Below are 57671 nucleotides of genomic sequence, written 5' to 3'. Positions count from 1 at the left end.
CGCTTGCCCCTGCGGTAGCGGTCGACGGAGCGGTCGATCGTGTACGGGTCGATGACCGGGGCGGGGTCGGCGCCGCCCAGGCGCTCGCGCAGGGACGGCAGTCCGTACCGGCGCAGCTCGGCGGAGAGCAGGGTCAGGTCGAAGGCGGCGTTGTAGGCGACGACCGGGACGCCCGCCCTCCAGTGGGCGGTGAGGACCCCGGCGATCGCGTCGGCCACCTGGTCGGCGGGGCTTCCCTCGGCGGCCGCCCGCTCGTTGCTGACGCCGTGCACCGCCACCGCGTCCGCGGGGATCGGCACGCCCGGGTCGGCCAGCCACTCCCGGCGTCCCCTCGGCTCCCCGTCCCGGACCTCGATCACGGAGCCCGTGACGATCCGCGCCTCGTGCGGGTCGGTCCCCGTCGTCTCCAGGTCGAAGCCGATCAGCAGCTCCCGGTGCCAGCCCATGGGCTGCCCCCCTTCTGTGTGGTGCGTTCCCCCAGTGGTTCCCACCTTCGCACGCCCCACCGACAATCAGAGGATCGCGTTCCGCTTACCGCCCGGACAGTCCCCCGCAAGGGGGATCGGAGCGGAGCGTTCACGACACCGGTCGCGAATCCGCCCACATCTGCTCGAACTCCTCGCGGTAGGTGGGGAACAGTCCCCCCTCCTCGACCTCGCCCGGTTTGACCACCTTGGTCCCGTTGCGCAGGACCAGCACCGGCGCCTCCATCCCCCGGGAGCGGCGCAGGTAGTTCTGCACGACGGCGATCCCGTCCGCCCCGTCCCCGTCGACGAGGTAGGCCGTGCAGCGGGGCGTCTCGTCGTAGACCTGGATCTCGAAGGCACCGGGGTCGCGCAGCCGGGCGCGGACGCGGCGCATGTGCAGGATGTTCATCTCGACGGCGCGGCCGAGCTCGCCGCGTTTCATGCCGAGCTCGCGCTCGCGGCGCTTGACCGCGCTCGAGGCCGGGTTCAGGAACAGCAGCCGCACCCGGCTGCCCGACTCGGCCAGCCGCACCAGGCGGCGGCCGGAGAAGTTCTGCACCAGCAGGTTGAGGCCGATGCCGACGGCGTCGAGGCGGCGGGCGCTGCCGAAGATGTCCTCCGCCGGGAACTGGCGCAGCAGCCGCACCCGGTCGGGGTGCACGGCGACCACGTCGGCGTACCGGTCGCCCACCAGGTCCTCGACCGCGTCCACGGGCAGCCGGCGCGCGGACGGGACGTCACCGCCGGCGCCGAGCATCTCCAGCAGCCGCGCGGAGGCCCGCTCGGCCTGGCTCAGGACCGCCTCGGACAGCGCGCGGTTGCGGGAGACGACGTTCCGCGTGACCTCCAGCTCGTCCAGGGCGAGCTCGACGTCCCGGCGGTCGTCGAAGTAGGGCGCGAAGCAGGGCCAGTGCTGCACCATCAGCTCGCGCAGCTGCGGCAGGGTCAGGAAGGACAGGACGTTGTCGTCGGCCGGGTCGAGCAGATAGCCCTTGCGGCGGCTGACCTCGCGCACCGCGACCGCGCGCTGCACCCACTCCTGCCCGGCGGGTCCGGCGGCGGCGACCACCCAGTCGTCGCCGTGCACGGGCTCGTACACGGGACGCAGCACGGCGGCCACGACCGCGCGCAGCCGCTGCTCCACGAGATTCAGCCAGATGTAGGCCCGGCCGGCCCGCTGGGCGCGGGTGCGCACCTCGCGCCAGGCGTCGGCGCCCCAGTCCAGCTCCGGCCCGATCGAGCCCGCGTCCATCGGCCGTGCCAGGGACACCGCACCGGGCGGGACGTCCGTGGAGCTCCCCTCGTGACCCTCGTCACCAGGGGGCAGCTCCAGCCCTCCCGAGCCCACCCGCGCACCGCCTTCCGCTCCCCCGAGCACTCCCGTCCCGACGATCAAGGAGAGTACTCCGCATGCGGTGCGCGGTGCAGCCCGATGGACAGGGTCGTTTCCCAACTTCCTTCTTCCGCACGACCGTTCCCCCGCCGAGCTCCCGGGGAGTGAGCGGATTCATAGCGGTGGCACCGGGCCGGCGGAGGGCAACACCCCACCGGGAGAGGGGAATCGGCCATCTCCGTCGCCTCCGGGCCCGCGTGGCCGCCCTCTTGGGCCCGCCCGGCCTCCCGGACCCCGGTCTCCCCGCCCCCGACGGCCCTCCCCGCCGACGACGCACCGCGCGCGTCTTCCGCATCCCCGCACCCCTGCTCCCCCGCACTCCCCCGTTCCCCTCCTCCACCCCTGCTCCCCCTCACTCCCCTGCTCCCGTTCTCCGCCTCTGCTCCCATCCCCCTCTCCTGTCCCGTCTCCCCCTTTCGCACCTCCGACCCCACCCCCCTCGGGGGCACGAGACGTCCCCGCTGTTCCGGTCGGCGCGAAACCGCTGGTCGTCGGATGCACGGAGCACCGGACGGAGGGGCAGAGGTACAGGGGGTTCCCCCGCCCTTTCGGGGAGACTCGGGGACACTCGGAGCCAAGGCGCCCCACCGGCGCCGCACACCTGAAAGAGTCGTATCCATGCAGGTCTGGCCTGGCGAGGCGTATCCACTCGGTGCCACGTACGACGGCGCCGGCACGAATTTCGCGGTCTTCACGGAGGCCGCGGACCGAGTAGAGCTGTGTCTGCTGCACGACGACGGCTCCGAGACGGCGATCGAGTTGCGCGAGAGCGACGCGTTCGTGCGGCACGCGTACGTGCCCGGCGTCATGCCCGGGCAGCGGTACGGCTTCCGTGTGCACGGTCCGTACGCCCCCGAGCGCGGGCTGCGCTGCAACTCGGCGAAGCTGCTGCTCGACCCGTACGCGCGTGCGATCAGCGGATCGATCCGCTGGGGCGAGGAGGTGTACGGCTACCACTTCGACGCGCCCGAGCGGCGCAACGACCTCGACTCGGCGCCGCACACGATGACGTCGGTCGTGGTCAACCCGTACTTCGACTGGGGCGACGACCGGCGCCCCCGTACGGAGTACCACCACACGGTGATCTACGAGGCCCACGTCAAGGGCCTCACCATGCGCCACCCGGGGCTGCCGGAGGAGCTGCGCGGCACCTACGCGGGCCTCGCGCACCCGGCGGTGATCGAGCACCTGACCGGGCTCGGGGTGACCGCGCTGGAGCTGATGCCGGTGCACCAGTTCGTGAACGACCACCGGCTGGTCGACATGGGCCTGAACAACTACTGGGGCTACAACACCATCGGCTTCTTCGCCCCGCACAACGCCTACGCGTCCTGGGGCGACCGCGGCCAGCAGGTGCTGGAGTTCAAGTCGGCGGTGAAGGCGCTGCACGAGGCCGGGATCGAGGTGATCCTCGACGTGGTCTACAACCACACCGCCGAGGGCAACCACCTGGGCCCGACGCTCTCCTTCAAGGGCATCGACAACCCCTCGTACTACCGGCTGACCGACGACCGCCGCTACTACATGGACACGACGGGCACCGGGAACTCCCTGCTCATGCGGTCCCCGCACGTGCTCCAGATGATCATGGACTCGCTGCGCTACTGGGTCACCGAGATGCACGTCGACGGCTTCCGCTTCGACCTCGCGGCGACCCTGGCCCGGCAGTTCCACGAGGTGGACCGGCTGTCGTCGTTCTTCGACCTGGTCCAGCAGGACCCGGTGGTCTCCCAGGTGAAGCTGATCGCCGAACCCTGGGACGTGGGCGAGGGCGGCTACCAGGTGGGCAATTTCCCGCCGCTGTGGACCGAGTGGAACGGGAAGTACCGGGACACCGTGCGGGACCTGTGGCGGGGCGAGCCGCGCGCGCTCGCGGAGTTCGCCTCCCGGCTGACCGGCTCCTCCGACCTGTACCAGAACGACGGGCGGCGCCCACTGGCCTCGATCAACTTCGTGACCTGCCACGACGGCTTCACGCTGCACGACCTCGTGTCGTACGACGACAAGCACAACGAGGCCAACGGCGAGGACAACCGCGACGGCGAGAGCCACAACCGGTCGTGGAACTGCGGCGTCGAGGGCGAGACCGACGACCCGGACGTGCTGCGGCTGCGGGCCCGGCAGATGCGCAACTTCATCGCGACGCTGATGCTCTCCCAGGGCGTGCCGATGATCAGTCACGGCGACGAGGTGGCCCGCACCCAGCGCGGCAACAACAACGCCTACTGCCAGGACAACGAGCTGGCCTGGCTCGACTGGCCCGAGGAGGACGGGGAGGGGGAGGACGTCCGCCGGCAGCTGCTGGAGTTCACCCGCGCGATGGTGTGGCTGCGCAGGGACCACCCGGTCTTCCGCCGGCGCCGCTTCTTCCACGGCCGGCCGGTGGAGGGCACCCACGACGACCTGTCCGACATCGCCTGGTTCACCCCGCAGGGCAGGGAGATGACCCAGCGGGACTGGGACTCGGCGCAGGCGTCGGCGCTGACGGTGTTCCTCAACGGCAACGCGATCTCCGAGCCGGGGCCGCGCGGGGAGCGCATCACCGACGACTCGTTCCTGCTGATGTTCAACGCCTCTCCCGAGCCGCTGGAGTTCGTGGTGCCGATCGATCACGGCCGCCAGTGGCAGGTGGTCGTGGACACGGCCCGCACGGACGGCGTCCCCCCGGGCACCGGCCCCAAGGTGCAGGCCGGCACCCGGCTGACGCTGGCCGACCGGAGCCTGACGGTGCTGCAGCGGCCGGTGTAGCCGCACCCGGGAGCCACCCGTCCGGGCGACGGGCGGCTCGGTGGGGCGGGCGATGACACGAAAGGCGGCGGGGCGGGTACGTAGGTTCCCATGACCTTCGAGCAACCTGACCCGGCGGTGCCCACGGCCACGTACCGGCTGCAGCTGCAGCCCGGCTTCCCGTTCGCCGCCGCCGCGGCGGCGGTGCCGTACGTGGCCTCGCTCGGCGTGTCCCACCTGCACCTGTCCCCCGTCCTGGAGGCCGTGCCCGGCTCCACCCACGGCTACGACGTGGTGGACCACGGGCGCGTGCGGGAGGAGCTGGGCGGCGAGGAGGGCCTGCGGGCCCTGGCGCGCACCGCGCGGGAGCACGGGCTCGGCCTGATCGCGGACATCGTCCCGAACCACATGGCGATGTCCCCGCGCCACAACCGCGCCCTGTGGGAGGTGCTGCGCGAGGGGCCCTCCTCGCGCCACGCGCGGTGGTTCGACATCGACTGGGAGGCGCAGGGCGGCCAGCTGCTGGTGCCGGTGCTCGGCGGGCCGCTCGGCACGCAGCTCGACCGGCTGGAGGCCGACGGGGACGTGCTGCGCTACCACGACCACGTGTTCCCCCTGCGGGAGGGCACGGCCCGGCTGCCGCTGCCGCAGCTGCTGGACGCGCAGTGGTACCGCCCCGTGTGGTGGCGCCTGGCCCGGACCGAGCTCAACTACCGGCGGTTCTTCAGCATCTCCGAGCTGATCGGGGTGCGGGTGGAGGACCCGGAGGTCTTCGAGGCCACGCACGCCAAGATCCTGGAGCTGCTGCACGCGGGCGTGATCGACGGACTGCGCGTCGACCACCCGGACGGGCTCGCCGACCCGGACGGCTACCTGCGGCGGCTGCACGAGGCGACCGGCGGACGGTGGACGGTGGTGGAGAAGATCCTCTCCGACGGCGAGCCGCTGCCCGCCTCCTGGCCGGTGGCGGGCACCACCGGCTACGACGCCCTGCGGCACGTGGACGGCCTGTTCACGGACCCGGCGGGGCTCGGGGAGCTGCTCGGCCGGTACCGGCGCTTCGCCGCCCCGCAGACGGACCGGGGCGGCGACTGGGACGCCACCGCGCGGCGGGCCGCGTACAAGGTGATCACGCACGAGCTGGCCACCGAGGTCGACCGGCTGACCCGGGTGGCGAGCCGGCTGTGCGCGACCTCCCCGGAGCCCGCGCTGCGCGACCGCGCCCCCTGGGCGCTGCGGACGGCGCTCCAGGAGCTGCTGGTCCGGCTGGAGGTGTACCGCCCCTACGCCTCGGTGGACGCCTCCGCCGTGGTCACCGAGGAGGCCGCGGCCGAGGCCCGGCTCGCCTTCGCCGTCCCGGAGGAGGCCGGGGCGGTGGACGTCGTACGGGACCTGGTGCTCGGGCGGTACGGCGACGGGCCGGGGCAGGTGGAGTTCCGTACGCGTTTCGCGCAGACCGCGTCGGCGCTGCGGGCCAAGTCCGTCGAGGACACGGCGTTCTACCGCTACGTCCCGCTGCTGTCGGCGAACGAGGTGGGCCAGGACCCCGGCAGCCCGGCGGTGTCCCCGGAGCGGTTCCACGCGCACTGCGCGCGCGTGCAGCGCGACTGGCCGGCGACCGGGACGGTCGTCTCGACGCACGACACCAAGCGCAGCGCCGACGTGCGGGCGGCGCTGCACGTGCTCACGGAGTGCCCGCAGCGGTGGGCGGACGTCCTGGCGGAGGTGACGCGCACCGGCGAGGGCGTGCCGGACGCCCAGCTGGCGTGGGCGGCCTGGCAGACGGTGTTCGGGCTGGGGCCCGCCGACGGGGACCGGGTGGGAGGGGCGCTGCTGAAGCACGTGCGCGAGGCGGGGCTGTACACGAGCTGGACCGAGCAGGAGCCGCCGTACGAGGAGGCCGTGGCGCGGTTCGTGGCGGCGGGGCCGTGCGGGGCGCCGGGCGAGAGGGTGGCGGCGCTGCGCGCCTCGCTGGAGCCGCACATCCGGGCGAACGTCCTGGGCACGGCCCTGGTCCATCTGACGATGCCGGGCGTGCCCGACGTCTACCAGGGCACGGAGGGCGAGTACCGGGCCCTGGTGGATCCGGACAACCGGCGGACGGTGGATTTCCCGCCCGGGCCGTCCGAGCCGTCCGGTGACGGGGGCGGCAAGGAGGCGGTGACGCGGGCCGCGCTGCGGCTGCGGGCGCGGCGGCCGGACGTCTTCGGCGAGACCGCGTCGTACGAGCCGCTGGCCCCCGGGGGGCCCGCGGCGGCGCACTGCGTGGCGTTCGTCCGCTCCGGGCGGGTGCTCACCGCCGTCACCCGGCTGTCGCTGCGGCTGGCGGAGGCGGGCGGCTGGCGGGACACGCGGCTGGCGCTGCCGCCCGGGCGGTGGGCCGACGTGCTGACCCGCGGGCGCGCGTTCACGGGGCACGTGCGCGTGGCGGAGCTGTTCGCGCGGCTGCCGGTGGCGCTGCTGGAGCGGGTCGACGACGCCGGCGGTCAGGACGGCTGACCGCCCGCGCACGCGGGCCGCGGCCGGTCTCAGCCGCACGCCGGTGCGGGCGCCCGGCGGACCTCGTGCGAACCGGCGGGCGCGGCGGGTGCCCCCGGGAGCGGCCAGGCCTCCTCGAGCAGCTCGACGAAGGCCGCGGCGGCTCCGGCGGGCGGCACGCGGGTGAAGACGGTCAGGGTGCGGACCCAGGGCGGGTCGGGCGAGAGGACCACGCAGTCCTCCCCGACCGCGCCGGCCACGATGTGGGAGGGCGCCGTGCAGACGCCGACGCCGGCCGCGGCCATCCGCACGGCGGTGGAGGTGTGCTCGGTGAACACGGCGGTGCGCGGGCGGAAGCCGGCGTGTCCGCAGGCCCGGTCGAGGAACCGCTCGCCGTCGACGACGGGCTCCATGGCGCAGCGGACCCAGGGGCGGTCCGCGAGTTCGGGCAGCGTCACCGTCCTGCGCCCGGCGAAGCGGTCGCCGGAGGGGACCACCAGCACGATCTCCTCCCGGCCGACCTCGACGACGGTGCCGGGCCAGTCCGCGGGCGCCGGGCCCACGGCGAGGTCGGCGGTGCCGCGCTGGACCTCGTCCTCCAGTGCCTCGGTCGTGGCGTACTCGCGCAGGTGCAGCAGGACACCGGGGTGGGCGGCCCGCCACCGGGCGAAGACGTCCGGCAGGACGCCGACCGCGACGGAGTGCACGGCGGCGACGTGCAGTTCGCCGCCCTCGGCCCCGGCGGCGGCGCGGGCCGCGCGGCGGGCCTGGGCGGCGCTGCGGACGGCGAGAGCGGCGTGCGGCAGGAACGCGCGGCCCATCGGGGTGAGCCGCGCCCCGCGCGGCATGCGCTCCAGGAGCGCGCCGCCGACCGACCGCTCCAGGGCCTTGATCTGGTGGGAGAGCGCGGACTGCGTGACGTGCAGGAGCTCGGCCGCGCGGGTGAAGGACGCCTCCTCCACGACGGTCAGGAAGTACTCCATCTGCCGCAGGCTCATCCCCGCTCCCCCCCCCGGCCCGCCGGCGGGCCGTCACCGGCTCCCGCCGTGAACGCTCGGCACATGAACGCTCTGCATCGGACCCACAAGAACATTGCCTTGGACTCATGGCAAGGGCCGGGCCGAGGGTGGGGGCATGAACACACACGACGTGGTCGTCATCGGCGGGGGCACCGGTGGCTACAGCACCGCCCTGCGCGCCGCCGCCCTGGGTCTCGACGTCGTCCTGGTCGAACGCGACAAGGTCGGCGGAACCTGTCTGCACCGCGGCTGCATCCCGAGCAAGGCGATGCTGCACGCCGCCGAGCTGGTCGACGGCATCGCCGAGGCGCGCGAGCGCTGGGGCGTGAAGGCGACCCTGGACGCCGTGGACTGGCCGGCGCTGGTCGCCGCCCGCGAGGACGTCGTGGCCCGGAACCACCGGGGCGTGGAGGCGCACCTCGCGCGCGCCGGTGTGCGGGTGGTGCGGGGCAGCGCGCGGTTGACCGGACCGCGCACCGTGAAGGTGGACGGCGTGCGGGACCTCGCCGCGCGCCGGGGGATCGTGCTGGCCACCGGCTCACGTCCGCGCACGCTCCCCGGGATCGCGCCGGACGGGCGGCGCGTGGTGACGAGCGACGACGCGCTCTTCGCGCCCGGGCTGCCGGCGTCCGTCCTGGTCCTGGGCGGCGGCGCGATCGGCGTGGAGTACGCCTCGTTCCACCGCTCGATGGGTGCGGAGGTCACCCTCGTGGAGGCCGCCGACCGGCTCGTGCCGCTGGAGGACGCGGACGTGAGCCGCCATCTGACGCGCGGGCTGAGGAAGCGCGGCGTCGACGTGCAGACGGGCGCCCGGCTGCTGGACGCCGAGGTGCTCGACGACGGCGTACGCGCACGCGTGCGCACCGCCCGGGGCGGAACCCGTGCGGTCGGGGCCGAGCGGCTCCTGGTGGCCGTCGGCCGGGTGCCGGTCACCGACGGGCTGGACCTGGCCGCCGCGGGCCTGGGCACCGACGGACGCGGTTTCGTCGTACCGGCGCACTGGGACCGGCTGGAGACGTCGGTGCCGGGCGTCCACGTCGTGGGCGACCTGCTGCCGCCGCCGTCGCCCGGACTGGCCCACGCCTCCTTCGCGGAGGGGCTGCTGGTGGCCGAGACGCTGGCGGGGCTGCCGTCGGCGCCCGTCGACTACGCGGCCGTGCCCCGGGTGACGTACTCGGCGCCGCAGACCGCCTCCGTCGGCCTGAGCGAGGCGCGGGCACGCGCGCTCGGGCACGAACCGGCCGTCCGCACCATGCCGCTGACGGCCGTCGCCAAGGGGATGGTGCACGGGCGGGGCGGGATGGTGAAGGTCGTCGCCGAGGCCGGGGGCGGCCGGGTGCTCGGAGTGCACCTGGTGGGTCCGCACGTGTCGGAGATGGTCGCCGAGAGCCAGCTGATCGTCGGCTGGGAGGCCGAACCGTCGGACGTGGCCCGGCACGTCCATCCGCATCCGACGCTCTCGGAGGCGGTCGGCGAGGTGTTCCTGGCGCTGGCGGGCCGCGGACTGCACCAGCCGTGACCCCCGCGCGGCGGCCGCCGGCGGGGTGACCCCGGGCGCTCCCCGAAGCCTGCCCGGCCGCGCCCTTGACACCGCCTCGCGGCCGTGGGGTACTGCGCAGTGCGGAGTCACACGGTGGTGACGGGGGGTGGGTCCGCTGCCGCAGCTGTGCTATCCGACGGTGGCCGAACTGGTCTCCTCCGCCCGTGCGCTGACCGCGCGACGGCCCGATCTGTGCGTGCTGCGGCAGGTGGGGGTCTCCCGCGCGGGCCGGCCGCTGCACCTGCTGTCCGTGGGCCGCGCCCGGCGCGCCGTGCTGGTGGTCGCCGGCGCCCACGCCAACGAGTCGGCCGGCGGGGGCACGCTGCTGGCGCTGTCCCGGCGGGTCCTCCAGGAGCGGGAGCTGCGGGACGGCACGTCGTGGCACTTCCTGCTGTGCGCGGACCCCGACGGGGCGAGCCTCCATGTGACGTCGGCGCCGCGCAGCCTGTACGACTACCATCTCGGGTTCTTCCGTCCGGCGGGGCCGGAACAGCCGGAGTGGGCTCCGTCGGTGCTGCCGCCGGACCGGCTGCCGCCCGAGACCCGCGCCCTGATCGGGGTCATCGACGAGGTGCGGCCCTATCTCCAGGTGTCCCTGCACGGCACCGATCTGGGCGGCAGCTGGGTGCAGCTGACCGGGGACGTGCCGGGACTCGCCGAGCCGTTCGCCAAGTCGGCGGCGGAGCTGCACATCCCGGTGGAGGCGGGCGCCTCGGACGCGGCGGGCTGGCCGGCGTCCGGTCCCGGGGTGCGGGTGATGCCCGCGCCGGGGATCGGACCGGCCTATCCGAGCCTTCCGGACGACGCGCGGCACAGCACCTGGTACCACGCCCACCGGTACGGCGGTCTGACCGCGGTGGTCGAGGTGCCGATGTGGGCCGGCGACCTGGTGGACGACCCGGCGCCGCATCCGGCGCCGGCCGCCGCGCTGCGGGTGCTCGCGGACCGGCTGCTGCGCGACGCGGACGAGGTGCGGCGCGTGCTGCGGGACGCGCGGCCCCGCCCCGAGGGCACCGACGACCCTCTGCTGAGGGCGGCCACCTGGGGACTGGACCTGGTGCCGGGTCTGGCCGCCGACCTGGTCCGCACGCCGCCGGCCGACGGCACGAGGGCGTACGTGGGCAGCGTGGACGCGTTCGCGCGCCGGGTGCCGCTCAGGGCGGCGGCCATGCTGCGGCGGGCGCTGCGCGCCACCGACGCGCACGCGGCGGAACGCCTCGAGCACCTGGTCGCGCTGTGGAGCGACGCCTTCGCCGTGCGCTTCCGCGCCCGCTGGGTGCCCGTGGAACACCAGGTCGAGCACCAGTCCCGCACGGTGGTCGCGGCGGCGCTCCACGCGCGCGAGCGGGCGCTCTGAGACCGCCCGCCCCTCCTCGCGGACCGCCGGGCCCTACGGAGCGTCCAGCGCGAACACCGAGCCGGTCCGGGCGGCCATCATGCAGCGGTTCGGGAAGGTCTGCGTGTACGTGACGGGCCGTCCGCCCCACTCCCCGTGCGCGTGGGCGGTCACCGGGGCGTGGACCATCGGGCAGAAGACGTCCTTCGGCGGGATGTCGGCGATGCGCCCGTCCACCGCGGCCAGCTCCGCGCACGCGTCGGCGGCGCGCCGGTGGCCCCGGGGCGGATCGCACCGCAGCAGGCTGCCGCTCGCCGTGGCGGGCGGCTGCTGTCCGGGGCCGACCGCGAGCAGGAGCCAGTCGTCCGGGGTGGTGTGTCCGGTGTCCGCCGGTGCGGGGGCGGCGCAGGCGAGCAGGGCGACGGCGGCCAGCAGTCCGCCCCGTAGCGCTTTCAGTGAGATGTGCGTCATGCCCGGTGCATCGGCACGGCGGCCCCCGGACCGCACCCCGGCTCACCCGAACGGGAGCGTGCGCACGGGTGCCGCACGGCCGGCCCGCCGGCACCGCGGGCGGGGCGCGGGGAGGCGAAGTCCCGTCCGGCTCGGGTCAGTTCGCCGTGAGCCGGTAGGTGACCCGCCCGAAGCCGACCTGGTCACCCTCGCGGACGACCGCCGCGCCGACCACCCGACGCCCGTTCACCGTCGTGCCGTTGGTCGAACCGAGGTCCCGCAGCACCCACGTGCCGCCCTGGTGGCGGAGTTCGGCGTGCACCCGGGAGACCGTCTCGTGGGTGAGCCGCAGTCCGCTGCCCGGGTCGCGGCCTATGCGCAGCGGGTGGCCGGCCGCCGGGTGCGGCAGCAGCAGTTTGGGCAGCCGCTCGGCCTGCCAGGCCCTGCGCAGCCGCACGGTGAACCCGGAGACCGCCTCGACGGTGCCGAACACCAGCCGTGAGAGGCGGCTCTCCGTGGGCAGGTCGGCGGTGAGCGCGGCGAGCTCGTCGGGGCGGCGGGCGGCGAGCGCGAGTTCCATGCGCCGGACGTACGTGTCGTGGGACAGCCGGCCCGCGGCGACGCCGTCCCGCAGCACGTCCAGCGCCTTGTCGCGCTCCGCGTCGGAGAGCCGGGCGGGGTACGTGGAGAACTCGAAGGACGACGTCACGCCGCTGATTGTCGGTCAGCGCGGCCGGGCTGTCCAGGAATCCGGGAAGCGGCCGCCCCGCGCGCGCACCCGGCGGGACACGCGCGGGCTCCCGGTGAAACTTGCCGCGAAAGGGAGAATTCACCGGCGCGGCGATCATTCATGCAGCACGATGGACGGGCTACATCACGGTGAGCAGACGAAGGGGAACCGTCCGTGCAGTTCGAGGTGTGGGCACCGCAGGCCGGCCGAGTGACGCTCCAGTGCGACGGCGTCACGCGCGCGTTGGAACGCGATCCCGGACGGGAGGGGTGGTGGCGGGGGGAGGCCGAGGCGCACGACGGCTCCCGGTACGGTTTCGCGCTGGACGGCGGCCCCGTGCTGCCCGATCCGCGTTCGCGCCGGCAGCCGGACGGCCCCGACGGGCTGAGCGCGGTCGTCGACCACGAGCGGTTCGCCTGGCGCGCGCGGTGGGACGGGCGCCCGCTGCCCGGCGCGGTGCTGTACGAGCTGCACGTCGGCACGTACACGCGCGAGGGCACCTTCGACGCGGCCGCCGAGCGGCTCGGGCACCTCGTCGAGCTGGGCGTGACGCACGTGGAGCTGATGCCGGTGTGCCCCTTCCCCGGCCGGCACGGCTGGGGGTACGAGGGGGTGTCGCTGTGGGCGGTGCACGAGCCGTACGGCGGGCCCGAGGGGCTGAAACGGTTCGTCGACCGGGCGCACGCGCTGGGCCTGGGCGTCGTCCTCGACGTGGTGCACAACCACCTGGGGCCGTCCGGCAACTACCTTCCCGCGTTCGGCCCGTACTTCACGGACACCCACCACACGCCGTGGGGCGCGGCGGTCAACCTGGACGCCCCCGGCTCCGACGAGGTGCGCGCGTACCTCGTGGACAGCGCGCTGGCGTGGCTGCGGGACTACCGGATCGACGGGCTGCGGCTGGACGCGGTGCACGCGCTGGTGGACACGCGCGCGCACCACTTCCTCCGGGAGCTGTCCGAGGCCGTGGACGCCCTCGCCGCCGACACCGGCCGCCCCCTGTTCCTGATCGCCGAGTCGGACCTGAACGACCCCCGGATCGTCACACCGCGCGAGGAGGGCGGATTCGGGGTGCACGCGCAGTGGAACGACGACTTCCACCACGCCGTGCACACCGCGCTGACCGGCGAGTCGCAGGGCTACTACGCCGACTTCGCGCGCGCCCCCCTGGCGGCCCTGGCCAAGACGCTCACCGGCGGCTTCTTCCACGACGGCACGTACTCCAGCTTCCGGGGCCGGCGCCACGGCCGCCCCCTGGACCGCGACCGGGTGGCCGGGCACCGGCTCCTCGGCTACAGCCAGACCCACGACCAGGTCGGCAACCGCGCCCGGGGCGACCGCCTGGCCGCGCTGGTCTCCCCCGGGCTGCTGGCGTGCGCGGCGGCCCTCACCCTGACCGCTCCCTTCACGCCCATGCTGTTCATGGGCGAGGAGTGGGCGGCGGGCACCCCCTGGCAGTTCTTCACCGATCACACCGACCCCGAGCTGGCCAGGGCGGTGCGCGACGGCAGGCGCCGGGAGTTCGCGGCGCACGGCTGGGCCGAGGAGGACGTGCCCGATCCGCAGGACCCCGCCACCCGCGACCGCTCCTGCCTGGACTGGTCGGAGCCGGAACGCGACCCCCACGCGCGCGTGCTGGCCTGGTACCGGCGGCTCGTCGCCCTGCGCCACGAACAGCCGGACCTCACCGACCCCGACCTCGGCGACACCAAGGTGGCCCACGACGAGGAGCGGCGCTGGCTGGCCTTCCGGCGCGGGGACGTCCGGGTGGCCGTGAACCTCGCCGGGGAACCGGCCGCGATCCCGCTGGGCGCGCCCGGCGCGCGCGTGCTCGCCGCGTGGGAGCCCGTGCCGGCGCCCGGCGCGGACGGGGTGCTGCACCTGCCCGGGGAGTCGGCGGTGGTGCTGCTGCAGGAGTGAGGGCCGGGGCGGCGGGCCGTCCCTCAGAGCGCGTCGTCGCCGTGACCGAGGTCCGTCACCCGCTCCAGCAGGATCGGCTCCCAGGCGCGCCGCAGTCGGGCGCGCAGCAAGGGCAGCGGGTCGCCGCCCCGGCCGGCGAGCCCCTCGGCGAGGGCGAGGACGGCGTCGCAGCGGGCCAGCCACAGGCCGCGCAGGCAGGGGCGGGCACCGTAGCCGGCCAGGGTGGCGGCGCGCACGGCGGCCGGGGAGCCCACGGCGAGCGCGAGGCCCGCGATGTCCTCGGCGGGGTCGCCGATCACCGCCGCGCCCCAGCCGAGGACGCCGCGCACCCGGCCGTCGGCGCTCACCACGAGGTGCCCGCCGGTGAGCGCGTGGTGGACGAGGACCGCCGAACCGGACTGGGCGGCGAGCTGGGCCGCGGCGGGCGGGGTGAGCTGGTTCAGGCGGGCGGGGTCGAACTCGTCGGCCCCGGCGAGCCGTTCGGCGGCCCGTACGGCGGCCCGGCGCAGGGCCTCCAGGGAACGCGGGGGCGTCCGCGGCACGCCGAGCGTCTCCGCCTGCCGCACCGGCACCCCGCGCAGTCCGGTGAGCAGTCCGGCCAGGTCGGCCTCGCCGACGGCGGACACGGCGTGCTCCTCGCCCGTCCCGCCGGGCACCCTGGTGTCGAGGGTGCAGAGCAGACCGGGCGCCCACTCGCCGTGCGCCACGCTCGACGGCAGCGCGACCGGGACGTGCGGGCGGACGAGCTCGCGCAGGCGCAGTTCGCGGCGGTGCCGCGTGCTCGCCTCACGGTCCGGGGCGAGGCGCAGCACATGGCGGGTGCCGACCCACCAGGCGGCGGGCTCGGCGCCGCGCGCGGCGGGCCGGACCTCGGGTCCGGCCGCGGATTCCGCGCCGCCGCCCCCGCCGCCCCCGCCCTCCTTCAGCAGGGAACGGGCCAGTCGGCGGACGGTGTCCGCGGTGGGTGTCGGTGCCTGGGTCATGGTCGTGCCGTTGCCGTTCGGGGGACGGGGAGGGGACGGGAGGGAGCCGCTCAGTGCACTATGACCATCTCCCGCTCGGTGTCGTTCAGGCGCCGCCCGCCGTCCTCGGTCACGGTCACGATGTCCTCGATGCGCACGCCGAACCGGCCGGGCAGGTAGATGCCGGGTTCGACGGAGAAGCACATGCCGGGCACGAGGGGCTGCTCCTCGCCCTCGATCATGTACGGCGGTTCGTGCGTGGTGACGCCGATGCCGTGTCCGGTGCGGTGGATGAAGTACTCCCCGTATCCGGCGCCGGCGATGACCGCGCGGGCGGCCCGGTCGACCTCCTGGCAGGCGGCGCCGGGCCGTACGGCGCGGAAGCCCGCCTCCTGGGCCTCGCGCACGACGTCGTGCACCCGGCGCTCCTCGTCGGTGGGTTCGCCGACGTGGACGGTGCGGGAGGTGTCGGAGCCGTAGCCGTCCTTCAGGCCGCCGAAGTCGAGGACGACCATGTCGCCGTGTCCGATGACGCGGTCACCGATCTCGTGGTGCGGGTTGGCGCCGTTCGGCCCGGAGGCGACGATCGTGAAGTCGACCTGGGAGTGCCCGAACCGCCGCAGCAGCGCGGCGAGGTCGGCGGCGACGTCGGACTCCCGGCGGCCGGCGAAGGCGACGGTCCGGATCTCCTCGAACGCGGCGTCGGCGGCGGCCCCGGCGGCGGCCAGGAGTTCCAGCTCCGCCGCGTCCTTGACGGCGCGGAGCATCGGCAGGGCCTCGGTGAGGGAGGCGTACGAGGTGCCGGGCAGCGCCTTCTGCAGACCCAGCAGGTGCATGGCCCAGGTGTTGTCGCTGATGCCGTACCTGCCCTCCGCGTCCAGCAGGGCGGCGGTGGCGGTGTAGGGGTCCTTGCCGTCGGTCCAGTCGTGCAGGGTCAGCGCGCGGGCGCCGGGGGCCCGCTCGGCGTCCGGGGCCTCCAGGGTGGGGACGACCAGCGCGGGCTCCCGGTCCGCGGCCAGGACCAGCAGGGTGAGCCGCTCGGTGACCGCGGTGGGCGTGTACCCGGTGAGCCACACCAGGTCCGGGCCGGGGGCCACGAGCAGTCCGGCGAGTCCGGCCTCGGCGGCCTGTCGCGCCGCACGCTCCATGCGGGCCTGGTAGTCGTCGGCGGTGAAGGGCGCGGTACCGGTCATCCGGGCCTCCCGGGGCGGGCGTAGGGGCTACGGGCAGCATCCTGCCCGGCGGGAGGGGGCGACGCGAGCCGGTTCGCGGTGTTCGCCCGGGCGGTGCGCCGCGCGGCGGGCGCCTCCGCGCGGTCGCGCACCCCGCGGCACCCGGCCACGGGTCCGCCCCGGCTCACGGCGGAGCATTGATCATCCCCCACGTCTAATGCTTGGATGCCGTTCATCCATTACCCCGCCCGCGGCACCCGAGACCCCGGAGGCGTACGACCGTGCTCGTACTCGCACACATCAGCGATCTGCACCTGGACGGAACCGCGCGGGCGACGGAGCGTGCCCGGCGGGTGCGCGACCGGCTGTGGGAGCTGCCGCGCCGGCCGGACGCGCTGCTGGTCACCGGCGACATCGCGGACCACGGCGCGCGGGCCGAGTACGAGGAGGCCGCCCGCCTGCTGGGACTGCGCGACGGCAGCACGCCGTTCCCCGTGCTGACCTGCCCGGGCAACCACGACCGCCGTGCGCCGTACCGCACGGCCCTGCTCGGGCGGGCGGCCGCCGACGGGCCGGTCAACAGCGCACACGTGCTGGACGGCGGTGCCGTGCTGATGTGCGACTCCAGCGTCCCGGGCCGCGACGACGGGGAGCTGGACGAGGAGACCCACGCCTGGATCGAGTCGACGCTCGACGGACTCGACGGCGGCCTCCCGGTCCTGCTGGCCTTCCACCACCCGCCGGTCCCGCTGCACCACCCGCTGCCGGACTCCCTCCCCCTGCGCGGCCCGGGCCGGCTGGCCGCCCTGCTGGCCCGCCGGCCGCAGATCGCCGGGCTGATCACCGGTCACGCCCACACCCCGGTCGCCACGACGTTCGCGGGCCGTCCCCTGGTGGTGGGCCCCGGGGTGACCTGGACGCTGCGGCTGCCCTGGGAGGGCGAGCCGGTCGCGGACCGGGAAGCCCCGGCCGGGTTCGCCTTGCACGTGCTGGACGACGAGGGGCGGCTGACGAGCCACTTCCGCGTGGTCACGTGACGATGCCGGGGACGACCGTCAGCCGCTGGTGACCGCCGCCGCGGTGGCGCACCGTCAGGGTCACCTCCGCGCCCGGGCGGGCACGGGCGACGGCGCGCGCCAGGCCGGCGGCCGAGTCGACACGGGTCCCGCCGAACGCGAGGAGCACGTCGCCCCGCACCAGGCCGGCCGAGAACCCGGGGCCGGGCACGTGCACGCCGACGACGACCGCCCCCGGCCTCCCGTCGTCCGCCACCTCCACGCCGAGCCGGGCGACGACGGGCGCGGGCGGCGCCGCCGCGGCGGCCGGGGCGGCGCGCGGCGACGCGGGCACGGCGGCGGCCGGCTCGCCCGCCCGCCGCTCCGGCTCGGCGGTTCCGCCCGCGCCGACGACGGCGGCCCCCACCGCCCGAGCCCGACCCCGGACAGCACCAGGAACGCGGCGACGACCGCCCTGGACACCGCGGACACCAGCCGCCGCGGGCCGCGCGGCCGCGGTCCGCCGGACCCGGGCCCGCTCCCCGTGCTGTTCGCGCTCCCGCCCGGTTCCCGGCCGGGCATCGGCTTGGGCCGCAACACTGTCTGTTCCATGGTTCGTCTCGCCTCCGGCAGAAGTGCTACCCGGAACACCGGGGGACGACGAGCCACGAACGAGTGAGACTGACCGGGCGGGTGCGGGACGTCAGGTGAGGACGGGGAGCGCCGGCGGGCGGCCCGGGAGGAAGCCGTGGGCGCGGCCGGCCAGCCACTCGGCCTTGTAACGGTCCACGCTGCGGTGCCAGTTGAGGATGCCGGCCATCCAGTTCCGCAGGTCCGCCACATAGTCCCGCATGACCGCCCGGGCCTCCCCCGACAACCCGAAGTCCTTCTCGAGGACGGGCAGTTCGTGCTCCACGACGTGTTCGAACTGGCTCAGGCGCCGGTCCATCAGGTCGTGGACGATGCCGAGGGCCCGCGGGTAGTCGCAGCCGAAGAAGTTCTGCACGACCAGGATCGCGTTGTGGATCTCGCCCTCGTACTCGATCTCCTTCTGGTACGAGAAGACGTCGTTCAGCAGGCAGGCGTAGTCGACGGCGGAGTTCTCCAGGGAGCGGACCGGGCCGCTGCGGTAGACCTCGGGCGGGACGGCCGGGCCGTGGCCCATGCGGCACAGGCTCAGGGTGAGGTCGGCGCCGAAGGTCCGGCGGCGCATCTCCAGGTAGTCGACCGGGTCGGGGATGCGGTGGTGGATCTGGTTGGCCAGCTCCCACAGCCAGCTCTCGGTCATGACGTTCACCGCGTTCTTCAGCGTGCCGCGCGCCTCGGGTGTCATGGCCGCCGTGGTCCGCGCCCACAGGTCGGTCAGGGCGCGCTCCATGGCGTTGGCCGGGGGCGGTGCCGGCTCGCCGTCGACCGGCATGCAGTCCGCCAGCCGTGCCGTGGTCAGCCGGGCGGCGGCCAGGTCGCGGCGGTGGCCGTAGACCAGCGGGTAGTAGTCGTCGCCGTAGGTGCCGAAGGCGAGCCACTGCGCGCTGAGGTCGAGCGCCTCCGGGGTGGCGTCCGGGTCGAGGCCCGCCGAGCACAGCGCGAGGTCGTAGGCGGCGAGCTTGTCCTCGTCCCACACGCCCTCGCCGAGCATGCCCGTCCTGCGGCACCAGACGGCCAGGCGGGCGCGGGAGGCGTCGAGGTGCGGGCTGAGTTCGAGCGGGAACGGCATGCGGATGTCGGGGATCAGGGACGGACCGACCTTCCGGTACGGCACATGGGTGTGGGCCCGCGTCCGCCGCGTGCTCGCGCCCGCGGCCGCGAGCAGGGCGCGCACGTCGGCGGCGGAGGTGCCGGGCCCGCTCGGGCCCGCCCACGGGGCGGTCGTCCGCGCGCCCTCGTTCATGTACCGGCTGGAGCGCAGGTGCCACTCGTGGCCGCCGGACTGCCAGTCCTGCAGCCCCTTCGCGTACGCCGCCACGGCCGCGACCTGGTCCGGGGTGAGGCCCTTCTCCAGGGCGATCGCGGGGACCTCGGTGAACGCCGTGTGCTCGAACTGGTGGAGCCGTGAGGTGAGGACGTCGTTGACGGTGTCGGCGGCCTCCTGGGTGGTGCAGCCGAAGAAGGTCTCCAGGACGAGGACGCCGTTGCTGAGTTCGCCCTCGTCCTCGACCTCCCGCTGGTAGGAGAACAGGTCGTTGCGCAGGTGCACGGCGTCGGAGAACGTCTCCGTCAGCACCCTGAGCGGCCTGGTCCCGGCGACGGCGGCGGGCACCTCGGCGGTCGCGTACTCCACGAGCCCGGCCGACCAGGGGGCGCCGCCCACCTTGCGGCGCATCTCGATGTACTCGACGGGGTTGGCGATCCGCCCCTCGTTGATGTTGGACAGCTCCCACAGGGACTCGTTGAGCAGGTGCTCGGTGGAGAGGGCGAACCGGCGGCGCCAGTCGGCGGACATCGCCGGCACGGTGCGCGCCCACAGGTCGGCGAGGCCCGCCTCGACCGGGTTCTGCGGCTCGGGGACGGGGGACGCCGGGTCGAGCGGCATGAACAGCGGCAGCCGGTCCAGGTGGGCCTTGCCGCCGTCCCGGTCCCGGGTGCGTTTGAACTTCTCCAGGAAGTGGTCGTCGAAGAAGAAGACCCACACGTACCAGTCGGTGACGAGCGACAGGGCGGGTCCGTCGCAGTCGGGGTGGGTGTAGGCGCAGAGCAGGCCGTAGTCGTGCGCGTCGAGATCGGCCTGCTCCCAGACCCCGGAGCCCTCCAGCATGCCCATCTCGCGCGCCCACGCCGCCGAGTGGGCCCGGGCCTCGTCGACGTGCGGGTTGAGCCGCGCGGGGTGCGGCAGGTAGAAGTGCGGGAGTTCGAACGGCTGCGTCATGGCCGGGCCCTACCCGGGGGCCGGTGGCGGCATCCACCGGCCGGGACATGATCACACCATCGCGTGAACCGTTCCCGGTACGGGAGTTCCGGGCCTCATGTCCGCACCTGGATCAGCGCGTGCGTGCCGCTCGTGCGCCAGCGCTGCCGCTCCGCGGCCGTCAGCGCCGCCTCGGTGCCGGCCGTCAGACCGGTGACCACGTCGGACTTCAGGGTGCGCAGCGCGGCGACCGGACCCGGGAAGTACTCCGTGACCTCTGCGAACGGTGTGGTGGGCGGCCAGTGCCGGTCGCCCACCAGGCGGCGGTAGTTGAGGTCGCCCTTGACGACCGTCACCGCGGCCTCGGCGAAGTCGGCCGCGAGGTCGTCCGGCATGTCCCCGTACGGCAGCGGGGCGCAGGAGAAGGGGTGGGCGCGCAGCGCGAGGCGGCCGTCGGACATCGCGGCCCACAACCGGTGCCCGTACCGTGCCGCCGCTCCCCCGGCACCGGTCAGGCGGCGCAGCGCGTCGACGACGTCGGCGGGGGTGGCGTCGGAGACGTAGTACGGGTGGGGCTTGACGTGCAGCACCGCCCGGCCGATGCGGCCGTGGGCCAGCAGATGGGCGACGAGCAGCAGGTCGGGGACGAGTTCGCGGCCGGCGTTGTCGGCGACCAGGCACAGCGTGCCGGTGCCGGCGGTGTCGAGCAGCGACCACAGGCGCTCGCTGTCGTCGGCCACCAGAGCGGGCACCGGGGTCGCCTCCTCGGCGCCCTCGGCGGACAGCCGGAAGCCCAGGTCGGCGCGGTTGCCCCACAGGGAGCCGTGCAGCAGTGCGCGGTCCTGTTCCTCCGCCGGCCGGCCGGCGAGGCCGTCGAGCGCGGCGAGTTCCGCGTCGGTGGCGGGCGAGTCGAGTTCGGCGAGTTTGGAGGGGCGGAAGGGGTCGACGCCCTGCCAGGGGCCGGGACCGAAGTAGTCCACCGCGTCCAGCAGCCGGCGGTAGAACCAGCTCTCGGACCACAGCCAGGGCACGTCGTACCAGGAGCGTCCGGCCCAGGCGTCCATGCCCCAGGTCTCCCAGTGTTCCCGGTCGTGCGCGCCGGCGGGGAGGGGCTCGATCTCCCCCTCGGTGCAGTCGGCCAGCAGGGCGTCGAGCGCGCGCCGCTGCCGGGGCCCGTACGGGAGGGCGTCGCGCACCTGCCGGATGATCGCGGGGTGCCGCTCGGCCAGCACGCCGTGGGGGAACGAGCCGGGCTCGTTGCCGAGGATCACGGGGGCGGTGGGGATGTCGGGCATGCGGCTCACCGTAACGCGCGCCCGGCGCCGGGCGCCGCACGTCGCGGGCGAAGGGGCGGACGTCCGTCACGCCGGTGGCGCAGGACGTGCGGCGGGCCGGCCGGTGCCCCATCCGCACCGGCCGGCCCGCCAGTCGGTGCGGGCTAGAAGGTCAGCCGCCAGCCGTTGAGCCGGCCGGTGTCCGCCGACGCCGTGTCCTGTACCCGCAGCTTCCAGGTGCCGTTGGCGACCTCGGCCGAGGCGTTCACCGGGTAGGTGGTGTTGACGTCGTCCGCGGAGTCCGAGGAGGAGGCGGACTTCAGGCGGTACACCGAGCCGTCCGGCGCCACCAGGTCGACGACCAGGTCACCGCGGTAGGTGTGGGTGATGTCCACGCCCACCTGGAGGGCCGACGGGGCGTTGCCGCTGCGGCCGCTGACGGTGATCGGCGACTCGATCGCCGAGCCGTTGTCCGGGATGGAGACGGCGGTGGTGCTGGAGTAGGTGGTGCCCGTGGACGTACCGCCCTTGACCGCCTGGACCGTCTTGGCGGCGTCCGCGAGGCCCGCGCCGCAGCCGCCGGAGCAGGTGCCGGGCAGCGCGCGGGCGTTGGACTTGATCGCCGACTCGATCTGGGCCGGGGTGAGGGCGGGGCCGGCCGACTTCATCAGCGCGGCGAGGCCGGCGATGTGCGGGGCGGCCATGCTGGTGCCCTGGTAGTAGGCGTAGTTCTCGGTCGACGGGGTCCGGGTGCCGGAGTTCAGCGTGGACAGGATGCCGTTGGCCGCGGTCGCGGTCTCACCGCCGGGTGCGGCGATGTCCACGATCGTGCCGTAGTTGGAGTAGGAGGCGCGGTTGCCCGAACGGTCGGTGGCGGCGACGGTGATGACGTTGCCGCAGTTCGCCGGGGAGGAGTTGGCGGCGTTCTGGTTCTCGTTGCCCGCCGCGACGACCACGGTGGTGCCCCGGCTCACGGCGCCGTTGATGGCGCTCTGGGTGGCGGTGGAGCAGGCGCCGCCCCCGCCGAGGCTCATGTTGATGACCTTGGCGACGTTGGTGTTGGCGGGCACGCCGGAGACGGTGCCGCCGGACGCCCAGGTGATGGCGTCGATGATGTCGGAGTCGTAGCCGCCGCACTTGCCGAGCACGCGCAGCGGGGAGATCTTCGCGCCGTGCGCGACGCCGGCGACGCCCTTGCCGTTGTTGGTGGCCGCGGCGATGGTGCCCGCGACGTGGGTGCCGTGCCAGGAGGAGTTGCTGCCGACCGCGGCGCCGCCGCACTCGCCGGCGAGGTACCAGTCGCCGGGGTCGGCCGGGTTGCTGTCCCGGCCGTTGCCGTCGACGGAGACGGCGGTGTCGGAGATGAAGTCGTAGCCGCCGACGACGTTCGCGGCGAGGTCGGAGTGGGCGACGTAACCGGTGTCGATCACGGCGACGGTGACACCGGCGCCGGTGGCGAGGTCCCAGGCGCCCGGCACGCGCATGCCGGCGGTGGTCTCGAACAGGTCCCACTGCTTGGCGTACTCGGTGTCGTTCGGAGTGGCCAGCGGCTTGTTGAGGCGGTCCGGCACGACATAGGCGACCTGCGGGTCGCTGCTGTAGGCGGCGACGACGTCGGCGACGTCCGCCCCGGTGGCCTTCGCGCCCAGGTCGACGAGGGCGGCGCCGGTGCCGAGGCGGCGCCGGAAGTCGACGTCCTCGCCGGACTCCTCGCCCTTGGCGGCGGCGTCGGCGGCGGCCGCCTCGTTCGACCTGGCCTCGGCGGCGCCGGCCTTGTAGCCGACGATGAGCCGTTCGGCCGGGACGCCGGGCGCGGCCTCGGTCCGGGCCGCGGGGACGGCCGGCGCGCCGGAGGGGGAGTCCTGGGCGACGGCGACCTGGGCGGAGGCGGTCGTCAGCAGGGCGACGGAGAGGGCCGCGACGGATATCAGCTTCCGTCTCGGGGAGGAGCTCCGGGGAGAGCTCGGGGAGGAGGTACGCAAGGGTGTGCCTTTCGTGCCGTGACTCCGGGCGACGCGGAGTGGGGAGCGGGGATCGATTCGCTTCGTCCTCGAAGCGGCGGGGTGAATCGACGTGCGACGCGTCGGCCGGCCAGGCGCGTGCGGCGACCCGTCCGGGGTTACCTGTGGGTCGGCTGCGCTCGAACGATAGGCACGGCGAAGAGGCCCGGGATACGGGGGAAACCCTCGATCCGGCCGGGAACCCACCCTCGCCGCAAGGCGGTTGACCGGGAACGGGCCGCTATGCCCGTCTCGCCACGGAGGTGAACGCGCCGGGTGGTTCTCCTGAACCGTGCGGAAAGAACCGCCCCGCCCGGGTCCCGGCCGCCCGGACGGCGCCGTCCGGTCCCTCCGCCCCGCCGGCCGCGGCCGGTGCCGCCGTTTCCCCCCTCATCCCCCCACGGTTCATCACAATGCGGCAGCGGCACCTCACTTCGCGTGGCCGTTCACTTGACGACCGGTGGTGCGACACGGTTGGCTCCGGGCCAGTGAGAGCCACCCGGTCGGCGCACACCCGCGCGTCCGCCCGTGCTCTCCCCTGCTCTTGCTCTGCCGTACAGCGAGGTCCGCACCCCCCATGAACACTCGTCCTCCGTCGCACCGCGTCCCGGGGCGCACCGCCCGCGCGGCGGTCCTGGCAGCCGCCGTCGGCCTGCTGGTGACCGGCTGCTCCGCTTCCGGCACGGCCGGCGACTCCCCGGAGCCGGACGGCGCGGGTGCGGCCGGCGGCAAACGGACGAGGATCACGATGGTCACCCACGGGAGCGAGGGCGACGCCTTCTGGGACCGGGTGAAGAAGGGTGCCGAGGCGGCGGCCGCGAAGGACGGCATCGACCTGACGTACGTGAGCGACCCGGACCCGGCGGGGCAGGCCGAACTGGTCCGCGAGGCGATCCGCGACGGCGTCGACGGCATCGCGCTGACGCTGGCCAAGCCGCAGGCCATGAAGGGCCCGGTCAACGAGGCACGGGCCGCGGACATCCCCGTGGTCGGGCTCAACTCCGGCATCGACGCCTGGAAGTCGTCACGGCTGCTGGGGTACTTCGGGCAGGACGAGGGCCTCGCGGGCCGGGCCGTCGGCGACAAGCTGGACGGCCTGAAGGCCGGGCACGCCCTGTGCGTCGTCCACGAGCGCGGCAACGTCGCCCTGGAGGCCCGCTGCGCCGGGGTGAAGAAGACGTTCGGCGGGACGACCGAGAACCTCTACGTGGACGGCACCGACCTGCGCGCCGTCTCCGGCATCATCACCGCCCGGCTGCGGCAGGACCCGAGCATCGACCAGGTCGTCACCAACGGGGCGGACTACGCGCTCACCGCGGTCGACGCGGCCGAGAAGGCGGACAGCGACGCCCGTGTCGCCACCTTCGACCTCAACGAGGACCTGGTGGACGCCGTGCGCGGCGGCAACGTCCAGTTCGCCGTCGACCAGCAGCCCTACCTGCAGGGCTATCTCGCCGTGGACGCGCTGTGGCTGTACCGGACCAACGGCAACATCAGCGGCGGCGGGGTCGCGCCCGTGCTCACCGGGCCGGCGTTCGTCACGAAGACGGAAGCCGCCTCGGTCGCCGGGTTCGCCGCCGACGGAACCCGCTGACGCCCGGCACGTGAGTACTCCCCCGAACATCCGACCGCTCTAGGACGACGATGTCTCCACGGACAGGTGCCCGGCGCCGCCTCGGCTCCATACGTCTCTCGCTGGTCCTCCTGGCCCTGGTGCCCAGCGTCACCCTCGCGGCCATGTGGGGCGTGACGACGATCCAGATGTTCTCGGAGGGACTGCGGCTGCGGTCCCAGACGGAGCTGAGCCGGTCGACCGGCGCGATGGGCACGCACGCCACGCTCGCGTTGCAGCGGGAGCGGAGGCTGACCGCCGCCTGGCTGGCCGCGCCGCAGAGCTCCCGGTCCGCCCTCGAGGCACAGCGCGAGAGGACCGACGAGGCGGTGGCGAAGCTGCTCGGGCAGGCCGACGCGATCGCCGAGGCACCGGCGCGCATCTCGGACCGGCTGTACTCGGTGCTCGGCTCGGTGGGCAGCCTGGAGTACTACCGGGACCAGGTGGACGCCCCCAGCGACATCACCGCCGTGGAGGCGCTCGACCAGTACACCTCGATCATCGACGACCAGATCCACGCCTTCCAGGAGCTCTCCCAGGTCGACGACGGGGACCTGACCTCGCAGGCCGAACCGCTGATCGCGCTGGAGCACGCGGCGGAGCTGATCTCCCAGGAGGACGCGCGGCTCACCCTCGCCTGGTCCTCCGGGAGCCTCGACGCGCAGGGCTGGACGGAGTTCGCGGAGCTGGTCCACACCCGCCGCTGGCTGGTCGAGGACCAGATCGTGCCGTCCCTGCGCGGCAGCACCAAGACGCAGGCCGAGCGGATCATGCAGAGCCCCGAGTGGCGCGCCCTGCAGGCGGTCGAGGACCAGGTGCTCGCCACCCGGTCCGCGGGCGGGGGCCGCACCGTCGAGATGCCGGACGTCCAGGAGCGGTGGGACGAGGCCATGGACAGCGTCTCCCCGCAGTACACCGCCATGATCCGGCAGCAGACCGACGCGCTGCTCACCCGCAGCGCCGACGAGGCCCGCAGCCTGCTGCTGACCGCCGCCTCCCTGAGCGCCGGCGGACTGCTCGCGCTGCTGCTGTGCGTCGGCATGTCCTGGCGCATCACCCGCTCGCTGTCCCGCCGGCTGCGCGGCCTGCGCATGGCCACCCTCGGCCTGGCCGAGGAGCGGCTGCCCGACGTGGTGGCCCGGCTGGAGCGCGGCGAGAAGGTCGACGCGGAGTCGGCGACGACCGCGCTGGACTACGGCCACGACGAACTGGGCCAGGTCGCCCAGGCGTTCAACACCGCGCAGCGCACCGCCGTGCACACCGCGATCGAACTCGCCGACACCCGGCGCGGTTTCCAGAAGGTCATCCTGGGCATCGCACGGCAGAGCCAGAACCTGGTCAACCTCCAGCTCGGCAAGCTCGACGAGCTGGAGCGCCGGCACACCGACCCCGAGGTCCTCGCGGGCCTGTACGAACTGGACTCCACGGCCAGCCAGTTGCGCCGCTACGAGGAGAACCTGGTCATCGTCAGCGGCGAGCGTCCCGGCCGCTCCTGGAGCGAGCCGGTCGCGCTGATCGACATCCTGCGCAGCGCCGTCGGCGAGGTCGCCGAGTACCAGCGGGTGGAGGTGCACACCGAGGAGGAGGTCGCCCTGGCCCCGCCCGCGGTGGCCGACGTGATCCACCTGCTGGCCGAGCTGATCGACAACGCGACGACGTACTCGCCGGCGCCGAGTCCGGTGGGGGTGCGGGCCGCGATGGTGGCCAAGGGCCTCGTGGTCGAGATCGAGGACCGGGGCCTCGGCATGTCGGAGGAGGACTACGCCTCCCTCAACGACCAGCTGGGCCGGCCCCCGCAGTTCGACGTGGTGGCGCTCGCCGACGACCTCCGGCTCGGCATGTTCGTGATCTCCCAGCTCGCCCACCGCCACGGCATCACCGTCACGCTGCGCTCCTCGCCGTACGGCGGGACGACCGCGATCGTGCTGGTCCCGCACGAGATCGTGGTGCGGGACGTGCCGTCCGGCACCGGGCGGGAGGCCGCGGACGCCCGGGGTCCCGAGGCCCCGGCGGCCGCGGGCGGCGCGGCGGGCCGGGGGAACGCGAAGACCTCCGCGGGCGCGGACGCCACCGCGAGCGGGAGGGCCGCCGCGGGCGCGCGGACCCCGGCCGCCCGGTCCGCGACCGCCGTGCGGAGCGCCCCCGCGCCGGCCGCCGCCCGCCGCGACGGTCTCGCCCCGCTCCCCCGCCGGGTGCCGCAGACCAGCCTGGCCGCCGAGCTGCGCGAGGAACCCGCCCCGGCCACCGAGGACGGCCCCGGCGACGACGACTTCACCGCGGAACGCGCCGCCTCCTCCCTCGCCGGCTTCCAGCGCGGCACGCTCCGGGCACGTGACGACGACGGGGCCGGCGACGCCGGGGAAGCCGGTCCGCCGCCGCACGACGCCGAGGACGACACGGCGGCACCGGCGCCCGCGTCCGCCGCCTCCCCCGGGCCCCCGGCCCCGCCCTCCGACCACTGACCGCCGAAACGCCGACGTCGACCGCTCATGAAGGAACCCGCCATGACACGCCCCACCCCCGCCACCCACACCCAGCTGGACCAGCTGCTGACCGGACTCGTGGAACGCGTCGCCGACGTGAACCAGGCCGTGGTGCTCTCCGAGGACGGGCTGGTGGTCAGCAAGTCCACCGGCTTCCTGCGCGACGACGCCGAACGCCTCGCCGCGACCGCCTCCGGTCTGATGAGCCTCAGCAAGGGCGTCAGCATGGACTTCCGCGGCGGCCCGGTGCGCCAGGCGCTCATCGAGATGGCCAACAGCTTCCTGATCCTCACCTCGGCCGGTCCCGGCGCCCACCTGGTGGTGCTCACCGGTCCCGGCGCGGACGTCGGCGTGGTGGCGTACCAGATGAACATGCTGGTGAAGAAGATCGGCGAGCACCTCAGCGCGGCGCCGCGGGCCGCGGCCGGCCCCGTCGTCGACCCCGGCGTGTGAGGTGGGGGGAGGCGACTCGGCGGGCCGGCTCGTAAGGCCGTTCACCCTGACCGGTGGCCGGACCCGGCCCAGCCGCGCCGACTTCACGCTCATCACGACGGTGACGGCGGTGGACCCGCAGCCTCCGGCGGCCCCCCGGCCGCAGCCCGAGCACACACGGATCCTGCGGCTGTGCGCCGAGCCGGTCGCGGTCGCCGAGCTCGCCGCGCGTCTCGACCTCCCGGTGAGCGTGGTCGTCATCCTGCTCTGCGACCTGCTGGAGGCGGGCCGGATCACCGCCCACCCGCCGCACCCCGTCACCCGCACCACCCCGGACCTGGACCTGCTGCAGAAAGTGAGGGACGGCCTTGGCCGGCTCTGACACCGTCGCCCGGGCCGCCGCCGAGCGTTCGGCACCCGACACGGTCAAGATCCTGATCGCCGGAGGCTTCGGCGTGGGCAAGACGACCATGGTCGGCTCGGTCAGCGAGATCGTCCCGCTGCGCACCGAGGAACCGCTGACCATGGCGGGCCTGGACGTCGACGACCTGGACGGCATCGAGGAGAAACGTGCCACCACGGTGGCCATGGACTTCGGCCGGATCACCGTCTCCGACGACCTGGTGCTGTACCTCTTCGGCACGCCGGGCCAGCAGCGGTTCTGGTTCATGTGGAACGACCTGGCGCTCGGCGCGCTGGGCGCGGTGGTCCTGGTGGACGTGCGCAGGCCCGAGTCCAGCTTCGCCGCGATCGACTTCTTCGAACGCCGGGGCATCCCGTTCGTGATCGCCGTCAACGGCTTCCACGGCGAGCACCCGTACCCGGCCGAGGACATCCGGGAGGCGCTGACGCTGCCGGAGGGCGTGCCGGTGCTGCTGTGCGACGCGCGGGAGCGGGAGTCGTGCCGGGACGTGCTCATCGCGCTGATCGACCGGCTGATCGCCGAGGCGGCCCCGGCGCGGTGAGCCGCCCGTGGGACGCGGCGGGCCCGCCGCGTCCCACGGGGCGGTGCTCCGCCGGGCGTCAGTCCAGGCCGGCCGACTTCAGCCAGGCCTTGGCCACGTCCAGCGGGTCCTTCTTCTCCAGCTGCACCTGGGCGTCCAGGTCGAGGAGGGTCTCGGTGTCCAGCTTCGCGGAGACCGCGTCGAGCGCGTCGACGCCCTCCGGGGAGAGCCCGTCCTTGTGCACCAGCGGGGTCACGTTCGCGAACCCGAAGAGGTTCTCCGGGTCCTTCAGGACGACGAACTTCTCCTTGACGATGGTCGGGTCCGTGGTGAAGATGTCCGCCGCCTGCACCGTGTTCCCCGCGAGCGCCGCCTGGGTCAGCGGCCCGCCCGCGTCGAGCGCCTTGAAGGACTTGAACTTCAGGCCGTAGACGGACTCCAGGCCCTTCAGCCCCTGCCGGCGGGTCTGGAACTCCGGGGATCCGCCGATCACCATCCGCGGTGCGACGTCCTTGAGGTCGGCGAGGGTGGAGGAGGCCGTGAGGCCGTACTTCCTCGCCGTCCCGGCGTTGACGCTCACCGAGTCCTTGTCCTCGGCCGGCGACGACTCCAGCAGCGTCAGCCTCTTGTCCAGTTTGGCCTTGACGGCCTCGTTCACGGCCTGCGCCGACGTCTGCTCGGCCTCGGGGTCGAGGTAGGCGAGCAGCGAGCCGTTGTACTCCGGCAGGACCGTGATGGAGCCGTTCTTCATCAGGCCGTACGTCGTCTCGCGGCTGCCGATGTTGTGCTTGTAGGTGACCTTGATGCCCTTGGCCCGGAGCGCCTCGCCGTAGATGTCGGCGAGCAGGGTGCTCTCGGCGAAGTTGTTCGAGCCGACGACGACGGTGCCGGCCTTCGCCTTCTCGCCCGCCAGGGGGTTGTCGGAGGTGTCGCCGGAGGAACAGCCCGCGAGCAGCGCCACCGCGGCGGTGAGCGCGGCGGCCGCGCCGGTGTGCCTCGTCCTGGACCTGCTGCTCTGTGCGCTGGAAGTCATCCACCGATCCAATCCAGCCGCTTCACGGTCAGTCAAGAACATCCGGGTCACGGTTTCCGGAACCTGAGCGATCGTCAGTTCCTGCGCACCCCGGGCGACACCGCCAGCCGCTCCGCCGCCCAGAACACCGCGAGCGTGAGGAGCGCGAGGACGGCCACCAGCGTGGCGCCGCCGACGACCTTCTCGTAGTCGCGCTGGTAGAGCCCGTCGACGATGTACCGGCCGAGGCCGCCGAGACCGACGTACGCGGCGATGGTGGCCGTCGACACGATCTGGACGGCCGCCGAGCGCAGGCCGCTCAGGATCAGCGGGAGCGCCACCGGCAGTTCGACCCGCAGGAGGATCCGCGACTCGCGCATGCCCATGCCCCGGGCGGCGTCCACCGGGGAGGGGTCGACGGAGCGGACGGCCTCGTAGGTGGTCACCAGGATCGGCGGGACGGCCAGCACGACCAGCGGGATCATCACGGGCAGCAGGCCGAAACCGATCAGCAGGGCCACCAGCACCAGCAGACCGAAACTGGGCAGGGCGCGGGCGGCGTTGGCGACGAAGGCCAGTGCGTTCCCGCCGCGCCCGGTGTGCCCCGTCAGCAGCCCGACGGGCAGTCCGATCGCGGCGGCGAGGGCGAGGGCGAGCAGCGTGTACTGGAGGTGTTCGAGGAGGCGCCGCGGGATGCCGTCGTAGCCGTGCCAGTGGGCGCCGTCGCCGAAGAAGGCGTTGACGAAGGTGAGGACGTTCACCGGATCACAGCCTCGGGTCCGGGTCGCTGCGGCCGCGCGGCGGGCCGCGGACGCAGCCGTGCGCCGCGCGGCATCCAGGGGGTCAGCAGGGTCCGCAGCAGCACCAGCGCCGCGTCGCACAGGATCGCCAGGGCGGCCATGGTGAGCACGGCGTTCACCGCCAGCTCCGGCCGGTCGTACTTCTGCGCCGCCGCGAGCAGGTTGCCGAGGGCGCCCTGGTTGCCGATCAGGGCGCCGACGCTGACGAGCGAGATGCTCGACACCGTGGCCACCCGCAGGCCGGCGACGATGGCGGGCGCGGCGATCGGCAGCTGCACCTGGAGGTAGCGGCGTACGGGGCCGAAGCCCATGGCGGTGGCCGCCGCCAGGGTCTCCTGCGGTACCGAGCGGACGCCGTCGACGATCGCCGGGATCAGCACCACCAGGCTGTACACGGCCAGCGGGATCATCACGGTGAGCTCGGTCTGGCCGGTGTAGTCGATGAGGACGACGAAGAACGCCAGGGAGGGGATGGCGTACAGCACGGTCGCCGCCCCGAGCACGGGCGGGTACAGCCGGCGGAAGCGCACGCACAGCTGGGCGAGCGGCAGGGCGAGCAGCAGCCCGGCGGCCACCGGCAGCAGGGCCTCCCTGACGTGCAGCCCGATCAGGCCGGCCCAGCTGTGCTGGAGGTCGCTGGGGATGTCGAAGAAGCCGTTCACGGGGCGACCTCGGCCTTGTCCGTGCGGCCCCGGGCGTGGGCGGCGCGGATCGCCTCGCCGATGGCCTGCTGGGAGACGACTCCGGTGACCCGGCCGTCGGCGTCCACGGCGACGGCCCAGCCGGTGGGCGAGAGCACGGCGCAGTCGAGGGCGACCCGCAGGGAGTCGGCGCCGGGCACGAACGGCCGCCCGTGGGGCAGCAGCCGGTCCGCCCTGATGTCCCCGGCGGTCAGCTCGCCCGGTCCGGCCCAGCCGAGCGGGCGGCCGTCGGGTCCGGTGACGAGGAGGTACGGGGCGTCCGACGCGGCGATCCGCTCGGCGGGCGCGTCGGCCGGGATCACGGCGTCGGTGTTCAACTCCAGTGCGGCGGACGGGAGGAAGGACAGCCGCCGGATGCCGCGGTCGGCGCCGAGGAAGTCCTCGACGAAGCCGTCCGCGGGGGCGGACAGCAGTTCCGCGGGCGGCGCGTACTGGGCGAGCCGGCCGCCCTCGCGCAGGACGGCGACCATGGTGCCCAGTTTGACCGCCTCGTCGATGTCGTGCGTGACGAAGACGATGGTCTTGCCCAGCTCCTCCTGGATCCTGAGGAGTTCGTCCTGCAGCCCCTTGCGCACCACGGGGTCGACGGCGGAGAACGGCTCGTCCATCAGCAGCACCGGCGGGTCCGCGGCGAGCGCCCGCGCCACCCCGACGCGCTGCTGCTGGCCGCCGGAGAGCTGGTAGGGGTACCGCTCGGCCAGCGAGGTGTCCAGGCCCACCCGTTCCATCAGCTCCGCGGCCCGCTCCCGGGCGCGCCGCCTGCCCCAGCCGAGCATCCGGGGCACGGTGGCGATGTTGTCGACGATGGTGCGGTGCGGGAAGAGCCCGGCGTTCTGGATGACGTAGCCCATGGACCGGCGCAGGGCGGTGACGGGCTGCCGCTGGATGTCCTCGCCGTCGAGGAGGATCGTGCCCTCGGTGGGTTCCACCATCCGGTTGATCATGCGGAGGGTGGTGGTCTTGCCGCAGCCCGAGGGGCCGACGAGGACGGTGATCGAGCGGTCCGGGACGTCCAGCGAGAGCCGGTCGACCGCCACCGTGCCGTCCGGGTAGCGCTTCGTGACTGAGTCGATCCGTATCAAGACGCGGAATGCCCTTCGGACGGCGGGAGTTTCGGCCTAGGCCGTACGGTCTGTCGGTCTGTCGGTCTGTCGCCGGTCGAGTCTAGACGGCGCCTCCGGCAGAACCAGGAACGCGGCTCGCGCGCCGGACAGCCTGCCCCGCGCCCGCCACGGGAAACCCCGCCGTCCGCGACACCCTGCGGTCCGCGTCCACGGCGAACACCTCGCAACCCTCCCGCGCGGCGGCCCAGTCGATGCCCTCCCGCCCCAGGGCGAAGGCCGCCGTGGCGACCGCGTCCGCCTCGGTGAGGGTGGGGGCGACGACGGTCACGGCGAGCAGACCGGTCGCCGGGAGGCCGGTGCGCCCGTCGACGATGTGGTCGCCGCGCTCGTAGCGCGCGGAGGTCGCGACCGCGCCGTCGGTGAGCTCCAGGACGGTGCACAGCCGGCCGGCGTGTTCCGGGTGCCGTACGCCCACGCGCCACGGTCCGCCGGCCACGACCACGTCACCGCCGGCGTTGAGGCAGAACCGCCGTGCCCCGGCGGCCGTGAGCAGGTCGGCCGCCTTCTGCACCGACCAGCCCTTCACCACCGCGCAGGGGTCGAGGCGGCGGCCGGGCAGCCGTACGTCGAAGGCGCCCCGGGTCTCGGCCCGGTACCGCTCGCCCAGGGCGAGGACTTCGGCCAGTTCGCGGCTGATCCGGCCGGAGCCCGGTCCGCCCCGGTCCAGGCGGCGGACCTCGCTGTCCTCGCGGAACGGGCTGAAGCGGCGGTCCACCTCCCCGAGCCAGGCGAAGAGCCGGTCCGCCGCGGTCTCGTCGAACCCCTCGTCGTCGACGCGCAGCGACACCGGGAACCCCATGACGTGCTCGACGCGCCGCACCTCAGGGGTCCTGGGCGTCGAGGGCGGCCTGCAGCGACTCCCGGTAGCCGTCGCTGGTGACGGTGGCGCCGGAGACCGTGTCGACGTCGGCGCTCTGCGCCCGGAGCGTCTCCTCGATGAGGACCGGCACCGCTGCCGTGGTCTGCGGGTGGTCCGGCTGCCGGAGCATCCGTACGGCGCTGATGCGGTCGCCGTCGAGGGTGACCTCGACCTGCACGGGGCCCTTCTCGGTGTCGACGGCGGGGCCCGCGACCACCCGGGTGGTGCCGCCCGGCGAGGCCGGCGGCGAAGGGGCGGGCACGGGTCCGGCGGCCTGCGCCGTGGGCGAAGGGGTGTGGCGCCAGACCGGGATCAGGCCCGCGACGGCCAGGACCAGGACGGGAAGTGCTCGTCTCACGGTGTTCTCCTCGTTCTCGTCGTTCCCCGGTGCGCCGGTCCGCCGGTCCGCCCGGTTCGCCGCGCCCTCATCCGGCCAGGCTGAAGCGCTCGAAGTGGATCTGCCGCTCGGGTACGCCCAGTTCGCGCAGGCCGCGCAGCACCGCGGTGGTCATGCCGGGCGGACCGCAGACGTAGACGTCCCGGCCGGTGAGGTCGGGCACGAGCCGGGACAGTTCGCCGGGGGCGAGCCGGTCCGGTACGGACGGGCCGGTGATCAGGTGCAGTTCGGCGCCCCTGGCGAGGGCCAGTTCGCGCAGCTCGTCGTGGAGGACGGCGTCGGAGTCGCTGGTCACCCGGTAGAGGACGACGGCGTGGCCGTGCAGTTCCTCCAGCAGGGCGCGGATCGGGGTGACACCGACGCCGCCGGCGACGAGCAGGACGTCCGGACGGGTGCGGTGCAGGGCGGTGAAGGCGCCGTAGGGGCCTTCGGCGAACACGCGGGTGCCGGGCTTCAGATGGCGCAGGGCCGCGCTGCCGTCGCCGGCGGCCTTCACGGTGAGGCGCAGGGTGCGGCCGTCGGGTGCGGCGGACAGGGAGAACGGGTTGGCCTGCCACCAGCGGTCCCTGGTCAGGAACCGCCACAGGAAGAACTGGCCGGCGCGGGCGGGCAGCCGGTCCAGGTCGCGGCCGGTGATGTGGACGGACACCACGTCGTCGTTCTCGGGGACGACGGCCGTGACCCGCAGCCGGTGGCGCAGGTTCCGCCACAGCGGCAGGACGAGCCGGCCGGCGAACACCGCGGTCAGCGCGGTGCCCCACAGCCCGTACCAGTAGGCGGTGGCGGCCGGCGAGGCGGTGAAGGTGGAGCCGACCGCGACCTGGTGGGTGAAGGCCAGCACCACGGCGACGTAGGTGTACAGGTGGATGAAGTGCCAGGTCTCGTACGCCAGTCGGCGCCGGGCGCGGCGGGCCGAGACCGCGCCGACGACGAGGATCAGCGCCAGGGCGACGACGGCGCGCAGGACTCCCTCGACGGTCTCCGCGAGGTCGACGAGCTGGGTCACCGGGTCCGTCGAGGACATCCCGGCGTAGCCGAGGGTGAGGAAGACCGCGTGGGCCAGGAGCGTCCACAGCAGGCCGAAGCCGAGCCGGCGGTGCCACAGGGTCAGCCGGTCCATGCCGATCCGGCGGTCCAGCCAGGGCAGCCGGGCCACCAGCAGCAGCTGGAAGGCCATCAGCAGGGCGGCGTAGAGGCCGGTGAGGCGGCCCAGCAGGACGAGGACGTCCGCGCCGGGGCCGGACCGGACGAAGAGGACGGCGACGACCGCCGCGTTGGCGGCGAGGAGCGCGCACAGGCCGGTGCGCGCCACCCGTGCGGGGCGTCGCCTCGGGGCGGGGGGCGCGGGGGGCGAGTGGCCAGCTGTCACGCCGAGAGCTCCTTGATCGGGTCCTGGGACACCGAGCCTCGTCGCGGGCGCTGTCGTTCTCCTGTCGGCCGGCTTTCAGGTTCTTGTCGATCCGGGCCCTGCGGTGCACCGCCTCTGGTGCCGGGAGCCGCGTGCCGCAGTATGGGCGGGTGGAAAAAGTACGACTCCTCGTCGTGGACGACGACCCGCCCATCGCCGACCTGGTCGCGACGGTCGCCCGCTACGAGGGCTGGGAGGCGGTCACCGCGTACTCGGGCGAGGAGGCGCTGCGCCGCGCCGCCGGGTTCCGTCCCGACATCGTGGTGCTCGACCTGATGCTGCCGGACGTCGACGGCTTCGGCGTCCTCGACCGGCTGCGCCGCTCCGGGACGATGGTGCCGGTGGTGTTCCTCACCGCCCGCGACGGGGTCGCCGACCGGGTGGCCGGGCTGACCCGGGGCGGGGACGACTACCTGGTCAAGCCGTTCGCGGTGGAGGAGCTGATGGCCCGGCTGCGGACGGTGCTGCGGCGCAGCGCGGGGCCGGGGTACCGGCGGTCGGTGCTGCGGGTGGCGGACCTGACGATGGACGAGGACACCCGTGAGGTGCGGCGCGGGGAGCGGCTGCTGTCGCTGACCCCGACCGAGTACGAGGTGCTGCGCTACCTGATGCGCAGGTCGCCGACCGTGCTGACCAAGGCGCAGATCCTCGACCACGTGTGGGAGTACGGCTTCGGGGGCCGCTCCAACGTCGTGGAGCTGGTGGTCAGCCGGCTGCGGCGCAAGCTGGACGACACCGGTGAGCCGCTGATCCGGACCGTGCGGGGCTTCGGGTACGTGATACGGCAGGCCGCCGAGTGACCGGGGCGGTCCGGCGGCTGCGGGAGACCTACCGGCGGCTGCGCCTGGGCACCCGGCTGGCGCTGGGCCTCGGGGTGCTGTCGCTGGCGGTGTTCGCGGTCGTCGGCACGGCGCTCACCGCCTACATGCGGGACTACCTGGAGCAGCAGCTGGGCGAGCAGCTGAAGCTCGTCCAGACCGTGCAGTCCAAGGACGCGGCGGCGCACGGCACGGTGCGTCGGAAGCCGTACTACGGCTGGTACACGGCGGTGTACGACGTCTCGGACGACTCGGTCGCCCTGCGCGAGCCGGCCGACGTCCCCGGGGACACCCGTGCCTTCGCGGAGCTGGCGCGGGCGATGGCGCGCTCCGGCACCGAACTCACGGACACCGCGTGGATCCGCGGGGAGGGCAAGTACCGGCTGCGCGGGTGCGAGGTCGAGCCGGACGTGGTGCTGATCAGCGCGGCGCCCGTGGCGGACGTCGACGAGACCGTCGAGCGGCTGGTCACGGTGCAGGTCGTGGTGTTCGCGCTCGCCCTGCTGGCGCTCGTGGTGGTCGGGCGGCGGATGCTGCGGCGCGGGCTGGAGCCGCTGAGCGACATGGCGCGCACCGCGCACGGCATCGCCTCGCACGACCTGACCGAGTCGGCGGCCCGGCTGCCGCTGCGCGCCGACGGCCGGGACGGCGGCCCGGAGGTCGCGGAGCTGCGCACCGCCTTCAACACGATGCTGGAGCACATCGACGACTCCCTCGCGGTGCGCGCGCAGGCCGAGCAGCGGCTGCGCCGCTTCGTCGCGGACGCCTCGCACGAGCTGCGCACCCCGCTGATGTCGGTGCGCGGCTACGCGGACCTGTTCCAGTACGCCGCCGCCAACGCTCCCGGGGAACGCGAGCGGCACCTGGCCCGGCTGCGGGCGGAGGCCGCCCGGATGGGGGTGCTGCTGGACGACCTGCTGCTGCTCGCCCGGTTGGACGCGGCGGAGGTCGACGCACAGCTGCGGACGGCGGACGCGGATCTGACGGAACTGGTCCGGCAGGCCGCCGACGCGTTCCGCGCGAGCCACCCGGACCGTCCCCTGACGGTGTCGGCGGGCCCCGGGCCGCTGACCCTGCGCATCGATCCGCAGCGCGTCCGGCAGGTGCTGGACAACCTGCTCACCAACGCGGCGGTGCACACCCCGCCCGGCACCCGGGTGAGCGTGGAGGCGGGCGTCGAGGGCGGCGCGGCGCTGGTGCGGGTGGCCGACACCGGTCCCGGCGTCCCCGCCGAGGACCGGGAGCGGATCTTCGACCGGTTCTACCGGGTCGACAAGGCCCGCAGCCGCGAGCGGGGCGGCAGCGGGCTGGGCCTCGCGGTCGCCCGGTCCCTGGTCCGGGCGCACGGCGGCACCCTCGAGCTGAGCGGTGCGCCGGGGGCGACGGTCTTCACCGTGCGGCTGCCCCTGGACGGGTCGGGCGGTGCGGGTCCCGCCGACCGGTGACGTGCCGGGCGCGGTCCTCCCGCCGGGCGGCGGAGCCGGCCCGGTGCGGCCGGTGCGTACGGCGGCCCGGAGCCGGTGGTCACCGGCGGGTGCCGCCCGGGCGGCGTCCGCCCCGTCACGGCGGCCCCTCACGGTCGCGGGCCGGACCGGGAATCGGGGGCAACTTCGAGGACGGTTGCGGGAGTTCGCGGCGGCGGGGCCGCGCGGGGGGTGGTCCTCACCCCGGCGCCGTCGGCAGCCGGACCTCGAAGCGGCAGCCCCCGGCGACGTTGCGGACGGTGGCGCTGCCGCGGTGGGCCTCGACGATGCCGCGGACGATGGCGAGCCCGAGGCCCGCGCCGGCCGGAGGGGTGCGGGCGTGGGTGCCGCGCCAGCCGGTGTCGAAGACCCGGGGCAGGTCCTCCTCCGGGATGCCGCCGCAGCCGTCCGTGACGGACAGCACCACGCCGTCGGCGGCGTGTTCGACGGCGACGGCGACCGTCCCGTCGGCCGGTGTCCGGCGGATCGCGTTGACCAGCAGGTTGCCCAGCACCCGGCTCATCTCCCGGCCGTCCACCTCCACCGGCACCGGCTCGACCCGGGTGCCGACGAGCCGCACGCCGTGCTCCCGGGCGAGCGGGTCGGCGCCGGCGAGGGCGTCGCCGACCAGGTCGTACAGGGAGATCCTGGAGAGCGACAGGGACAGCGCGCCCGCGTGGATGCGGGAGAGCTCGAACAGGTCGCCGACCATGTCGTTGAGGCGTTCCACCTCGGTGCGGATCCGCTCGAGGTAGCGGCCGGGGTCGGCGGCGACCCCGTCCTCCAGCGCCTCGGCCATCGCGCGCAGCCCGGCGAGCGGGGTGCGCAGGTCGTGGGAGATCCAGGCCACGAGTTCGCGGCGGGACGCCTCCAGGGCCCGCTCGCGGTCCCGGGACTCGGCCAGCTTGACGCTGGTGGCCTCCAGCTCCCGGCTGAGCGCGGCGAGTTCGGCGGTGGACGGGCCCTCGGGCGCGGCGAAGTCCCCGCCGTCGCCGAAGGAGCGGGCGGCGAGCGCCAGCTCCCGGCTGCGGGCGACGACCCAGCGGCCGAGCAGCAGCGCGGTGACGGTGGAGACCACGGCGGCCATGGCGACGACGGTCGTCACGACGGTCAGGTCGTGCGCGGAGAGGAACATCGCCCGCGCCACGGCCAGCGTGCCCGCGAGCATCGCCGTCACCGCGACCCCGGCGACCACGGCGAGATGCGCGGTCAGCGACCACCGACGGATCAGCACCAGCACGCACGCGCCGAGCATTCCGGCCGCGGCGGCGCCGAGGAAGGCGAACAGGGCGATGAGCAGGGCGTCGCGCACGCTCACTCCTCCCCGGCAGAGGCGTCGAAGCGGTAGCCGACGCCCCACACGGTCCGGATGAGGCGGGGCCGCGCCGGATCGTCCTCGACCTTGCCGCGCAGCCGCCGCACGTGGACGGTGACGGTGGACAGGTCGCCGAAGTCCCAGCCCCACACCTCGCGCATCAGCTCCTCGCGGGCGTAGGCCCGGCCGGGATGGCGCAGCAGGAAGGAGAGCAGGTCGAACTCGCGGGCGGTCAAAGCCAGTTCGGTGCCGTTCCTGGTGGCGCGGCGGGCGGCGGGGTCGACCTCGAGCCCGGCGGCCCGCAGGATGCCGGGGAAGGGGGCGGACGGGCGGGCGCGGCGCAGCACGGACTCGACGCGCAGCACCAGTTCGCGGGGGCTGAACGGCTTGGTGACGTAGTCGTCGGCGCCGACCTCCAGGCCGAGGACGCGGTCGTCCTCGTCGCCGCGCGCGGTGAGCATGATGACCGGCACGGGCCCGTGGCCGCGCAGCCGGCGGCACACCTCCAGGCCGTCCATGCCGGGCAGCATCAGGTCGAGGACGACGAGGTCCGGCCGGTGCGCCGTCGCCCGGGCGAGCGCCTCGGGGCCGTCGCCGGCCCGGTCGACGAGGTAGCCGGCGCGATCGAGGTAGCCCGCGACGATCTCGGCGACGGTGGGGTCGTCGTCGACCACGAGGACCCGGGCCCCGGCCTGCGCGTGCGGTGGTCGCTGCTCCATGCGGACAGCCTCGCACCCCGCGCGCGGGCGCGGGGCGGCGGGCCGCCGGCGTCCTCGTTCCGTAAGGAACCGGTGTCCGGTGTGCGCTTCTCGCGCTCGCGGGGCGAGTGCCGCGGCCTCCTCCCGCCCCGCTCCCCGACCGCGTGCCGCCCACCGGCCGGTGAGCGGCACGCGCGTCAGCCCTCGGCGGCCCGCAGCCTCAGGGAGATGCTGTTGATGCAGTACCGCTGGTCGGTGGGCGTCGGATAGCCCTCGCCCTCGAACACGTGCCCGAGGTGCGAGCCGCAGCGGGCGCAGCGCACCTCGGTGCGCACCATGCCGTGGGACCGGTCCTCCACGAGCTCCACGGCGTCGGTGTCCTTCGGGTCGTAGAAGGACGGCCAGCCGCAGTGCGACTCGAACTTGGTGTCCGAGGTGAACAGCTCGGCGCCGCAGGCGCGGCAGGAGTAGACGCCCTCGGTCTTGGTGTCGGTGTACTCACCGGTGAAGGCGGGCTCCGTGGCCGCCTGGCGCAGGACGGCGTACTCGGACGGCGACAGTTCCGCGCGCCACTGCTCGTCCGGCTTCTCCACGTCGTACGGCATGAGCTTCGGGCCCCTCACTTCGACAGACGGTCCAGGATGCGCGGGCCGAGGTCGGTGACGTCGCCCGCTCCCATGGTGAGAACGAGATCACCGGGCTTCGCCATTCCCGCGACGGCCTCGGGGATCTCCGCCTCGTCGGACACCGCGGCGACGTCCGCGCCGGCCGCGCGGGCCGCGTCGACGATCAGCTCGCTGGTGACGCCGGGGATCGGGTCCTCGCGGGCCGGATAGATGTCCAGCACGAGCGAGGCGTCGGCCAGGGCCAGGGACCGCCCCATCTCCGTGCCCAGCTCCCGGGTGCGGGAGAACAGGTGCGGCTGGAAGACGACGAGGATGCGGGCGTCGCCGGCGGCGGCGCGCATGGCCTCCAGGTCGGCCGTCATCTCGGTGGGGTGGTGGGCGTAGGAGTCGATCACCTGCACGCCGGCCGCCTCGCCCTTGAGCTGGAGGCGCCGCTTCACACCGGTGTACGCGGCCAGCGCCGGGGCCAGCTCGGCGGCCGGGACGCCGAGTGCCACGCCCGCGGCGAGCGCGGCCACCGCGTTGTGCGCGTAGTGCCGGCCGGGGACCGACACGGTGAAGGTGAGCGGGGCGCCGTCCAGTTCGACGGTCACCTCGCTCCTCAGCCCCTGCGGGACGACCGAGAGGACCCGCACGTCCGCGTCGTCCGCCTCGCCGTACGTCACGGTCCGCACCGAGCCGTCCAGGCGCCGGGTCAGCTCGCGCGCCCCCTCGTGGTCCGCGGAGATCACCAGGGTGCCGCCGGGGACGACGCGGCCGACGAACGTCTCGAAGGACTGGTGGATCTCCTCCATGGACGCGTAGTTGGCGTGGTGGTCCAGCTCCACGTTGAGGACGATCGCGACCTCGGGCGCGTACTTGTGGAAGCTGCGGTCCGACTCGTCCGCCTCGGCGACGAAGATCTCGCCCTCGCCGTGCAGCGCGTTGGAGCCGGGGGCGTCCAGGTCGCCGCCGATCGCGTACGACGGCTCGCGTCCCAGCTCGGTCAGGGAGACGGCCAGCATGGAGGTGGTGGTGGTCTTGCCGTGGGTGCCGGCCACCGCGATCGGGCGCAGACCGTCCATCAGGGCGGCGAGGGCGTCGGAGCGGTGCACCACCGGGATCCCCAGCTCGGCCGCGCGGAGCAGCTCGGGGTTGTCCTCGCGGATCGCGGAGGAGACGACCACGCAGCTGGCGTCGTCGGCGAGGTGCTCGGCGGCGTGTCCGATGTGCACGGTGACGCCCAGCGCGCGCAGGGCCCCGGCGGTCGCGGAGTCCTTGGCGTCGCTGCCGGCCACCTTCGCGCCGCGCTGCGCGAGGATCTTGGCGATGCCCGACATCCCGGCGCCGCCGATGCCGATGAAGTGCGGTCGGTCCATGGCGGTAGGAAGGCCGGGTGCCATGCGTGTTCTCCCAGTGGTGCGACGAGCGGGACGGCGGTCTTCGCGCCCTCGGAGCGGAGAGCGCCGCCCCAGCCTATGCCTTGCTGTGGGAGAAGAGCTTCAGCACCGGCACCCCCACCTTGTGCCGGGCCCGGGAGGCCCAGTCGCGGTGGAAGAACTCCTCCACGTAGTGCGGGTCGGTCAGGACGATCACCTCGTCCGCCCCGACCTCCTCCACCAGGGACTTCAGCGCGTCCAGCGGGTGGTCCTCGACGAGGCGGCCCTCGGCCTCGTCGCCCGAGGCGCGCAGGGCCTGCAGGGAGACCTCCAGGGCCCGCTGCCCCACGGTCTTGGCCTCCTCGCCCTCGGGGGTCTCGCCCTCGCGGACGGCCTCGTCGATCTCGCCGAGCGCGACGTCGTCGATGGCCCGCAGCAGCCGGTCCGCCTGCTCCCCGCGCGGCTGGAGCAGCACGTGGAAGGAGACCGGTTCGTCGCCGTGCAAGGTGGTGACGAACTCCACGTCGGCGGACGTCAGGGCCTTCTCGATCATCAGTACGCTGGTGAACACCAGGCGCCCCTTTCCTCGAAGGGCCCGCGGGCCCTCTCCGCTCCGTGGGGCGAGCCGGGCCCCGCGGAAACCTCCTGCCCCGTGTTCGCACGGGTACCGCCGGAATCAGTGTGCCCGTCGCCACGCCAAGCGGAGCGGATTGTTCCGCCGATTACCGGACCGACGGCCGTCACCGGACGCCCTCCGGACGTCCCGGACCGCCGGTCAGGACCGCTGACCCCGCCGTTCCCGCCGGTAGCGCGTGAACAGGAACCCGTCCTCCTCCAACATCGACTTCAGCGTGAAGCGGCGCGGAATTGTTACCGAGGGCCCACCGGCGATGCGCTGTGCGTCACCGGCGGTGAGCGTCGGCGAGACCGTCAGGCAGAGCTCGTCCAGCACCCCGGCCGCCACGAACTGCCCCAGCAGCCGCGGCCCGCCCTCGGTCAGCAGCCGCGTGTGCCCCAGGTCCGCCAGGGCCCGGACCACCCGCGCCGGGTCCACGCCGGCGCCCTCCCCGGCGGTCACCACCCGCGCGCCCGCCTCCCGGGCGGCGGCGACGCGGTCCGGGGCGGCCCCGGCGCCCGTCAGGACCAGGGTGGGCACCAGGGGGGAGGTGAACAGCGGGAGGGAGAGGTCCAGGTCCAGGCTCGCCGTCACCACCGCGATCGCGGGCGCCGGCCCCTGCCCGGCCGCCTCCCGCAGCGCCGCGAAGTCCGCGCGCGCGCGTGCCGGACGGTAGCCCTCCCGGCGCACCGTCTCCGCGCCGACGACCACGACGTCGGCGAGCGCCCGCAGGGTGCCGAAGATCCGCATGTCGGCCGCGCAGGAGATGGGCTGGGAACGGCCGTCGTGCTGGGCGGCGCCGTCCAGGGTGGACACCATGTTGGCCCGCAGCCACGGCTCGCGTCCCCCGGATCCCGGCTCGGGGTAGGCGTAGGCGGCGGCCAGCTCGGCCAGGCTCCACTCCCGGCCGTCCGCCCCGCCGGGAGCTGCTGTTTCGTCGGTCACGTCGGTCACGGGGAACAGGCGTCGCATGTCACGCAGTCTTCCACGCCCCGTAGCATGGGGGACCGTGTCGTCCTCCTCCCCCGCCTCCCGTCCCGGCCCGACGGCCGACGTGGCTCCGCTGTCCCTGTGCGCCCGTGAGCCGCACGTCCCCGCGGACCGGCTCGTCGCCGAGATGGTGCCGCCGCCGCGGTTCGACTCGGTCCGCTTCGGCACCTACATACCGGACCCGAACCAGCCGAGCCAGACCGAGGCCGTGCGCGTCCTCGAGGACTTCGCGGCGGGCCTCGGCGGGGCGCCGGCCGGCGACCCGGGCAGGCGCAGGCTGTTCGGCTTCGGCAGGGCGCCGAAGAAGGCCCCGGCCGGCCCGCGCGGCGTCTACCTCGACGGCGGTTACGGCGTCGGCAAGACCCACCTGCTGGCCTCCCTGTGGCACGCCGCCCCGGCCGAGCCCTCGCTGAAGGCGTTCGGCACCTTCGTGGAGCTGACCAACCTGGTCGGCGCGCTCGGCTTCCAGCAGACGGTGAAGACCCTCTCCGGGCACCGCCTGCTGTGCATCGACGAGTTCGAGCTGGACGACCCGGGCGACACCGTGCTCGTCTCCACCCTGCTCGGCAAGCTGGTCGAGGCGGGCGTCGCGCTCGCCGCCACCTCGAACACGCTGCCGGGCAAGCTCGGCGAGGGCCGGTTCGCCGCCGCCGACTTCCTGCGCGAGATCCAGGGCCTGTCGGCCCACTTCCGCGCCCTGCGCATCGACGGCGAGGACTACCGCCACCGCGGCCTGCCCGAGGCGCCGCCCCCGTACTCCGACGAGCTGGTGACCCGGACGGCCCACGCCACCGAGGGCGCCTCGCTCGACGCCTTCCCGGACCTGCTGGAGCACCTGGCACGGGTCCACCCCAGCCGCTACGGCGCCCTGACCGACGGCGTCGCCGCGGTCTGCCTCACCGGTGTGCGGCCGGTGCCGGACCAGTCGACCGCGCTGCGGCTCGTCGTCCTCGCGGACCGGCTCTACGACCGCGAGGTGCCCGTGCTCGCCTCGGGGCTGCCGTTCGACCGGCTGTTCAGCGAGGAGATGCTGAAGGGCGGCTACCGGAAGAAGTATTTCCGGGCGATTTCCCGGCTCACCGCGCTGGCCCGGGACGCGGGACGGCTCGCCGAGGCCCGGTAGCCCCGTTTCCGATACCCGATCCAATCCCCTTTGATCAAGGGCCGGTTCGCGCCAATCCATCTCCGCTTTTCAGGCTCTCCGCGGCCCGAAACACGAAATTAACCCTGCAAAGGCCTTTGCAGGGTTAACGTGTTTCTTGACCAACCGTTGACCAAGCGTTGGTGTGCAGAAGAGGTGCGGACCGTCCTGGGGGAGAGGCATGTTCCGAGGTGAACGGGCTCCGCCCGCCCACCCGGCGCTCGCCGTCGCTTTACCCGCGCTTCACCTCCCCCTGCCTCTGCCTCCTTCGCACCCGCGTACACGGCCCGTCATGCAAGGGCCAGGACCCATCCAGGGACCCGCGGGTCCCCCCACCTTTGTCATGCCCGTCCGACGCGCCCCCACTGCGCGCCAGGAGGATCACCAGATGCAACCCCTCATCGACAACGCCCGTACGTTCGGACAGCGCCCTGAGGAGTTCGCCCGCCTCGCCGAGGGACAATCCCCCGACGTCCTGTTCATCACCTGCTCCGACTCCCGGGTCGTCCCGGCCCTGATCACGGGAGCCCGGCCCGGCGAGCTCTTCGAGCTGCGCACCGCGGGCAACATCGTCCCGCCCTACGCCTCACCCACCCCCACGGGCGAGAAGGCCACGATCGAGTACGCGGTGCAGGTGCTCGGCGTCCAGCACGTCGTGGTGTGCGGCCACTCGCACTGCGGTGCCGTCGGCGCGGTGGTGCGCCACGACGACCTGGCGGCCGTACCCGCCGTGCGCGACTGGCTCGCGCACGCCGCGGGCGAGCCCCGGTGCACCGACCCCGGCGACCCGGCGGTCGCCGAAGCCGTGCAGAACCACGTGCTGACGCAGCTGCTGCGGCTGCGCTCCTACCCGTGCATCGAGCAGCGCCTCGAGGCCGGTGAACTCCAGCTGCACGGCTGGTACTACGAGGTCCACACCGGGACCGTGCACGAACACCGCGCCGAGTCCGACACGTTCAAGGCGCTCTGAGGGAACCGGTGACCATGCTGTCGAAGTTCCCTCATCTGAGGCAGGACCTCCTCGCCTCCATCGTCGTCTTCCTGGTCGCCGTGCCGCTGTGCGTCGGCGTGGCGGTCGCCTCCGGAGTCCCGGCCGAGGTGGGCCTGGTCACCGGCATCGTGGGCGGACTCGTCACCGGGCTCATGCGCGGCAGCAGCCTGCAGGTGTCCGGCCCGGCCGCCGGCATGACCGTGCTGGTCTTCGAGGCCGTCAGCGAGTTCGGCGTGGCCACGCTCGGCGTGATCGTGCTCATCGCCGGTCTGCTCCAACTCGCCATGGGCTTCCTCGGGATCGGCCGCTGGTTCAGGGCGATCTCCGTCTCCGTGGTCGAGGGGATGCTCTGCGGTATCGGCCTGGTGATCATCGCGGGCCAGCTCTACGCGGCGGCGGGCATGAAGGCGCCGGAAACCGGCACAGGCAAGATCGTGGGGCTGCCCGGGGCGTTCGCCGACGCGCTCGGCAGCACGGAAGCCCTGGCCTCCCTCGCGATAGGCACGGGCACCGTCGCCGTCATCGTGCTGTGGAGGAAGACGCCGAAGGGGGTGCGGGCCCTGCCCGGCGCCCTCGCCGCGGTGATCCTGGCCACGGCCGCCTCCTCGGCCTTCAGCCTGCCGGTCGCCACCGTGCAGGTGGAGGGTCTGCTCGGTGTCGTCCAGCCGCCGGGGGCCGAGGCGTTCGGCGAGCTGGCCGGTCCGGCCGTCTGGGGCACCATCGTCGCGTTCGCGCTGATCGCCTCGGCGGAGAGCCTGTTCAGCGCGGCGGCCGTGGACCGGCTGCACAACGGTCCGCGCACCGAGTACAACAAGGAAATGATCGCCCAGGGCGCGGGCAACACGGTGTGCGGTCTGCTCGGCGCGCTGCCGATGACCGCGGTGATCGTGCGCAGCTCCGCCAACGTCAACGCGGGCGCGAAGACCAAGGCCTCGCGCGTGCTGCACGGCGTGTGGCTGCTGCTGTTCGCGGCGCTGCTGCCGTCCGCGCTGGCGCTCATCCCGCTGCCCGCGCTGGCGGGCGTCCTGGTCCACGCGGGCTGGAAGCTGATCCCGTTCCGCGGGATCGCCGCCCTGTGGCGGGCGCACCCGGGCGAGGCGCTGATCCTGGTGGTCACCGCCGCGTCGATCGTCGCGGTGAACATGTTCGAGGGCGTGCTGATCGGTCTGGCCCTGTCGGTCGTCAAGACGGCCTGGCAGGCCTCGCACGCGAAGCTGGAGGTCATAGACAAGGGGGCGGGACCGATCCAGGTGTACCTGTCGGGCAACGCCACCTTCCTGCGGCTGCCGAGGATCCTCGACACCCTGGAGGCGCTGCCCGAGGACCGCCCGGTCGAACTGGACCTGTCCGGGGTCCACCACCTCGACCACGCCTGCCGTACGGCGCTGGAGAACTGGGCCGAGCGGCACGGCGCGGCCGGCACGGCACCGGTGAAGGTCACCGGGGACGGGAAGGCCGCGCGGCCGGAGAGCGAGGAGCCGGTCACCGCCGCCTAGGGGGTGTCGTTCGGATCAGGCCGACTCCGGGCAACGGTGCCTTGCGGACCGACCCGAGCGGGGTCTGGTGCGTGCGGACGCAAGGCGGAGGAGGGCGCCGGGGCGGAGCCCCGGCAACCGACGACAACGCCGCAGATGCGCGTGCCGGGCCCCGCGGCCCCGGCAAGATCGAAACGACACCCCCTGGCGCGCCGCGGCACCGGCCGTCCGGTCCGGGGTCCGTGGCGTGGCCCCGGACCGGACGGCGGGCATATCGTTACAGGAACGGATGAAGGCGTGCGGAACGGACCTCTGGACGGGAGGTCGTCATGCTCGAGGAGCTGCTCACCGTGGCCGCCGCGGCCGGGGCCGCGGGCGCCGCGTACATCGTCGCCGCGGCCCGGGTCGTCAAGCAGTACGAGCGCGGGGTGGTCTTCCGCCTCGGCCGCCTGTACGGCGGCGTGCGCGCGCCGGGGTTCACCCTGGTCGTGCCCGGTGTGGACCGGCTGCGCAAGGTCAACCTGCAGATCGTCACGATGCCGGTGCCGGCCCAGGAGGGCATCACCCGGGACAACGTGACCGTGCGGGTCGACGCGGTCGTCTACTTCAAGGTCGTGGACGCGGCGGCGGCGATCGTCAACGTCGAGGACTACCGGTTCGCGGTCTCCCAGATGGCGCAGACCTCGCTGCGCTCCATCATCGGCAAGAGCGACCTGGACGATCTGCTGTCCAACCGCGAGAAGCTGAACCAGGGCCTGGAGCTGATGATCGACAGCCCGGCGGTCGGCTGGGGCGTGCAGATCGACCGCGTGGAGATCAAGGACGTCTCGCTGCCCGACACGATGAAGCGGTCCATGGCCCGCCAGGCCGAGGCCGACCGCGAGCGCCGGGCCCGCATCATCAACGCCGACGCCGAGCTCCAGGCGTCGAAGAAACTGGCCGAGGCGGCCCAGCAGATGGCGGAGACGCCCTCCGCGCTGCAACTGCGGCTGCTGCAGACGATCGTGGCGGTCGCCGCGGAGAAGAACTCCACCCTCGTGCTGCCCTTCCCGGTGGAGCTTCTGCGCTTCCTGGAACGGGCCCAGCAGACGGGGCCCGAGCACGCGGTGGAGGCCCGCGGGGAGCCCGGGGGCCGCACACCCGGCCCGTGACACACGCCACGCGCGTGGTTCCCGTGATCCGCACCAGGTGGTAGACACGGCGGGGTCACAGTTCCTGTCCGCCAGCAGGAAGGTTTCCCCATGTCCGAAACCCGGTCTGCCTCCGGCTCCCCCACGACACGACGTCAGCTGCTCGCCCGGTCCGGCGCCCTGGGGACCGGCATCGCGTTCTCCGGCGCCCTCTCCGAACTGTTCACCGGCACCGCCTCCGCGCGGGACCTCGGGCACGGCGGCTACGGCCCCCTGGTTCCCGACCCCGACGGGCTGCTCGACCTGCCGAAAGGTTTCCGCTACCGGGTGCTCTCCCGCGAGGGCGACCGGCTGCGCTCCGGCGAGGGACCGGTCCCCTCCCACCACGACGGCATGGCCGCCTTCGCGGGCGGACACGGCCGCGTCCACCTCGTCCGCAACCACGAGAACCGCGCCACCGCCCGGATCCCGGTCCCGGCGGTCGAGGGCCTGACCTACGACCCCGCGGGCAGGGGCGGCTGCACGGCGCTCACCCTGGACTCCCGCGGCGAGGTGCTGTCCGAGCGGGTCGCCCTCGCCGGTACGGCCGTCAACTGCGCGGGCGGGCCCACGCCTTGGGGCACCTGGCTGACCTGCGAGGAGACCGAGGACAAGGCGGGCACCAACGGCTGCACCAGGGACCACGGCTTCGTCTTCGAGGTCGACGGCGCCGACCCGCGCCGCACGGGCGCCGTACCGCTGACCGCGATGGGCCGCTTCCAGCACGAGGCGGTCGCGGTGGACCCGGGGCGGGGCGTCGTCTACGAGACCGAGGACGCCTTCGAGCGGCCCTTCGGCCTGTTCTACCGCTTCCTGCCGAAGAAGCCGCTCGGCGGCACCGGTTCGCTGCGCGCGGGCGGCCGGCTCCAGGCGATGCGGGTGCCGGGGGTGCCGGACCTGTCCTCGATCCGGGAGACGGGCACCCGCTTCGACGGCATCGAGTGGGTGGACGTGCCGGATCCGCTGGCCGCCGGAACCCCCATCCGCCACCAGGACTTCGGACGCGGGGGCATCACCCACGCCCAGAAGCTGGAGGGCTGCTACTGGGGCGGTCGCTCGGTGTACTTCGTGTCGTCCTTCGCCCGCAGCGCGGAGGGCTCGGCGGGCGACCACTACGGGCAGATCTGGCGCTACGACCCGGACCGGCGCCGGCTCACCCTGGTGATCGTCTTCGGTCCGGACACGGACGTGCGGCTCCCGGGCGAGTCGCCGGACAACATCTGCCTCGCCCCGGGCGGCGGCCTGATGGTCTGCGAGGACGGCGGCGGCGCCCAGCACGTCTACGGCGTCACCCGGCGCGGCGAGGTCTACCCCCTGGCCCGCAACCGCCAGGCGGTCCCCTCGGCCGCCCCCGCGGCGGGGGGCACCGCGCAGGAGCCGGAGTGGGGCGAGTTCGCCGGCGTCACCTTCTCCCCGGACGGCCGGACGATGTACGTCAACTGCTACGACCCCGGGACGACGTTCGCGGTGACGGGGCCGTGGCGCAGGTGACCGATGACGGCCGTGGCGCAGGTGACCGGCGGCGGCCGGTGAGCGGCCGGGACGCGGACGACCGGTGAGGGGCCGGGACGCGGACGACCGGTGAGGGGCCGGGACGGGAGGGTGCGGAGCTCCCCCGTCCCGGCCGCCGCCGCGGGGGTCAGCCCGCCAGCACGTCGTCCATCTGCCCGACCGCCGCCTTCAGCCCCTCGACCATGCCCATCTCGGCCAGCCGGTCCATCTGCTCCCGGCTGTCGAAGACCGAGCGCAGTTCCATCCGGGTGCCGCCGTCGCGCTCGGCGAGCGTCATCCGCACCGTGGTGGTCGGCATCTCGGGGTTCGGCTTGCCGTCCTGGTCGGAGAAGCCGTCGGTGAACTCCAGCGAGGTCGGCGGCGTCACCGAGGTGATCCGCCACCAGCCTCCGTACTTCTCGCCCTCCGGGCTGGTCATGTAGTACCGGACCTCCCCGCCGGGCGTCAGGTCGTGCTCCTCGAAGGTCGCCGGGTAGGCGGGCGGTCCCCACCAGCGCTCCAGCAGCCGCGGGTCGGCCCACAGCCGCCACACCTGCTCGACCGGGGCGGTGAAGTCGGCGACCAGGGTGAGGGTGAGGTTGTCGACGTCCTTGTCCACGCTGGTGACAGTCATCCGTCCTGTCCTTTCTCCGTGTTCGTCGTCGTGTTGCCGTCGGGGGCCGGGGCGGCACGGGGGGCGGCCCCGGATCCGGTGCCGTCGTCCGGGAGCAGGCCGGACATCCGGTCCACCCGCGCCCGCCAGGCCGACTCCAGTTCGTCGAGGGCCCGCCGCGCACGCCCCACCGCGTCGGGATCGGTGCGCACGAGCTGCTCCCGTCCGCGTCGCTGCTTGGTGACCAGGCCGGCCCGCTCCAGCACCGTGACGTGCTTCTGCACCGCGGCGAAGCTCATCGGGTACGCCGCGGCCAGACGCGACACGGACAGCCCGTCCCGCACACAGCGGCGGAGTATGTCGCGGCGCGTCGCGTCGGCCAGGGCCTGGAACAGCCGGTCCACGGCCTCGCCGGTTCCGTCGGTCACTCCATCTACAACCATTTGGTTGTACGTTAACTCCGCCCGTCCCCGCCCGCAAGGGGGGCGGGTGCGGGTCCACCGCGGGGCCACTGAACCCGGCACGCCGGGGTACTCGACGCCCATGACGGAGAAACAGCAGGTCAGAGGCTCGTACTGGCTCGAGACCGCGCCGGGCGGCCGGCATTCCGCACTGGCCGAGGACCTCGACGTGGACGTGGCGGTGATCGGCGCCGGGATCGCCGGGCTGTGCACCGCGTGGGAGCTGACGCGGGCCGGGAGGAGCGTCGCGGTGCTGGAGGCCGGGCGGGTCGCGGCCGGTGTCACCGGACACACGACCGCCAAGATCACCGCCCAGCACACGCTGGTCTACGACAAGCTGCGCCGCACCCGCGGCGTCGAGGGCGCGCGGCTCTACGCCCGTTCGCAGTCGGAGGCGATCGAGCACATCGCCGGCGTCGCGACGGAGCTCGGCGTCGACTGCGAGTGGGAGCGCCGCAGCGCGTACACCTTCACCTGCGACGCGGGCCGGGTCGACGAGCTGCGCGCGGAGGCGGAGGCCGCGCGGGAGGCGGGCCTGCCGGCCTCGTTCGTGACGGAGACCGGACTGCCGTTCCCGGTGGCGGGCGCGGTCGAGGTGACCGGCCAGGCGCAGTTCCATCCGCGCAGGTTCCTGCTGGCCCTCGCCGACGACCTGGTGGCGCGGGGCGGACGCATCCACGAGGACACCACCGTCCTCGGCCTGGAGGAGGGCGAGCCCTGCCGCCTGTCCACCGCGGCCGGGGCCACGGTGACCGCCCGGGACGTCGTGGTCGCCACCCACTACCCGATCTTCGACCGGGCCCTGCTGTTCACCCGCCTCTCCCCGCGCCGCGAACTGGTCGTCGCCGGCCTCCTCCCCGCCGGCCAGGACCCCGACGGCATGTACATCACCCCCGACGAGAACACCCGCTCGGTGCGCACCGCCCCCTACGGCGAGGACGGCACCCGGCGCCTGCTCGTGATCACCGGGGAGCACTTCACCCCGGGCACGGGCGACACCCGGGCCCGCTTCGACCGCCTGGCCGCCTGGGCGCGCGAGCACTTCCCCGACGTGGAGCTCACCCACCGCTGGGCCACCCAGGACAACGACCCCACCGACACCGTGCCGCTGGTCGGGCCGCTGCACCACGGCGCCCGGCACGCCTACGTCGCCACCGGCTTCGGCGGCTGGGGCATGAGCGGCGGGGTGATGGCGGGCCTGCTGCTCACCGCGCAGATCACCGGCGAGGAGCGCGAGTGGAGCGGGCTGTACGACCCGCGCCGGCTGGCCCCGGCCGTGCGCGAGGCCCCGTCCTTCCTCAAGACCCAGGCCGAGGTCGCCCGGCACTTCGTCGGCGACCGGCTGCGCCCCTCGCCGCCGGTGGAGGCCCTGCCTCCCGGCGAGGGCGCCGTGGTCCGCGCCGACGGCGGCCGGCTCGCGGTCTACCGCGACGAGGACGGCACCCTGCACGCGGTCTCCGCCCGCTGCACCCACCTGGGCTGCCTGGTCGACTTCAACTCCGCGGAACGCGCCTGGGAATGCCCCTGCCACGGCTCCCGCTTCGACACCGACGGCAAGGTCATCCAGGGCCCGGCGACCCGGCCGCTGGAGCGGCGGGACATCTGAGGCGACGCGAGGGGCGCGCCCCGGCCGGGTGAGGCGGGACAGGGGGCGTGCCCCGGCCGGGTGAGGCGGGACAGGGGGCGTGCCCCGGCCGGGTGACACCCGGCCGCGCTCCGCCCCGCAACGGGGACGATCCCCCACAATTTCTCATATTGTCATACAGTGATCGCCCTTGTACGAAGAGTGGCGGCCGTATGCGTCCTGGGCACCGCGCTCACCGCCTGCGCCACCGTCCAGCCCCCGCAGCAGCGGCCCCGCCCCGCGCCCTCCGCCTCCCCCGCCATGCCGTCCCCGTCCCCGCCCCCGCCCACCCTCGCCCCGGGCCCCTCGGGGCTGACCCCGGTGTTCCGCAACGGCCCCCGCACCTCCGGCGACAAGACGGTGGCCCTCACCTTCGACGCCGACATGACCGCCGGCCAGGGTCCGCGGGCGGCGGCGGGCGAGCGCTTCGACCACCCGCGGCTGATCGCCGCCCTGCGCGCGCTGAGGGTCCCGGCCACCGTGTTCATGACGGGACGATGGGCCGAGGAGTACCCGGACCAGGCCCGCTCCATCGGCCGGGACCCGCTGTTCGAGGTCGCCAACCACTCCTACAGCCACTACGCCTTCACCGACGACTGCTACGGCCTGCCGACCGTCCCCGCGGAGCGGATGCGGGCGGACGTGGAGCGGGCGTACGCCGTCTTCCGCGAGGTCGGGGTGGCGGACCCGATGCCGTACTTCCGCTTTCCCGGCGGCTGTTACGACCGCGCGGCGCTCGAGCAGCTGACCCGGACCGGCGTCACGGCGGTGCAGTGGGACGTGGTCGGCGGCGACGCGTTCGCCACGGACGCGCGGGCGGTGGCCCGGCAGGTGCTGGAGGGGGTGCGGCCGGGCTCGGTGGTCGTCCTGCACTGCACGCGCAGCGCGGCCCCGACGACCGAGCGGGCGGTGCGGACGATCGTCCCGGAGCTGCGCCGCAGGGGGTACCGCTTCGTGAAGGTCTCCGAGCTGATCAGGACGGCGAGCGGACGGGGCTGAGCGTCCTACGCTGGACGTATGAACGACGACGACTACTGCCTGATCGACGTGTCCAGGCCGCCGAAGGCCGACGGCCCGCCGTACGCGGAGTGCGTGCTGTGCCGGGAGCCGACGGAGTACCCGGAGTCGTACAAGGGCGTCACCCTGTGCCCGGTCTGCGAGTGGCGCGAGGCCGAGCGCACGTCCTGCTCGGGCTGACGGCGGTGCGCGGCCGCTTGGCAGACTGGACCCGTGAGCACTGATCAGACGCCTGCCGCCGACAGCCCCTTCCGCCCCCGCCCGGGTGCCCGCGACGAGGCACCCCAGTTCGTCCTGCCCCTGGTCGTCCGCATCGAGCGGGCGGCGCCCCCGCCCCGCACGGACGCCCTGGAGACGGCGGCCCGCGCGGTCCTGGTGATGCTGGCCGACGAACGCTCGGTGGGCGAGGGCGAGTGGGCGCGGGCGATGCGGGACTGGCAGGACGCCCGGATCCGCAAGGTGGTGCGCCGGGCACGCGGCGCGGAGTGGCGCCGCGCGGAGGCGCTCCCCGGCATCACGGTCACCGGCAAGTCGGCGCAGGTCCGCGTCTTCCCGCCCGTCCCCCTGGACGGCTGGCCCAAGGACCTGGCCCGCCTCCAGGTCTCCGGCACCGACCTCGACGACCCGCGGACCCCGCCCCCGGCGGACCCGGCCGCCCCCGTCCTCTGGATGAACCCCGACCTGGGCATGTCGGCCGGCAAGGCCATGGCCCAGGCGGGCCACGGCGCCCAGCTGGCCTGGTGGGAACTGCCGGACGAGGAGCGCGCGGCCTGGCACGCCGCCGGCTTCCCCCTCACCGTCCGCACCGCCGACCCGGCCCGCTGGGCCGAGCTGACGGCCGGCGGCCTCCCCACGGTGCGCGACGCGGGCTTCACGGAGATCGCCCCGGGTTCGTGCACGGTGGTGGCGGACCACCCGGCGCTCCGGTAGCGGGGGCCCTCGCGGCGACGGGCGGGCGGAAATTCCCTACCGCGGTGGCCGGAAAGGGCGGAGACTCGTCCCATGACCGACATGGGGGCGTTCCGGGAGGCGGTCACCGCGTGGGCGGCCGGTGGTCCGGGCGCCCCCGCGCGCGAGCTGGCCGCGCGGCTGTCCGTCCGGACGGCCGTCCTGCTCGAAGGGCCGAGCGACGTCTCGGCGGTCGACGCGCTGGCCGCGGGCCGCGGCCGGAACCTGGCGGCCGAAGGGGTCTGCGTCCTGCCCGTGGACGGTGCGATGAACGCCGGGCGCTTCGCCCGCCTCCTCGGGCCGTCCGGTCTGGGTCTGCGCCTCACGGGACTGTGCGACGAGGGGGAGCGCCCCCACTACGCCCGCGCCTGGGAGCGGGCCGGTGCGGCACAGCAGGAGTTCTTCGTCTGCGCGGCGGACCTGGAGGACGAGCTCATCCGCGCGCTGGGCGTGACCCGGGTGGAGGAGCTCGTCCGGGCGGAGGGCGACCTGCGCCCCCTGCGGACCTTCCTGCGCCAGCCCGCGCAGCGGGGCCGCACCTCGCAGCAGCAGTTGCGGCGCTTCCTCGGCACGAAGAAGGGGCGCAAGATCCACTACGGCCGCGTCCTCGCCGGGGCCCTCGACCCCGACCGCGTGCCCGGCCCGCTCGACGGCCTGCTCGCCGGCCTCTGACCGCCGGCCTCCGGGCGGCGTCGATCCGGGCGGCAGCGGGGCGACCGGGCCGTGGTGACGAGGCGGACGCACCACGGCCCTCGTTGCCACTGCCGTTGTCGCCGTCGTTGCCGCTGCCGTCAGGACCCTTGCGACGGCCGTGACGCGCGGTGTACCAATGGCGACGGAGAACCTGAACGTTGTTCAGATTCACCCGGGCGTCATGACGCGCGAGGCCCCGTCACACACCGTCAGTTCTCCGGACGGGCCGGCGCGTCCGGGATGCGCGTGCCCACGCGCTCCGCCCGTGCGCCGTCGGGCCGACCGAGCCGGAGGAGCAGCAGATGACCGCGGAACGCCCCCTTCGCAGCAGGCGTACGGTCCTGCGGGCGGGAGCCCTCACCGGCCTCGGACTCACGGGCACGGCGGTGGCCGGCCGGAGCCGCGCCGCCGCCGCACCCGCCGGTGACACCGGCTACCTCGTCGGCCGGGGCGTCGCCGACGCCACCGGTGAGGTGGCCGAGGTCGGCATGATGGGCTACGGCAGGTTCGACCAGCAGGCCACCGGACTGCACACCCGGCTGCGGGCGCGTGCGTTCGTCGTGGCCGACAGGGCGAGCGGCCGGCGGGTCATGCTGATCGTCGCCGACTCACCGATGATCTTCGAAAGCGTGCACCGGGCGGTGCTGCGGCGGCTCGCCGGGGCGTACGGCGACCTCTACACCGAGCAGAACGTGCTCGTCACCGCCACCCACACGCACGCCGGTCCCGGCGGTTACTCGCACCATCTGCTGTACAACACGACCACGTTCGGCTTCCACCGCAAGACCTTCGAGGCGGTGGCGGACGGCCTGTTCGAGGCCGCGCAGCGGGCCCACGACGATCTGGCGCCGTCCGAACTGGTGCTCAGCCACGGCACGTTGACCGGGGCCAGCGTCAACCGCTCCCGGTCGGCCTTCGAACGCAACCCGAAGGCGGACCGCGACCACTTCCCGGACGCCGTCGACCCGCTCACCACCCTGCTGCGGGTGGAACGGGCCGGGCGGACGGTGGGCGCCGTCAACTGGTTCCCGGTGCACAGCACCAGCATGTCCGGGGACAACCGCCTGATCAGCGCGGACAACAAGGGGTACGCGGCCTACCACTGGGAGCGCGAGGTCCACGGCGTCGACTACCTGTCCGGCGGCTCCCCGGCGTTCGTCTCGGCGTTCGCCCAGACCAACAGCGGCGACATGTCGCCCAACCTCGGCCTGGAGCCGCCCACGACGCCGGAGGACTTCGACCGCACCCGCGCCAACGGGCTCCGGCAGTACGAGGCCGCCGCGGCCCAGGCGGACCGGCCGGGCGTCCGGCTGTCCGGCCCGGTCGACTCCCGGCTGGTGTACGTCGACCTCTCCGACGTCACGGTGCGCCCCGAGTTCACCGGCGACGGACGCACCCACCGGACCTCCAAGCCCTGCGTGGGCGCCTCCATGGCGGCCGGCAGCCTGGAGGACGGGCCGGCCTTCCCCGGGTTCGAGGAGGGGGAGAACCCCTTCTGGGACGCCGTCTCCGACTCCGTGGTCTACACGGTCTCGCCGGAGCTGGCGCAGGCCCAGGCGCCCAAGGACGTCCTCGTGCCCATCGGGGAGATGAACCGCGTCTACCCCTGGGTGCAGGAGCGGGTGCCCGTGATGCTGGTCCGCATCGGCCGCCTCCACCTCATCGGCATCCCGGGCGAGGTCACCATTTGCGCGGGGCTGCGGCTGCGGCGCACCGTCGCCGGGATCGTGGGCGCGGACCTCGACGACGTACTGGTCGCCGGGTACGCCAACGCCTACTTCCACTACGTGACCACCCCCGAGGAGTACGACGCGCAGCAGTACGAGGGCGGGAGCACGCTCTTCGGCCGCTGGCAGCTCCCGGCGCTCCAGCAGACCGCGGCCGGACTGGCCACCGCGCTGCGCGACGGCACGGGCCTGCCCGTCGGGCCCGAGCCGCCGGACCTGTCCGGCAAGGCGCTCTCCCTGCAGCCGGGTGTGGTGCTGGACGCGCCGCCCGCCTTCCGGAAGTTCGGGGACGTGCTGGTGGCGCCCCGGGAGAACTACCGGGCCGGTGAACGCGTCGAGGCCGTCTTCGCGGGCGCCCACCCGGGCAACGACCTGCACCGGGGGGAGACGTACCTGGAGGTCCAGCGCCAGGAGTCCGGCGGGGCCTGGCGCACCGTCGCCGACGACGGCGACTGGGCGACCCGGTTCCACTGGGAGCGCGACGGCGTCGCCGCCTCCCGGGTCACCGTCACGTGGGACGTCCCGCAGGGGACCGCCCCGGGCGCCCACCGGATCGTCTACCACGGCGACGCGAGGAGCGTCACCGGCACCGTCACCCCGTTCACCGGTACGTCGCCGGTCTTCGTCGTGCGGTGACCCGCGGGCGGCGGCGGCCGGCCGCGGGGGCGACGCGTGCCGCCGCCGCGGGCACCGCCGGACGGCGGCGCCCGCACCCCGCGCCCGGCGTCAGGATCCCTTGATCAGCTTCTCGATCTCGGGGGGAAGGGCACCGCCGGAGCCGACGGCGACGAAGAGGACGCCGTCGGGTGCGTCGTCCAGCGCGATGGCGACACCGGGGTCCACCCCCTCGACGGCGTGGGCGACCACCGGCTCCGGCGAGGTCCGGCCGTCCCCGTCGCCCGGCGAGTCGTCGCACGGCGGAAGGACCGCCGGCCCCAGCTCCTCCCCGATCTCGAATTCGGCGCCGGCCACGTCCGCGTACACGCGCTCGTCGTACTCGACCCGGAACGCGCAGGACGCCTCGGGCTCGCCGCCGCCCGACGACCCGCAGGCGGCGGACACCGCGGCCGCGGCCACCGCCACCAGTGCTCTCCCGATCGCGCTCCGCCCGCTCCCGACCACGGTCCTCACCTGGATACCTCCTCCCGGAGCACCGGCTCCGGATCGATGGATGTCGCGGAGGCCGGGGGCGCCGCCGTCGCCGAGGGTCCGTGCCCCCCCCCGGCGCGGACGTCCTGCGGACCGAGGACGCGCCCGGCCTCATGAACACCGACGGAGCGGACGCCGTGTTCGTTCGGGCGACCGCCGGCCGTCCCGCCCGTGGAGCCGCGGCCCCGCCGCTGCCGCGCCCGGGACG

Annotated in this window: 51 protein-coding genes (1 of these 51 only partly in view); 24 read left to right on the top strand and 27 right to left on the bottom strand. The window is 74.4% G+C overall.

The genetic code is table 11. The features are described 5' to 3' along the window. A protein-coding gene (locus GL259_RS29860; protein ID WP_159536389.1) for a 3'-5' exonuclease crosses the window boundary here: on the bottom strand, positions 1-446 show its 5' portion. The gene continues 277 nt to the left of window position 1, outside the view; the window shows 446 of its 723 coding nt (coding positions 1-446); the start codon lies at positions 444-446; its stop codon lies off the left edge, out of view. 130 nt (positions 447-576) lie between these two features. Continuing rightward, a complete protein-coding gene (locus GL259_RS29855; RefSeq protein ID WP_208026638.1) occupies positions 577-1845 on the bottom strand; it encodes an SAV2148 family HEPN domain-containing protein in 1269 nt (422 codons plus the stop codon). 633 nt (positions 1846-2478) lie between these two features. Here GL259_RS29855 and glgX point away from each other — a divergent pair. Both glgX and treY read left to right on the top strand, forming a co-directional pair. After that, a complete protein-coding gene (gene glgX, locus GL259_RS29850) occupies positions 2479-4608 on the top strand; it encodes a glycogen debranching protein GlgX (protein ID WP_159536388.1) in 2130 nt (709 codons plus the stop codon). Positions 4609-4698: 90 nt separating this feature from the next. Next, entirely contained in the window at positions 4699-7086 is a 2388-nt protein-coding gene (gene treY, locus GL259_RS29845) for a malto-oligosyltrehalose synthase (protein WP_159536387.1), read from the top strand. 29 nt (positions 7087-7115) lie between these two features. On the opposite strand, the gene GL259_RS29840 is transcribed toward treY, so the two are convergent. Further along, positions 7116-8063: a LysR family transcriptional regulator gene (locus GL259_RS29840; protein ID WP_159536386.1), complete on the bottom strand. Its 948-nt coding sequence runs from the start codon at positions 8061-8063 to the stop codon at positions 7116-7118. 136 nt (positions 8064-8199) lie between these two features. On the opposite strand from GL259_RS29840, the gene lpdA reads away from it, so the two are divergent. Further along, positions 8200-9603, top strand: coding sequence for a dihydrolipoyl dehydrogenase (gene lpdA / locus GL259_RS29835; protein WP_159536385.1), 1404 nt, complete (start codon positions 8200-8202; stop codon positions 9601-9603). A gap of 127 nt (positions 9604-9730) precedes the next feature. Next, positions 9731-10981, top strand: a complete 1251-nt coding sequence (locus GL259_RS29830; RefSeq protein ID WP_159536384.1) for a M14 family zinc carboxypeptidase — start codon at positions 9731-9733, stop codon at positions 10979-10981. A 33-nt stretch (positions 10982-11014) separates the two neighbouring features. Here the strand turns inward: GL259_RS29830 and GL259_RS29825 are convergent, their stop codons facing one another. Then, a complete protein-coding gene (locus GL259_RS29825; protein ID WP_159536383.1) occupies positions 11015-11431 on the bottom strand; it encodes an SSI family serine proteinase inhibitor in 417 nt (138 codons plus the stop codon). A 136-nt stretch (positions 11432-11567) separates the two neighbouring features. Beyond that, entirely contained in the window at positions 11568-12119 is a 552-nt protein-coding gene (locus tag GL259_RS29820; RefSeq protein ID WP_159536382.1) for a DUF1707 and FHA domain-containing protein, read from the bottom strand. Between the two features lie 195 nt (positions 12120-12314). On the opposite strand from GL259_RS29820, the gene treZ reads away from it, so the two are divergent. After that, on the top strand, positions 12315-14060 hold the full coding sequence (gene treZ, locus GL259_RS29815) for a malto-oligosyltrehalose trehalohydrolase (RefSeq protein ID WP_159536381.1): 1746 nt from the start codon (positions 12315-12317) through the stop codon (positions 14058-14060). A gap of 23 nt (positions 14061-14083) precedes the next feature. On the opposite strand, the gene GL259_RS29810 is transcribed toward treZ, so the two are convergent. Continuing rightward, positions 14084-15043 (bottom strand): aminoglycoside phosphotransferase family protein, encoded by a 960-nt coding sequence (locus tag GL259_RS29810; RefSeq protein WP_159536380.1) that lies wholly within the window; start codon positions 15041-15043, stop codon positions 14084-14086. A 50-nt stretch (positions 15044-15093) separates the two neighbouring features. After that, on the bottom strand, positions 15094-16215 hold the full coding sequence (locus GL259_RS29805; protein ID WP_159536379.1) for an aminopeptidase P family protein: 1122 nt from the start codon (positions 16213-16215) through the stop codon (positions 15094-15096). A gap of 260 nt (positions 16216-16475) precedes the next feature. On the opposite strand from GL259_RS29805, the gene GL259_RS29800 reads away from it, so the two are divergent. After that, on the top strand, positions 16476-17231 hold the full coding sequence (locus GL259_RS29800; RefSeq protein WP_159536378.1) for a metallophosphoesterase: 756 nt from the start codon (positions 16476-16478) through the stop codon (positions 17229-17231). On the opposite strand, the gene GL259_RS29795 is transcribed toward GL259_RS29800, so the two are convergent. From GL259_RS29795 to GL259_RS29780, 4 genes are all read right to left on the bottom strand, one after another. Continuing rightward, complete coding sequence (locus GL259_RS29795; RefSeq protein ID WP_347814629.1) at positions 17224-17616, bottom strand: PDZ domain-containing protein; 393 nt, start codon at positions 17614-17616, stop codon at positions 17224-17226. The genes GL259_RS29800 and GL259_RS29795 overlap by 8 nt on opposite strands. Positions 17617-17892: 276 nt before the next feature. Beyond that, positions 17893-20055 (bottom strand): germacradienol/geosmin synthase Cyc2, encoded by a 2163-nt coding sequence (gene cyc2 / locus GL259_RS29790; protein WP_159536377.1) that lies wholly within the window; start codon positions 20053-20055, stop codon positions 17893-17895. 95 nt (positions 20056-20150) lie between these two features. Beyond that, entirely contained in the window at positions 20151-21329 is a 1179-nt protein-coding gene (locus GL259_RS29785; RefSeq protein WP_159536376.1) for a damage-control phosphatase ARMT1 family protein, read from the bottom strand. Between the two features lie 143 nt (positions 21330-21472). Beyond that, positions 21473-23290, bottom strand: coding sequence for a S8 family serine peptidase (locus GL259_RS29780; protein WP_159536375.1), 1818 nt, complete (start codon positions 23288-23290; stop codon positions 21473-21475). A gap of 595 nt (positions 23291-23885) precedes the next feature. On the opposite strand from GL259_RS29780, the gene GL259_RS29775 reads away from it, so the two are divergent. The 5 genes from GL259_RS29775 to GL259_RS29755 are packed head-to-tail and all read left to right on the top strand — an operon-like array spanning position 23886 to position 28800. After that, positions 23886-24902: a substrate-binding domain-containing protein gene (locus GL259_RS29775; RefSeq protein ID WP_159536374.1), complete on the top strand. Its 1017-nt coding sequence runs from the start codon at positions 23886-23888 to the stop codon at positions 24900-24902. 50 nt (positions 24903-24952) lie between these two features. Next, the gene (locus tag GL259_RS29770; protein ID WP_159536373.1) at positions 24953-27382 is read left to right on the top strand and encodes a nitrate- and nitrite sensing domain-containing protein; all 2430 of its coding nucleotides are present in this window, start codon (positions 24953-24955) and stop codon (positions 27380-27382) included. A 42-nt stretch (positions 27383-27424) separates the two neighbouring features. Beyond that, complete coding sequence (locus GL259_RS29765; RefSeq protein ID WP_159536372.1) at positions 27425-27856, top strand: roadblock/LC7 domain-containing protein; 432 nt, start codon at positions 27425-27427, stop codon at positions 27854-27856. A 1-nt stretch (position 27857) separates the two neighbouring features. Beyond that, on the top strand, positions 27858-28217 hold the full coding sequence (locus GL259_RS29760; protein WP_159536371.1) for a DUF742 domain-containing protein: 360 nt from the start codon (positions 27858-27860) through the stop codon (positions 28215-28217). Beyond that, positions 28204-28800, top strand: a complete 597-nt coding sequence (locus GL259_RS29755; RefSeq protein ID WP_159536370.1) for an ATP/GTP-binding protein — start codon at positions 28204-28206, stop codon at positions 28798-28800. The genes GL259_RS29760 and GL259_RS29755 overlap by 14 nt, the downstream gene beginning before the upstream one ends. A gap of 58 nt (positions 28801-28858) precedes the next feature. On the opposite strand, the gene GL259_RS29750 is transcribed toward GL259_RS29755, so the two are convergent. The 7 genes from GL259_RS29750 to GL259_RS29720 all read right to left on the bottom strand — a co-directional run bounded on the left by GL259_RS29750 (position 28859) and on the right by GL259_RS29720 (position 35041). Then, the gene (locus tag GL259_RS29750) at positions 28859-29812 is read right to left on the bottom strand and encodes an ABC transporter substrate-binding protein (protein ID WP_159536369.1); all 954 of its coding nucleotides are present in this window, start codon (positions 29810-29812) and stop codon (positions 28859-28861) included. A 74-nt stretch (positions 29813-29886) separates the two neighbouring features. Further along, on the bottom strand, positions 29887-30552 hold the full coding sequence (locus GL259_RS29745) for an ABC transporter permease (RefSeq protein ID WP_159536368.1): 666 nt from the start codon (positions 30550-30552) through the stop codon (positions 29887-29889). Beyond that, positions 30549-31253 carry an ABC transporter permease subunit gene (locus GL259_RS29740; RefSeq protein WP_159536367.1) on the bottom strand — a complete coding sequence of 235 codons (705 nt, stop codon included), beginning with the start codon at positions 31251-31253 and terminating at the stop codon, positions 30549-30551. The genes GL259_RS29745 and GL259_RS29740 overlap by 4 nt, the downstream gene beginning before the upstream one ends. Then, a complete protein-coding gene (locus GL259_RS29735) occupies positions 31250-32374 on the bottom strand; it encodes an ABC transporter ATP-binding protein (RefSeq protein ID WP_166461576.1) in 1125 nt (374 codons plus the stop codon). The genes GL259_RS29740 and GL259_RS29735 overlap by 4 nt, the downstream gene beginning before the upstream one ends. A gap of 82 nt (positions 32375-32456) precedes the next feature. Then, a complete protein-coding gene (locus GL259_RS29730; protein ID WP_159536366.1) occupies positions 32457-33236 on the bottom strand; it encodes an FAD:protein FMN transferase in 780 nt (259 codons plus the stop codon). Between the two features lies 1 nt (position 33237). Beyond that, entirely contained in the window at positions 33238-33633 is a 396-nt protein-coding gene (locus GL259_RS29725; RefSeq protein WP_159536365.1) for an FMN-binding protein, read from the bottom strand. Between the two features lie 67 nt (positions 33634-33700). Then, positions 33701-35041, bottom strand: a complete 1341-nt coding sequence (locus tag GL259_RS29720; protein ID WP_159536364.1) for a ferredoxin reductase family protein — start codon at positions 35039-35041, stop codon at positions 33701-33703. A 149-nt stretch (positions 35042-35190) separates the two neighbouring features. On the opposite strand from GL259_RS29720, the gene GL259_RS29715 reads away from it, so the two are divergent. Together GL259_RS29715 and GL259_RS29710 are read left to right on the top strand one after the other, a co-directional pair. Further along, on the top strand, positions 35191-35880 hold the full coding sequence (locus tag GL259_RS29715; protein WP_159536363.1) for a response regulator transcription factor: 690 nt from the start codon (positions 35191-35193) through the stop codon (positions 35878-35880). Then, complete coding sequence (locus GL259_RS29710; RefSeq protein WP_159536362.1) at positions 35877-37343, top strand: HAMP domain-containing sensor histidine kinase; 1467 nt, start codon at positions 35877-35879, stop codon at positions 37341-37343. Before GL259_RS29715 ends, GL259_RS29710 begins: the two co-directional genes overlap by 4 nt. Positions 37344-37560: 217 nt before the next feature. Here the strand turns inward: GL259_RS29710 and GL259_RS29705 are convergent, their stop codons facing one another. The 6 genes from GL259_RS29705 to GL259_RS29680 form a co-directional block, all read right to left on the bottom strand. Then, the gene (locus GL259_RS29705) at positions 37561-38673 is read right to left on the bottom strand and encodes a HAMP domain-containing sensor histidine kinase (protein WP_159536361.1); all 1113 of its coding nucleotides are present in this window, start codon (positions 38671-38673) and stop codon (positions 37561-37563) included. Positions 38674-38675: 2 nt separating this feature from the next. Next, a complete protein-coding gene (locus GL259_RS29700; protein ID WP_159536360.1) occupies positions 38676-39395 on the bottom strand; it encodes a response regulator transcription factor in 720 nt (239 codons plus the stop codon). A 176-nt stretch (positions 39396-39571) separates the two neighbouring features. Next, positions 39572-39979, bottom strand: a complete 408-nt coding sequence (msrB, locus tag GL259_RS29695; RefSeq protein WP_159536359.1) for a peptide-methionine (R)-S-oxide reductase MsrB — start codon at positions 39977-39979, stop codon at positions 39572-39574. Between the two features lie 14 nt (positions 39980-39993). Continuing rightward, a complete protein-coding gene (murC, locus tag GL259_RS29690; protein WP_159536358.1) occupies positions 39994-41382 on the bottom strand; it encodes a UDP-N-acetylmuramate--L-alanine ligase in 1389 nt (462 codons plus the stop codon). Between the two features lie 73 nt (positions 41383-41455). Then, positions 41456-41929 (bottom strand): indole-3-glycerol phosphate synthase, encoded by a 474-nt coding sequence (locus tag GL259_RS29685; RefSeq protein WP_208026535.1) that lies wholly within the window; start codon positions 41927-41929, stop codon positions 41456-41458. A 204-nt stretch (positions 41930-42133) separates the two neighbouring features. Beyond that, complete coding sequence (locus GL259_RS29680) at positions 42134-42946, bottom strand: pyrimidine reductase family protein (protein ID WP_159536357.1); 813 nt, start codon at positions 42944-42946, stop codon at positions 42134-42136. A 37-nt stretch (positions 42947-42983) separates the two neighbouring features. Here GL259_RS29680 and zapE point away from each other — a divergent pair, with 37 nt between their 5' ends. The 5 genes from zapE (at position 42984) to GL259_RS29655 (ending at position 49231) form a co-directional block, all read left to right on the top strand. Then, positions 42984-44087, top strand: coding sequence for a cell division protein ZapE (gene zapE, locus GL259_RS29675; RefSeq protein ID WP_159536356.1), 1104 nt, complete (start codon positions 42984-42986; stop codon positions 44085-44087). A gap of 406 nt (positions 44088-44493) precedes the next feature. Next, positions 44494-45075 (top strand): carbonic anhydrase, encoded by a 582-nt coding sequence (locus tag GL259_RS29670; RefSeq protein WP_159536355.1) that lies wholly within the window; start codon positions 44494-44496, stop codon positions 45073-45075. Between the two features lie 14 nt (positions 45076-45089). After that, positions 45090-46592, top strand: a complete 1503-nt coding sequence (locus tag GL259_RS29665; RefSeq protein ID WP_159536354.1) for a SulP family inorganic anion transporter — start codon at positions 45090-45092, stop codon at positions 46590-46592. A 308-nt stretch (positions 46593-46900) separates the two neighbouring features. Next, positions 46901-47722, top strand: coding sequence for a slipin family protein (locus GL259_RS29660; RefSeq protein WP_243762411.1), 822 nt, complete (start codon positions 46901-46903; stop codon positions 47720-47722). Positions 47723-47812: 90 nt separating this feature from the next. Further along, positions 47813-49231 (top strand): PhoX family protein, encoded by a 1419-nt coding sequence (locus GL259_RS29655; protein WP_159536353.1) that lies wholly within the window; start codon positions 47813-47815, stop codon positions 49229-49231. A 148-nt stretch (positions 49232-49379) separates the two neighbouring features. Here the strand turns inward: GL259_RS29655 and GL259_RS29650 are convergent, their stop codons facing one another. Both GL259_RS29650 and GL259_RS29645 read right to left on the bottom strand, forming a co-directional pair. Beyond that, positions 49380-49865, bottom strand: coding sequence for an SRPBCC domain-containing protein (locus GL259_RS29650; RefSeq protein ID WP_159536352.1), 486 nt, complete (start codon positions 49863-49865; stop codon positions 49380-49382). Further along, complete coding sequence (locus tag GL259_RS29645; protein WP_159536351.1) at positions 49862-50287, bottom strand: metalloregulator ArsR/SmtB family transcription factor; 426 nt, start codon at positions 50285-50287, stop codon at positions 49862-49864. The genes GL259_RS29650 and GL259_RS29645 overlap by 4 nt, the downstream gene beginning before the upstream one ends. Before the next feature lie 100 nt (positions 50288-50387). Here GL259_RS29645 and GL259_RS29640 point away from each other — a divergent pair, with 100 nt between their 5' ends. The 6 genes from GL259_RS29640 to GL259_RS29615 all read left to right on the top strand — a co-directional run bounded on the left by GL259_RS29640 (position 50388) and on the right by GL259_RS29615 (position 56950). Beyond that, positions 50388-51911 carry an FAD-dependent oxidoreductase gene (locus GL259_RS29640; RefSeq protein WP_159536350.1) on the top strand — a complete coding sequence of 508 codons (1524 nt, stop codon included), beginning with the start codon at positions 50388-50390 and terminating at the stop codon, positions 51909-51911. 159 nt (positions 51912-52070) lie between these two features. Continuing rightward, on the top strand, positions 52071-52928 hold the full coding sequence (locus GL259_RS29635; protein ID WP_159536349.1) for a polysaccharide deacetylase family protein: 858 nt from the start codon (positions 52071-52073) through the stop codon (positions 52926-52928). Between the two features lie 18 nt (positions 52929-52946). Beyond that, positions 52947-53126 (top strand): hypothetical protein, encoded by a 180-nt coding sequence (locus GL259_RS29630; RefSeq protein ID WP_159536348.1) that lies wholly within the window; start codon positions 52947-52949, stop codon positions 53124-53126. 33 nt (positions 53127-53159) lie between these two features. Continuing rightward, positions 53160-53876 (top strand): peptidyl-tRNA hydrolase, encoded by a 717-nt coding sequence (locus GL259_RS29625; RefSeq protein ID WP_159536347.1) that lies wholly within the window; start codon positions 53160-53162, stop codon positions 53874-53876. A gap of 72 nt (positions 53877-53948) precedes the next feature. Next, entirely contained in the window at positions 53949-54566 is a 618-nt protein-coding gene (locus GL259_RS29620; RefSeq protein WP_159536346.1) for a TOPRIM nucleotidyl transferase/hydrolase domain-containing protein, read from the top strand. Between the two features lie 323 nt (positions 54567-54889). Then, positions 54890-56950 (top strand): neutral/alkaline ceramidase, encoded by a 2061-nt coding sequence (locus GL259_RS29615; RefSeq protein ID WP_159536345.1) that lies wholly within the window; start codon positions 54890-54892, stop codon positions 56948-56950. A 90-nt stretch (positions 56951-57040) separates the two neighbouring features. Here the strand turns inward: GL259_RS29615 and GL259_RS29610 are convergent, their stop codons facing one another. Next, positions 57041-57445: a DUF6281 family protein gene (locus GL259_RS29610; RefSeq protein ID WP_243762410.1), complete on the bottom strand. Its 405-nt coding sequence runs from the start codon at positions 57443-57445 to the stop codon at positions 57041-57043. Between the last annotated feature and the right edge of the window lie 226 nt (positions 57446-57671).

Source organism: Streptomyces sp. Tu 3180 (assembly GCF_009852415.1).
GTDB lineage: Bacteria > Actinomycetota > Actinomycetes > Streptomycetales > Streptomycetaceae > Streptomyces.
Note: the sequence above shows the minus strand (reverse complement) of the source record. Positions and strands in the feature narration are given on the sequence as shown.

What these genes read in the sequence shown, in the direction of transcription:
- glgX (WP_159536388.1), top strand. Translation starts at nt 2,479, where the DNA reads ATGCAGGTCTGGCCTGGCGAGGCGTATCCACTCGGTGCCACGTACGAC.
- treY (WP_159536387.1), top strand. Translation starts at nt 4,699, where the DNA reads ATGACCTTCGAGCAACCTGACCCGGCGGTGCCCACGGCCACGTACCGG.
- GL259_RS29840 (WP_159536386.1), bottom strand. Translation starts at nt 8,063, where the DNA reads ATGAGCCTGCGGCAGATGGAGTACTTCCTGACCGTCGTGGAGGAGGCG.
- lpdA (WP_159536385.1), top strand. Translation starts at nt 8,200, where the DNA reads ATGAACACACACGACGTGGTCGTCATCGGCGGGGGCACCGGTGGCTAC.
- GL259_RS29825 (WP_159536383.1), bottom strand. Translation starts at nt 11,431, where the DNA reads ATGACGCACATCTCACTGAAAGCGCTACGGGGCGGACTGCTGGCCGCC.
- GL259_RS29810 (WP_159536380.1), bottom strand. Translation starts at nt 15,043, where the DNA reads ATGACCCAGGCACCGACACCCACCGCGGACACCGTCCGCCGACTGGCC.
- GL259_RS29805 (WP_159536379.1), bottom strand. Translation starts at nt 16,215, where the DNA reads ATGACCGGTACCGCGCCCTTCACCGCCGACGACTACCAGGCCCGCATG.
- cyc2 (WP_159536377.1), bottom strand. Translation starts at nt 20,055, where the DNA reads ATGACGCAGCCGTTCGAACTCCCGCACTTCTACCTGCCGCACCCCGCG.
- GL259_RS29785 (WP_159536376.1), bottom strand. Translation starts at nt 21,329, where the DNA reads ATGCCCGACATCCCCACCGCCCCCGTGATCCTCGGCAACGAGCCCGGC.
- GL259_RS29775 (WP_159536374.1), top strand. Translation starts at nt 23,886, where the DNA reads ATGAACACTCGTCCTCCGTCGCACCGCGTCCCGGGGCGCACCGCCCGC.
- GL259_RS29770 (WP_159536373.1), top strand. Translation starts at nt 24,953, where the DNA reads ATGTCTCCACGGACAGGTGCCCGGCGCCGCCTCGGCTCCATACGTCTC.
- GL259_RS29765 (WP_159536372.1), top strand. Translation starts at nt 27,425, where the DNA reads ATGACACGCCCCACCCCCGCCACCCACACCCAGCTGGACCAGCTGCTG.
- GL259_RS29750 (WP_159536369.1), bottom strand. Translation starts at nt 29,812, where the DNA reads ATGACTTCCAGCGCACAGAGCAGCAGGTCCAGGACGAGGCACACCGGC.
- GL259_RS29700 (WP_159536360.1), bottom strand. Translation starts at nt 39,395, where the DNA reads ATGGAGCAGCGACCACCGCACGCGCAGGCCGGGGCCCGGGTCCTCGTG.
- msrB (WP_159536359.1), bottom strand. Translation starts at nt 39,979, where the DNA reads ATGCCGTACGACGTGGAGAAGCCGGACGAGCAGTGGCGCGCGGAACTG.
- murC (WP_159536358.1), bottom strand. Translation starts at nt 41,382, where the DNA reads ATGGCACCCGGCCTTCCTACCGCCATGGACCGACCGCACTTCATCGGC.
- GL259_RS29680 (WP_159536357.1), bottom strand. Translation starts at nt 42,946, where the DNA reads ATGCGACGCCTGTTCCCCGTGACCGACGTGACCGACGAAACAGCAGCT.
- GL259_RS29670 (WP_159536355.1), top strand. Translation starts at nt 44,494, where the DNA reads ATGCAACCCCTCATCGACAACGCCCGTACGTTCGGACAGCGCCCTGAG.
- GL259_RS29665 (WP_159536354.1), top strand. Translation starts at nt 45,090, where the DNA reads ATGCTGTCGAAGTTCCCTCATCTGAGGCAGGACCTCCTCGCCTCCATC.
- GL259_RS29660 (WP_243762411.1), top strand. Translation starts at nt 46,901, where the DNA reads ATGCTCGAGGAGCTGCTCACCGTGGCCGCCGCGGCCGGGGCCGCGGGC.
- GL259_RS29655 (WP_159536353.1), top strand. Translation starts at nt 47,813, where the DNA reads ATGTCCGAAACCCGGTCTGCCTCCGGCTCCCCCACGACACGACGTCAG.
- GL259_RS29650 (WP_159536352.1), bottom strand. Translation starts at nt 49,865, where the DNA reads ATGACTGTCACCAGCGTGGACAAGGACGTCGACAACCTCACCCTCACC.
- GL259_RS29645 (WP_159536351.1), bottom strand. Translation starts at nt 50,287, where the DNA reads ATGGTTGTAGATGGAGTGACCGACGGAACCGGCGAGGCCGTGGACCGG.
- GL259_RS29640 (WP_159536350.1), top strand. Translation starts at nt 50,388, where the DNA reads ATGACGGAGAAACAGCAGGTCAGAGGCTCGTACTGGCTCGAGACCGCG.
- GL259_RS29630 (WP_159536348.1), top strand. Translation starts at nt 52,947, where the DNA reads ATGAACGACGACGACTACTGCCTGATCGACGTGTCCAGGCCGCCGAAG.
- GL259_RS29620 (WP_159536346.1), top strand. Translation starts at nt 53,949, where the DNA reads ATGACCGACATGGGGGCGTTCCGGGAGGCGGTCACCGCGTGGGCGGCC.
- GL259_RS29615 (WP_159536345.1), top strand. Translation starts at nt 54,890, where the DNA reads ATGACCGCGGAACGCCCCCTTCGCAGCAGGCGTACGGTCCTGCGGGCG.